This is a genomic window from Bradyrhizobium sp. 25ACV (assembly GCF_054863005.1).
Genome location: NZ_JAVAYO010000016.1, coordinates 1 through 56402 on the forward strand (window position 1 = coordinate 1; position 56402 = coordinate 56402).

Consider the following 56402-nt stretch of genomic DNA (forward strand, 5'->3'; position numbering starts at 1 on the left):
TCAACCGCGGCGCCGCCGAGACCGGCTCGGCCTCGGAGGAGGTGCTGCACTCGGCCAAGACGCTGTCATCCGAAAGCGCCCGCCTGCGCGCCGAGCTCGATCGGTTCATGGGGAATATTCGGGCGGCGTAGGAAAGCCCTGAGGCCCTCGCTCTCGCTTCATCCTCCGCTGTCGTCCCCGCGTACGCGGGGACCCATACCCACAGGGAGCGGATATGGAGCGGACGGACAACTCCGAGTCTTCGCCAAACCACTGCCTGTGGTTATGGGTCCCGGATCTTCGCTTCGCTCGTCCGGGACGACATCGGAGTGATTGGTGCGAGAATCACTCCCTTCCGAACGCCCGCTTCAGTTCCAGCTTCGCCTTCTCCAGTCGCGTGCGTTGCGTCTTCGGCAAGGTCTTGCCAGCGCGGTTGATGTAGAAGGTCAGCATCGACAGCGCCGAGCGATAGGCGCCGGCCTTGCGGCGTGAGCTGTGCTCGGCGGATCGCTTCAGCGACGTCGCGATTCTCTTTGGGCTGGTCAGCTTGAACACGCCACGCTTCAGGTCGAGCGCGTCGCTCTGCTTCGTCACGCGCTGCGACCAGCGCTTCGGCGCAGCGCGTTTCGAACTCTTCCGCACGGTGCCGCGCTTGGCGCTCGTCGTCCTGCGTGCGGCTGTTTTGCGGGATTGTGTCGTCTTTCTGACATGAGCCATGCGTCAATTCCTTGCAGCTCCATCGGAAACGGACGGTACGAAGGGCCGTTCCCGTGGGAACCCGGCCTCGCCGCAGACGTTGTCGCAGGTGGCAGGCGGAATGCCGCACCCCGATGATCGGATCGACCCCGTCCACATCATGTGAACCGGGGGCGCTTTTATTGATCAGACACAACAACCCGATGGAATTGCAGCAAAGCCCAGCGCCGAACTATGCTCCTGTGGTCGCGGCAGCCGCGGCCGATCGCATCGTCGAGACCAGTATCCCCGCGCGGCTCGACGCGCTGCCCTGGAGCGGCTTTCACACCCGCGTCGTGCTGGCGCTCGGCATCACCTGGATCCTCGACGGGCTCGAGGTGACGCTGGCCGGCGCGCTCTCCGGTGCGCTGAAGCAGAGCCCGTCGTTGCAATTCACCAATCTCGATCTCGGCATTGCCAATTCCGCCTACCTTGCCGGTGCCGTGCTCGGTGCGCTCGGCTTCGGCTGGCTGACCGATCGCATCGGCCGCAAGAAGCTGTTCTTCATCACGCTGGCGGTCTACCTCTCGGCGACGGCCGCGACCGCGCTGTCATGGGATGTCGGAAGCTACGCGCTGTTTCGTTTCCTCACCGGCGCCGGCATCGGCGGCGAATACACCGCGATCAACTCGACCATCCAGGAACTGGTGCCGGCGCGCTATCGCGGCTGGACCGATCTCGTCATCAACGGCAGCTTCTGGATCGGGGCCGCAATGGGCGCGGTGGCGTCCATCGTGCTGCTGGATCCCGCTGTGATCAATCCCGATCTCGGCTGGCGCCTGGCTTACCTCATCGGCGCGACCGTCGGTCTTGTCGTGCTCCTGATGCGGATGTGGATTCCGGAGAGTCCGCGCTGGCTGATGATCCATGGCCGCCCCGATCAGGCCCACGCGATCGTCGACGAGATCGAACGCTCGGTGATCGGACATGACCAGGATAAGAGCGATGGGCGCTTCACGAAAATCCGGCTGAAGATGCGCGATCACACGCCGATCCGCGAGGTCGTGCACACGCTGTTCTCGGCATATCGCCAGCGCGCGCTGGTCGGCCTCGTGCTGATGAGCGCGCAGGCGTTCTTCTACAATGCCATCTTCTTCACCTTCGCGCTGGTGCTGACCGATTTCTACGGCATCAGCGCCGATCATGTCGGCTGGTACCTGCTCCCCTTCGCTGCCGGCAACTTCCTTGGGCCCCTGTTGCTCGGCCGGCTGTTCGATACGCTCGGACGCCGCGTCATGATCATGTTCACCTATGGCGTATCGGGCCTGTTGCTGGCGATCTCGGGCTATCTGTTCTCCATCGGCGTGCTCACCGCGCAGGGGCAGACCATCGCCTGGATGGTGATCTTCTTCTTCGCCTCGCCGGCCGCGAGCGCGGCCTATCTCACCGTCAGCGAGACCTTTCCGCTCGAAGTCCGCGCGCTGGCGATCGCGGTGTTCTACGCGGTCGGCACCGGCATCGGCGGCGTGATCGGGCCGGCGCTGTTCGGCGTATTGATCGATACGGGATCACGCACCAGCGTGTTCGCCGGCTATCTGCTGGGGTCATTCCTGATGATCGCAGCCGCGATCGTGGCGTGGCGCTATGCCGTCCCTGCGGAGCGCAAATCGCTCGAACAAATCGCGCGGCCGCTCGCCTTTATGGAGTAGACTGATGAAATCGGAACTTGCAGAAATGGCGTTGGACCAGAAGCGCACCATGCCTGACGACGAAGCACTCGATGCGGTGCCGGTGCCGCACGCGCTGGTGCCGCATCTCAACGAGACCGCAATTCTGCTCGACATCGACGGCACGCTGCTCGACCTGATGCCGACGCCGCGCGAAGTGTGGGTGCCGCCGGGGCTGTCGGACACGCTGAACCGATTGACCGAGCGCACCTCCGGCGCGCTGGCGCTGGTCAGCGGCCGCTCGCTCAACGACATCGACCTGATCTTCGCGCCCGATGTGTTCCGCGCCGTCGCCGGCCACGGCGCGGAGATGCGGCTGTCGATCGACAATGAGGCCGATGACGTGCACGCGCCGCCGCTGGACAAGGAGCTGAAGCGGCGCCTGGCCGCGATCGCCAAGCTTTCGCCCGGCATTCTGCTCGAGGACAAGGGTTATTCACTCGCGCTGCATTATCGCCTCGCGCCGCACGCGGAGAAAGCGATCTACGAATCGGTCTCGGTGATCCGCGCCGACCTGCCCAATGCGCCGATCGAGGTGCTGCCCGGCAAGTTCGTCTGCGAGATCAAGCATTCCGGATTCACCAAGGCGACCGGCGTGCGCGAACTGATGAAGCGGGAGCCGTTCAAAGGACGGCGTCCGATCTTCATCGGTGATGACGTCACCGATGAAACCGTGTTCGCGATCATGCCCGACATGAATGGACTTGCCTTCTCGGTCGGCCGCCGTGCCCTGGGCGTGAATGGCCATTTCGACGCGCCGAGCGATGTGCGTGCGTTCCTTGCCCGCCTGCTCGATCCGAGGTGAAACAAAGGCAGCGCCATGTCGCGGACATGATGCGCTCGGGACAGCGCCGCCGCGCGCTGCGATGCGTGCTGCGCAACATGGCCGCACAGCCTGTCTTTGCAGCGAAATCTAGGGTTCCCGAAGCGAAACCAGTTCCAACGCGCGTGCCCGATTTTGGTTTCAATTGGTTGAAACGATGATCAGGAACCATATTGATGAACGGCAGTTAAACGGGGTGGAATGAAACAGGAGGGGACGACCTGTGAATTTAGTCGTCGTTTCGAATCGCGTCGCCCGCGGCAAGCCTAACGAGCCCATGACGGGCGGCCTCGCGGCGGCCTTGTTGCCGGTTGTGGAACATTCGGGCGCGATCTGGGTGGGGTCTTCAGGCCGTGTGCGTGACGGCCATCAGAAGGAACCGTTCGCGGAGATCGAAGCGCTCGGATCGGGCGCGATTGCGACGTTGGACCTGCCGGCGGCGCATTACGGCGGCTATTACGAAGGCTTTGCCAATTCGGCGCTGTGGCCCGCGCTGCATTCGCGCAGCGATTTGATCCGCGTCTCGCGCGACGATTACGTCAGCTATCGCGAGGTCAACGCCTTCATGGCGCGCGCCTTGATGCGGTTCCGAAAAGCCAAGACCGCGTTCTGGGTGCAGGATTATCATTTCCTCGCGCTCGGCGCCGAACTGCGTGATCTCGGCGTCGACGATCCGATCGGCTTCTTCCTGCATACGCCGTGGCCGGTCGCCGCGGTGATGCAGGGCGTGCCGAATCATCGCGAGCTGATCACGGCAATGCTCGCCTACGATCTGCTCGGCTTCCAGACCGAGGAAGATTGCCAGAATTTTCTCGGCTATGTCGCCAGCGAGCTTGGCCTCGCTGTCGAGGATGGCGTTGCGATCTCGCAGCATGGCCGCACCCGCTGCGAGGTCTTCCCGATCGGCATCGATGCGGAGAAGTTCGCGCAATACGCGGCGAAATCGGCCTCGCATCCCGACGTGTCGCGGCTGCGGCGCAGCCTCAACGGTGAGCGCCTCGCGATCGGCGTCGACCGGCTCGACTATTCGAAGGGGCTCGTCAACCGCATCAGCGCGTTCGACCGGCTCTGGACCGAACAGCCGCAATTCTCGCGCAGCATCTCGCTGCTGCAGATCGCCAACCCCTCGCGCGGCGGCATCGAGGCCTATGGCAATCTCCAGAACGACGTCGCGCGCCTCGTCACCGACGTCAACGGCCGCCACGGCGAGGTCGACTGGACGCCGATCCGCTATTTGAACAAGGGCTTCAGCCAAGCGGTGCTCGCAGGGCTCTACCGGACCGCGCAGATCGGCGTGGTGACGCCGCTGCATGACGGCATGAATCTCGTCGCCAAGGAATATGTCGCCGCGCAAAACCCGGCCGATCCCGGCGTGCTGGTGCTGTCGAAATTCGCAGGCGCGGCCAACGAGCTCGACGCCGCGCTGGTCGTCAATCCGCACGACATCGACGGCATGGCCCGCGCGATCGCGATCGCCGCCGCGATGCCGCTCACCGAGCGCAAGATGCGCTGGGACGCGATGATGAAGAAGCTGCGCGGCCACACCATCCAGCAATGGTCGGCCGATTTCGTCGCCGAGCTCGAGAAGTGCCGGACGGAGAAGGCCGCGGTGGCCCCGCTCGCCACGCAGCCGCCGCAGGCACTGCGCTGGCTGAGGTCGGCGATATCAGGCGTAAGGTTGATATAGGATTCCGCGTCATGGCCGGGCTTGTCCCGGCCATCCACGTCTCACTGCTCGACCATGAGAGCGTGGATGCCCGGGACATGGGCGAGCGGAAGCGACGCCGTCCTTCGGACGACTGTGCCCGGGCATGGCGTCGTACTGCGAGGGCAACCTGCGGCCTCAATAGCAATACGACACGCCATCCAGGATCGCGCATTGCCGCTTGTTCGGTGCGTTGGGATCGTCCATCGGCACCATGCCCTTGCCCTGGCCGACGAACACGCCGGGCCCGACATGCACCGAGCTCTTGTTGCCGATGATCACGCTCGGATGCGGCGAGGCGCTCGAGCGCGTGCCGTCCGGCCAGATGATGGCATCGCCCGACAGCACCCCGCGCCGGCCGTCGTTGCAGCTGACATCGACCCCTTGCCGGGTGCAGACCTGGGCGGCCGCCGGCACGGCGAAGGCGGAGCCAAGGGCCGAAATCAGGCTGAGGGCGAGGATGGTGCTGCGGATGGTCATGGCGTCCCCCGTCGTGTTTGCTGTTCTCGCGTGAATCGTCGCGCCAAACCCGTCACCGGTTCAGCCGGCAGGCGGGTCAGGGCGCCTGCCACGCCAGATATTATCTCCTAAATACAATATCTTACGGAAAATTCACCCGATTTACCCGCGGTCTCTTGCAAAATCGTCGGCGCCCCTTCAAGAGAGGGCGCTCCGGAGAGATGGCCGAGTGGCTTAAGGCGCACGCTTGGAAAGCGTGTGTGCGGGAAACCGTACCGTGGGTTCGAATCCCACTCTCTCCGCCACCCGGCAAAAGCGATCTCGTACTTGGAGCCGCGGATAGGCCCGAAACTCGGCCGTTTTCCTGCTTTTTAGCGGGCGGAGAACTCCCAGCGGTCATCCAATAAGGGGCTGGATGAAGCCGGAGAACCGAATTTTCTCCGAATCTTTGAACCCGCAAAATCGGTCTAGTACGGCATTTCTCAGAAAAAGAACGGCTTGGCGCGTGGCGGTTTGAATCCGTCTTGCTCAAACGACATAACCCCGGTCGCAAACGTGGGTTTGCTAGTTCGGCTTTTTAGCCTGGCACCATTGAGCTTCTGAGCAACGCGAACAACCAGAATAGACCCTCTACATCGCCGGGAATTTTTTAGAGGCCGACATCCAAAGGTTCGCCAACGAACGTGCTGCTCGGATCATCGGTGAATACATTGAGGTGGAGTGGCAGGGCGAATGAACGGCCACAATGCCAAGGTCACCGGAGCGACGCTGGTAATCGCAAAGCTCGATCGACTTCTCGCTCGGCATCTTCCACGCTGGCTCTAAGAGACAGCGGCGTGAAGTTCGCCTGCTGTGATATGCCGGAGGCCAATGATCTCACGATTGGCGTTCTTGCGGTAGTCGCCCAGGCTGAGGCACAAGCAATTTCCCGGCGTACCAAAGACGCGATGCAGTTAGCCCGAAGACGCATCGGGGAAACAGGCAGCGTGGCCATCCAGAGGTCAGGCGACCGGGCAATCGCAACGGCGCTAATTCCCTCAGCGAGCCGGGAAAGGCAACCTTGCGGCTATAGCGAAAGTGCAGGCCAGTGCCAGCCAGCGTGCCAATGATCTGCTGCGGTGATAAAAGACATCAGGGCCAGCGGGGCTGTAACCTTGTCAGTTATGGCAGACGAACTGAGCAGCCGTGAGATAATGACCGCGCGCGGTGGAAAGTGGCACGCTTCATCGGTGGCCAATTTGCTTCGCAGGCTCGGGCGTGGCTGACGGCCTCATATTAACCTGGTGCACGGGGATGCTTAGCGCCGCAGTCCTTCTAGTTGTGTCTCGCGTAATCGACCCAAATTTCTCTTATCAGCCTCTGAGATTTGTGCCCAAACGTCAAAAAGTAATGCAACCCATAGCTGCCGACATTATAGTCGTCGCAACCTGCGTCAGGCGGAATGTAGGGCACCGCGATGCAGCTTGATGGGCACGAAGTCGCAGTAATGCCTGCGCAAGAAATCAGGGAGCAATATGACTGATCCAAAAATCCAAGAAACGCCCCCCGTAAAACTTCGCTTCCTCCATTTCTCTGACATACACTTCGGTCAAGAAAAGAATGGCGCGTGGGTGCATGACGACATCCGCAGGGAGGTTTTAAACGACTGCCAGAAGTGCCTAAACGAGGGCACGATTAGCGGGGCGCCAACCGCTATCATAATAACTGGTGACGTTGCATACGCCGGCAAAGAGGCAGAGTTCAAGCGGGCAGTAGACTGGCTAGATCAGCTAACCTCCATTGTCGGATGCGACCGTCTTGCCGTTCACGTGATCCCCGGCAATCATGACGTTGACGTGAAGGTTCTCGGCTCGGCAGGCGTTGCATTGCAGGCAGAGCTTCGAAAGAAGAGTGTCGAGGATGTTCATGCATTCTTCCACAAGATTGTAGATGAGCCTGACAACCCGGTGCTCGCTAAATTTAAAGACTACCGAAGTTTTGCGGCGGCGTATGGAAGCGACTTCAAAAGCTTTCAACAGCCAATAATAGTCAAGTCGTATCAATTGAGCGGCGGAAAGGGATTGCGGTTTATTGGCTTATGTTCGGTGCTCCTCTCAGATCTGGACGAAGCTCCCGGTAATCTCGTCCTCTGCGAAAGTCAGTACGCGATCAACAGGGACGAAGACTTTGAAGAGATTGTGCTGGTGCATCATCCGTTGGGCTGGTTCATGGATCAGCAACAAGCTTCCCGATATTTCAATACGCGAGCAAGAGTCGTAATCACAGGTCACGAGCATCTACCTGAATTGACAGTTAGCACGCGCGGCGCTTGGCAGCAGCTTCATGTCGCAGCCGGGGGCGATGAATCCTCCAGCTCAGACACAGTTGAACCCTTACACTTATAATTGGCTGGAATTCAGCTGGCTAAGCGATAGTGGCCGCGCCATTTTAGAAGTGGTCGTTTCTCCCAGAGTTTGGAATCCAACTGAAACTAGATTTGACCCAGACTACCACCGGACCGACGGAAAAGGTTTCCGGAAACTCTCTCTTGATTGCGGTTCGTGCGAATCAAGTGCTGATCCCAAAAGTATAGCCTCGGATTCGAGAACTGCTGCAGCTGAGGTCGCGGATATGCCGGAAACGAATCAAGTGCCGCCAGCGGTTCGCGATCAAGCGTCTTTCGAACTACTTCGCTTTCTGTTCTGGCGCCATCTCAGCGTGAAAGCACGGTCGGAAATACTTGTTTCCCTTAAGCTGCTTACGGCTGCGCCGACAGCACCGTTGCCGTACGCATTTGAGCGACAAGCGTTTGATCTAGCGGCTCAGCGGGGTCAGTTAGGAGAGCTTTGGGATTTGACGATGGGTCAAGTTCCTGAAAGTGAGCGAAAGCCAAATCCGTTCAATGGGGGGAACAATGCTGGCTGAAATTGGTGATTGGTATCGGATCATCGATCCCGTACTAAACGATGAGCGCCTTGGCCAGAGGAAGGAAACTGCCTCGACGCTTGCCGACGCTTGGCAGGATGCCGATCAGGGGACGCTGTTAGCGATCGTCTCGCTCGTTAATGAGCTAACAAGTTCGACTAAGAACTTATCAAATAAGGCGCTCGCTCCAGTAGTCGACGCGATTATTGTGAATCAACCGTCGTTCGACCGTAAAGCCGACATCGCAGCAAATGATGTTCGAATCTGTGCAGCGGTCGCTCTAGGAGAGGTTCTTCACCGTGCTAAACGAACGGGGGTGAAAACGACCGGAGTCAAGGCCGCAGCTTGCGTTGTGTCGAGCCTTCGATTCCGTAGCTGGAGCGGTCCAAGAGCGGTCGCTGATCAGCTGCAACTGCTGCTCTCAGGCGCCCAAGCCCTTCTTCGCATTGCCGATATACTTCGCAGGCGTAGAGCAAATGAGCCGTTCTTGCAGCTCGACGAGGTTCCAGCTGATTTTTCGAAGGCCAAAGAGGATTATGAAGCCGCATTTGCGCTGCTTGAAGCGGAAATATTGAAGGATCGTGAGGAGCTGCAGGCGCTCTGGTGGCTATTCGGCGGCTATTCCGTATTAAGATCAGAAAAATACTCGGACATAAAAGTTGGAGCGGGGTTGTTAGCTGGACACGAGCTGTCCACGATTCTGTCCCCTCCACCTTCCTTAGGAATGGCCGCTCTAGCTGCAAGAATGGTGCGAAGTGCATTCGGCGCAAATCGGTCCATAGCGCTAACGAAGCTTTTTACCGAAATTCCACTGGATATGGTGAGAAGCCTCACTCCAAGTTCTGCTGCGGCCGAGCTGATCCGTCACGAGCACGAAGTATTTCCTTTACTTTCGTGCGTGATACGGGCCGCAGAGGGCGAGACTGATGCCGCCCAGATTGTGAGAGCCGCTGGAAACTGGCGGCCTAAACTAACGATTGGCGAAGAACAACTCGCTGAGCAGTTCTACTTCGAGAATAGTCTCCTTGAATTGCTTATGGAGGTCTAGGCGATGGCAGTTTCCTGCTCAGATCGTCAATGCCTGTTTGGGGACACCGGCATTTGCTTCAAAACCGGGGAGCCTAACGCTTGCGAGAATGCAACTTCGGATATCGAAGGTGAGATTGAACGGTTGACTGGTTCTGCCGCGCTGCATGAACAGGAAGATTCCGAGCGGTCGGTGATTTATCCTGGTATCGAGCTGGGCTTGGACGACGTATCGAAACTACTAAACTTAGGTTCTGGTTTTCTCGTTGGTATATTGGGCGACGTCGATGCGGGCAAGACGTGCTTTATCAACGCACTGTATCTGTTGTTCTCGTCAGGGGCAGCGGAAAGCCACGACTTCGCCTTCGGGGGCAGTTTCACTCTCTTAGGATTTGAAGACCGTGTACGGGGTACTCGACGGTGGGAAGCGGGCCGGATGCCGGATCGAATGTCGGTGCATACCAACGTTGCAGATGGCCGATCAGCGGGTTTCATGCACCTTGACGTGTTTCGGTCGGACGAACTTTCGCGCACCTCGCTAATCCTTTCAGATTTACCGGGAGAGTGGACCACGCAACTAATTCATAACGCGCGACATTCCGATCGATTCGAGTTTCTGAAGCGTGCGGACGCCACGATTATAATGATCGAAGCGTCCAATTTGGTCGACCCGACGCTCAGGCATTCCGAACTTGAGCGACAGAAGACGCTAATTGATAGGCTGGTGCCTCTTACGGCAAGGGGCCGGCCTTTGCTTATTGTGGTGACTAAGGCGGACAAGATCGAATTTCGTGAACCAGAGCTACTTGATGAATTGGCCAGTCACGCTGCGCATTCGGGATTTTCCGTGAGCTGTCAGTTGATATCTTCATTTTCAAGCAGCCCCGCGATCGCATCCGGCACCGGTGTTCTCGAGGTAATCGGTACATTAATATCATCTGTCCAACCCCAACCGGTTAGTGAAGCGCGCGGTGAACGCCTATTTGGTTCTCTGCCTGTCGCTCAAGGGAACATGCGATGATGTGGCGACGAAACGTCGTGATTGTTGGGGGAGTCGATGCAGGCAAGACAAACTATTTGCTTCGGTTTTGGCTGGCCATGCGTGACCGAAAACATCGGGCTCTGGTTCCCGACGGGCTGCCGATTGATGCAGAGTATCTTAATCTCGGCGTGGCTGAGCAATTAAAGGGGCAATTCGCCGGGCATACACAACGAGGTACAAGAACTATTTGCGAGATTCCGGTGAAGATTGGCGATCGCCCGGCCGCGCTCGTTGTTCCCGATGGCCCCGGGGAGGACTGGCAGCGCTTGTATGTGGAGCGGCGGTGGCCCGCTGACTGGGAAAGGCTTGTAGGGGAGGACTCCTCATTTCTCATTCTAGTGAGGGTGCACTCCGACGAGATTCGGTCGCCTCTGGATTGGATACAAGTGCAGAATTTGTTCGGAGCAAACGCAAACTTGGAGGGCCATGTTGCGGGGCATTTACCTGACGGGCCGCCTACGCAGGTCATCTTGGTCGAATGGATTCAAATGATCATAGCGCTTTGTAAGCAGCGGAGTGGTCCGACCGTTCGTCCCCGAATAGGAGTGTTGATAACGGCCTGGGACCTTCTATCGCAAGATGAGCAGACTGAGGGCCCCAACGGGTATCTTAAGAGCCAATATCGCTTGCTTTCGGATTATTTGCGATCCAACGAAGATCGGGCCGAGTTCGCTACATTCGGAGTAAGTTTGTTTGGTGGCGATCTGAAGATGCAGCCGTAGTTTCGGGATGAGTTCTTGAACGTAGGAAATCCCAGAGAGCGCGGCTTCGTTGATTATTCTGACAACGGGAAGCTAAAGCGTAGCGCCGACCTAACGTTGCCTGTGATGTGGGCATTGGGCGTTGCATGATCGCTAATCAAGATGTTTTGGTTCATCAGGCGGTTCATGGCTATAGTCGCGGGCACGGCGCCCTAGCGGCAAGTGTTGCGCTTAGTCCGGATGACGCGGACTGCATAACGCAGCTGAGTGATCTGTCCGGGTTGCCGGTCCAGAACGAAATACCTTCGTACATTTCGTGTTACCCGTTGCCGAGCGGCGAATATTACGCCATCGGTCGGACATGGCCGGATAATGACGCGCCTCGGGACGGTTGTGTTCTTACGCATACAATATTAGTGCCCACGAACGTCTGGAAGTCAGGAATTTCGGCTAGCCGATTGCTAAGATTGCACTCACGTCCCAAGCGATCATCTTTGGAGAGCTTTACGTCTGCGATTGTATTTCGGGAAAATCGGGAGGCCGACACTTCACTCATCGTTTCGTCCGCTGATGGGGGAAATCTAAACAGATTTATCTTGCAGTACTTCGGATACGGGAAGTCGCCGGTGGTTTGGTTTGGGGACGGACAACCGGATGCCTTGATCCTTTCCAAACTGCTTGATTTTCTTTGGCCGTCTTTACGTGTCGAATTCGCTGCCTGCACGTATGCGCTTCAGATTATGTCGTATAGAAAGCGGACATTTAACCTAATGTTCGCCCCCAGGTCAGCTATCAGCCGGTTCAGTCGGCTACCGGACCATCAGCTTGTCGGTTATAGCCCCTCAACTGATGATGCGCGAATCGATCAGCGCTCATCTGAGCTCATAAGCGCGGTTCGTATCGGACTGGCGAGCGGGAAAATTCCAAATCTCAATCTCCAGAGACTTACGCCGTTTTTGCCAGCGGACCCGACTGCATTATTGAAGCTCTCCGTCTTGAATGAGCTTGAAGCACGTAGTGAAAGTGCTCCTGCTGCTGCCGTCGCGATGCTTGATGTACTAGCCGCACTCGTGCCTAACTCCAGCGACGCTTTGGCGGAAAAAAGTGAAATTCTCTCAAAGGTTATTGGCCGAGTGCGGAGAGAGCCGCCTTTCGCGTCGATCGAGTTGCTGTCAGCAATTGGTCAGCGATGCACTAGGTCAGCGTTCCGCTTTCTGAAAGCATTGCGACGAGAAGTGCGGGAAAGCATAGCCTATCATGCGGCCAACGAGCCATTCACAGCTTTGGAGCTGCTTAGCAGAAGCAGTAATCTAAATGGGCCAGCAATTGCTGGTATTGCGGACGGTCTAGAGCGCTCGCACGTGAATTACCATGATGCTATGCGCAACCTTTCGATGTTCAGTCCGAAACGCATCGATGCGCTTTTGGCCTACTCTCCTGGGTTGGCTGTGACCTACTTGAAGCTGGCCCACGAAAGAAATTGGAACGCAGCTGTAGAAGATGTTGTTTCCTGGCATAATCGTGCTCGGCAAAGGGTCCGGGGCCGTTTGACTGAATTATTAATTTCTTCCCGGCTAATTGCGCAAGACCGAAGGCTTTTGGAAGCTGTGGCGTCTTCGCTCAAGTCAAAGCAAGTTGCCTCGATTTTTCGTGGAGTCCGTCGAAGTGAGGAGTTCTTGCCGGAGCTAGCAAGACTTTCCAGGATGTTTCCGTCCGAAAGCCGAGAAGCGCTTGCTGGGCTTGAGGATGACTCCCCGACGGTAGCATCGTTGATGGCCTCCACGTTTGAGCCCACGGAGCATGGACTATCGCGACTGTCTCTGTCTTATCAAAAAGGCGCGTGTTTCGAAGCGTGGTTGACCGCAGCGTTCCTTGCGCGTGCAGATGTTTGGGAGAGCCTGCGACAACCGATCCTATCGAGAGCAGGTTATTGGATCGGCAAATTACTCGGCGGTAAATGCCTGGAAACCAGCGAATTGGTCGCGGTGACCTGTCGGTTGCTAGAACAGGGGAGTACTCTTGACCTCGTTGATTATATCGAACCGGGAGTAACGATAGAGAATGGCGAGGCGCGACGTCTGCTCGCTGCTCAGGCTCTCCTCAGTGCGTCATTTAGGTTCTGGAATGGTGAACTAAGCGAGGAGCGACTTATTCAGTGGCTTGCGGTTGGAGCAAATCATCGGGTGTTTGATGATAGGATGGTTGGTCATCTTGTTCGTCTAATCAACCAAGTGGAAGTGACCGAAAAATCATCTCTTCTCTTGTGGCAGTGGGCTGAAACGCTGTCAGCGTCGGTAGAACCTCAATTGCAAGCCATTCCGGACCTAGTTCTTCCAATATTCGAAAGGACGCGGGCGTGTTGGGTTGAGGGGGGTACAGGTAGTTGGTGCGCAATACTCGATGACGCAAGGCGAGGCAGCTCCTGGCTTCTTGCTGCGGTTCAAAAGCAGGCGTTCGAACTTGCAATCGCACATCTTGAACTACCACTCAGCAATCTGATCGTCCGAACATTTCCTGCGATTTATTCTGCGGCAACGTCGAACAACAGCCAGAGTATTTACGAATTCCTCTTTATTTTTCCGGACTGGGATAAGGGAAAAGAGCTGCGACGAAGATTGGTGGATGCTTTCCTTCGATCGCGCTGGCCGCCCGGCGACTTAGCAATCACGGCGGATAGTGCGGGAATTCTCGATAAAATCCTTTCTCGGATTTTACGAGCCGGCGCGACATCTTACGTTGATGCAATCGCAATAGATCTAGAAGTAAGGGGCTACTTTGACTTGCGAACAAAAGTGAGGGAGCGGCTTCGGTTCAGAAGGCTTGAAGACTGGGATTGAGAACTGTCGCTGGCTTGCCAGCCGCTATTTAGGCGAGCCAAACTGTCAATGAACAAATCCTGGAGCGCTATAAGCTTGTGGCCAGAACCCCCCGTTTCCTAAAGGCCCCAAACAACTGCTTACGAGGCTGCTCGACGGTTCGCGGATTGTCTCCTTCACTGCAAGTAGTAGCGCGGGAAAAACGGCAGTCTGTTCAACAAATTTTGGATCCTCCCAGAGTTCCCCCTAGGGAGAGGCGCCCAATCAAGTTCCATAACATTCGATCAGCGAATCCGCGCCCGAAATCGCACCCTTTGACAGGGTCTCTACCTGTCCTCTCAGGAACAGGTAGGCCTAATGCTTTGGCTGGCGGAAAATGGCTTCTTGCTCGTCCCATTCGGCTGGGATCGATTTCAAGAGCTGCGTCAGCTCGAGCGCAGCGGGCTGCAGGCCGTTCAGGATGGCCTCGGTAATTGTCGGCGAAAGCAGAGTCAGCCGGAGCACGCGGCAAAGATAGGACTCGTTGATCTTCTCCGCCTTGGCAAGCTCTCGCACTGAACTGAACAAGTTCGACTCGAGCATAGAGCGCCAACGATGGGCCCGCACCACGGCTTTGATTAGTGTGTTGTCGACCTGCGGCTTCGCAGGCGCCCAGGCTTCCAAATTTGCAGGCGTGACCACGCGCTTGCGTCCACCCGATCGCCGAAATGAAATCGGGATGCTCACAACCATTGTCCGGCCATCGCGGCTGAGCTTGGGTTTCCCGATAGGGCCGAGGGTGAGGGTGGTCGGTCGGTTCATTCGGCGGCCTGCTGGAAAGCTTGAGGCTGCAATTCTGAGGAGAGCGAAGTCAGGCCCTGGACCTTCAATGTGATGTCCATCCGCTCGGCATGCATGTCGATGCGCTCGACGAGCAGCGCGACGATGCGCGCCTGTTCTGCAGGAAACAGCTCATCCCAGAGCTCCTCAAAGTCGAGCAGGGCCCTCCGCACCTCCGCCTCGCTAACATCAGCGGGTTGCTTGCGGAGAGAACGCCAGGTCTGAACGATGACTTCAGGCGTTTGCAGCAACCGCCGAACTTGATCGATGATGATTCGCTCTAACTCAGCGGCGGGCACCAACTTAACGGGACAGTCCGATCTGCCCTGCTTCATCGCGGTCTGACTGATGTAGTAGCGATAGAGCCGGCCAGACTTCCGGGTGTGAGTTGGCGACATCGCCGCGCCGTCGGGCCCAAACAACAGACCCTTCAGCAGGGCAGGGGTTTGTGCCCGGCTATTGTTGGCGCGCTTGCGCGGGCTCTCTTTCAGGATGGCGTGGACCTGATCCCAGAGCTTCCGATCGATGATCGCTTCATGCTCGCCTGGATAAGAGGTGCCCTTATGAACGGCCTCGCCAAGATAGACCCGGTTGTGAAGTATTTTATACAGCACGCCTTTGTCCATAAGGTGTCCGTAGCGATTGCGCTCGTTGGCCGCGACCAGCTCGCGAGCCAGCAAGGTCGCGGATTTGAGCTGAACGAAGCGCCGGAAAATGGACCGAACTCGATCTGCATCGGCCGTGTGAATGAGCAATTTGCGGTCGCGGACTTCATAGCCAAGGGGCGTCCAGCCGCCCATCCATTTGCCGCGTCTACGAGAGGCCGCGACCTTGTCGCGAATGCGCTCCCCAATCAGCTCGCGCTCGAACTGGGCAAAGGTCACCAGGATGTTCAGCGCCATGCGGCCCATGGCATCTTTGGTATTAAACGATTGGGTGACTGAGACAAACGTCACCCCATGGCGTTCAAACAGCTCCACCAGGTTGAGAAAGTCGAGCATCGACCGTGAGAGTCGATCAATCTTGTAGACGACGATGACATCTATCTTGCCAGCCTGGACAGCAGCGATGAGCTGCTTCAGGGCAGGCCGTTCGAGGGTGCCACCCGAGAAGCCGCCATCATCGTAACGGTCGGAAACTGCGGTCCACCCCTCGGCCCGCTGGCTGACGATGTAAGCCTCACATGACTCTCTCTGGGCGTCGAGCGAATTAAAGTCCATGTCGAGGCCTTCTTCGCTCGACTTGCGGGTGTAGACCGCGCAGCGGATCTTTCGGACGCCTGGCCGGCCTGTGGTTGCACTCTCGAAGGAGTTGGCGAATAAGGAGGCTCGGCCCTTTTGCCGCTTGCGGGAGTTCATTTGCCCGTCGACTTTTTCAAGCCGAAGAAGACCCAGCCATTCCAGTTTGTGCCGGTGATCTGACGGGCAACCGAGGACAGGGACTTGTAGGGTCGGCCGAGATATTCGAAGTCGTCGTGACGAACAGAGACGCAGTGCTCCACGCCCTCCCATTCGCGAATCAGCTTGGTCCCTGAAACGGGGCGGAGAGGGGGGCGGGCCTTGCGGTCTGCCGGCTTCTGATTGGCATATTGCTCGGCCATGGCCTTGAGCCGTTCGGTGGTTTCCCGGCTTAGGCCGCCATAGGCCAATTCCTGAATGCGGTACGCCAGCCGGCTCTCCAGGAAGCGCCGGTTATAGGCGGGTGGTTCGCTGTCAAAAAGCTCGCGCCAGCGGTCCTTCAGGGCGGGGGCCGAGGCGCCTCTCAGGGCCGCCAACTGCGACAAAATGGACTCTTTCACGAGGTGACTTCCTTGGCTTTGCCGGCCACATCACCCTCGGACTGTTGGTCACAGTCGAGCAGAGTTTTTGCCCCACGGCTACTTTTTTGGCTGGACTTTCGCTCGGAAAGACGCTGGTGGGCGACCGCAAGAGTGGCCGCGATTTCGCGAAGGTCGCTGTCCGAATCGGTCATGAACTGAGTCCCAAGTGGCCCAGACCGTGTACTCGACAGCTTTTTCAGGCGTCTCGGTTGAAAAATGGCAGTGAAAGGAAGAAGAATCCCGGCCTGACAATTTGGAGATTCTCTCCCGAGTCATGGCCGCCTCAAAATATATAGACTTCGTGGACCTGGTGAATGAGTGGTCCGATCAAAGCGGCGAGCTACCGTTGCTCACCCTGCGCCGGATCTGCGACTGGGCGATCTCCGGCCATTTTCCAGCAGGAACATTCGTGCTCTCAAATGGCCAACCAATCGATATTCTTGAGCTGTATTGGGCGATGAAAACGCAGGTCGGGGTGCACGCACCAATCGATCGGGATTATGCAGCCAAGCTCATCGATCGGGCCATAGTCAGCAAGCTCGGGATCCTAAACTTTTGTGAGGATCATGGGGTAGAGCCGCCTCCCGGCATCTGGTCACTAAAATCGCGAATACGCCGACTGGTAAGGAGGCCTGGACACCTCGGCCCTCCCGATTGTCCCGAAGGGTCGGTCACTGCGGTCCGGCGAGAAGCGATATACTGGGCGCTGCCTGGCCTACGAGGTTTGGAAGACCTCATTGCAGCAAGGCGGCACTCCACCGAAGATGCGCACGAACGTGAACTCGATGCTTGGTGGCGTCGCTACGACGATGTGCGGACCAAGGTGCAGGCAAGTGACGCCCCCGAACTACGAGCGAAGCTTAGTGAGCTCGAGAGCGAATGGAAGAGCCTCATTCCCGGGTCACAGCCTGCGGGCGAGGTGATTACTCAGGAGGTTCAACCGCTTGACTCTCCGAATAGGCGGGGAGCCGGCCGTCCCCCCGGTTCAGGCTCCTATGGAGCAGGAGATCTAGAACTGGTCGAGGAGATGCGGGCCGATATCCTTGCAGGCAAGCATACATCCATCGCAAGCGCTGCGCGGGCTCGAGTGTCGCGAGCGGCCGGTTACGGCAGCGAGGCCTCTAAGGAAAAGCGTCTCACGACGAGATACTCCGAACGGTATCCCGCCTGACACCAGTTATTCTGCTTTTTCTCCTCCATTTAACTTCCGAGACTCGGCGGTTGTATCCTGGCTAGCTGCAGGCGCGCTGGATCGCGGAATCGTCCGCTTATAAGCCGGCGCCGAACAGTGCGCCGACGATGCCTTTTCAACCCAATGATATCTTGCTTGCCTTCAAGCACATTGCGATGTCGGAACTGCTCAATGGTACCGAGAAGCAGTTCGCGGTTTTCCTGATCGATAGTTTCAATCGGAAGACCGGCCGGTGTGATCCTTCGGAAGAAACGGCCGCTCACATCCTAAAATGCAGCACGCGGACGATAATCAGAGCTGGCAATCGCCTCGTTGAAGCCAAGTTATTCCGTAAGCGCAAGCATGCAGGCAACCGGCACTGCAACAGCTACGAGCCGAACTGGGAAGCCTTCCGCGAGTTTGAACACCGGTACAAGCTCCGACGGAAAGAGTGGGCTGCTCGTTTTGGGCGACCAAACTTGTCACCCTCACAATGCCAACCTTGTCACTCTCACACTGACAGTCTCGGTTCCTCAACCTGCCAATCGCGTCACGGTCAGCCCGACAACGATGTCATACAAACCTCTCCCACCAACTCTATTGAAGGAATGGGGCCCACTAATCATATCACATCAACCTTGCCGACCGACACTCGCGATGAGCATCTCCCCCGTTGGAATAGAAGCAGGCTTAGCGATGAAGGAGGGGCTTCTGACGCCTCTCTCCCCTACAGCGGACAGCGTATGAGTTCTGCAGCAGCGGCGGCGGCGGAGGCGTCAGCCACTCGTAGGTGGAACAACGATCTACTGCTTGAATTCCGCTCGACGCCAACGTTAGCCGTAATCGTGGACGCGATGGATCTTGCCATGCAAGAAGCAGCTACGGCGGCCGAACTGAAACATAGGGGAGGCGGCCGGTTTTACATTATTGAAGAGCTGTTGGCTCGCGGAGTGTTGGAACGTGTCTAGGCCGAGGGGGAGCCACGGGTCCTTCCGGCTTTTAGATCGCTTCGCGGGTAATTCGCACCGCGCCACTGCGCTAGCCGAAGGTACTGGAAAGTTAGGTTGACAAGGTTGACACGGTTGACAAGTCGGGTTGACAAGGTTGGGGGTGACCAAAAAGTCTGCCGGGAATGCTCTGGAGACCGGTCTCCCTGGTTCACACGCAAAAAGTTCAGAATAAATACAAAAAGCCCACTTGGCTCATAGGGGGTGGGGGTGGTGAAATCCTCCGAGCCTTCCAGCGCACGGACCGGCCCCACTCTCATTCACGGATTTTTTTTCCCGGTTGCGCGTGTTTTTGGCGACCGCCTTCGATGGTCGTACCAAACTGCGTAGTGAGGCATCGGCAAAAGGCGATGTGCTTCCGTCATTTAGCAGGCGCAGGACTTGACATCTCGCGGGCAATCGCCAGAGGAGTGGCGTATTTTCGCTATTTATTTCCCGCGACCAGATCAGTGCTTACCTGCGGCATAGCCCGCAAAATGGCAGGCGAGGGGACTGAAATGGCTCTTCGCCGGCAGAGCGTATCTGACCACGGTTCTCTTCACGGACATTGTCGATTCCACCAATCGGGCTGCTCAGATTGGCTGGCGCGCTTGTTGGATACACACGATGACGTTTCCGGCCGCCTTATCAGCAAGCATCGGGGTACTCTGATCAAGAGCACGGGGACGGGGTTCTGGCCACGTTCGACGGCTTGGGACGAGCAGTCCGTTGTGCGCTCGCCCTCAGCGAGGAAACCAAGAGTATCGGCTTGCCCGTGCGAGCAGGTTTGCATTGCGGCGAAAGGAAGTCCGGCGCCGTGATATTGGGCATCGCGGTTCACGCCGCGGCCCGCGTCATGTCGCAGTCCGCGAGTAGCGAAGTGCTTGTCTCTCGGGTCAACCGACTTGGTCGAAGGGACGGATCCGAGCGCGGATCCTACGAACCGAAGGGGCTGCCTGGCAGTGTTTGCGGCCAGCAGATGACTTGACTGACCTCCAAAAACTCGAGTTAGCGGAGGTCGGCGGCGAACATTGCAGCGGTTCCATTTTGGACCATTGCAGACCCGCCTGAACTGCGCCTAGTCTGGGCAAGTTTTTGACGGGGGCGGCTGCCTCACCATTCGAACAATTGTTTGATCGCTGACGTAACTGAGGATTATCGGTGGTAGACGTTCAGGTCGAGCGCCGGCTAGCGGCAATTTTGGCGGCTGACGTCGCCGGCTATTCACGGCTGATGGGCGAAGATGAGGAAGGCACGCTTGCTGGATTGAAAGCGCATCGCCGAGAGCTGGTTGATCACAAACTCAAATCCCATCGAGGGCGCCTGATCAAGACAACCGGCGATGGCATGTTGGTGGAGTTTTCAAGCGCCGTCGAAGCTGTGAAATGCGCGGTCGAAGTTCAGCGTGGGATGGTCGACAGGAATGCAAGTGTGCGTCCGGACCGACGCATCGAGTTTCGGGTAGGGATCAACGTCGGTGATATTATTGAGGACGAGGGCGATATCTTCGGAGATGGTGTCAACGTAGCTGCGCGCCTTGAGAGCATTGCGGTGCGAGGCGGCATTTGCATCTCTCGCCAAGTCCTTGACCAGATCGATGGCAAGCTTAATTTCCCTTTGCGCGAGTTAGGCCGGCAGAATCTAAAGAACATCGCGCGGCCAATCGAAGTTTATGCCATTGACCTGAACGAGGAAGGATCGCCCGCAACGCGAGTTCTATCGGCAGCCAACCTGAAGCAGCAAATTCGCTATTGCAGAGCCACGGATGGTGTGCGGTTAGCCTATGCTAGAGTGGGAGCAGGACCTGGTCTGTTGAAATCGGCACATTGGCTCGGCCATCTCGAATATGACTGGGATTTTCCGCTCCAGCGCGATTTCCTGCTTGGACTTGCTTCGTCATTTACCCTCGTCAGGTACGATGCGCGTGGCAACGGTCTGTCTGACTGGGATGTCGGAGAGCTCTCCCTTGATGCTTGGGTCAAGGACATGGAGAGCGTAGCCGACGCGGCCGGTCTCGACAGGTTTCCGCTGCTTGGGTTTTCGCAGGGCTGCGCGGTTTCCATCGCATTTGCAGCGCGGCATCCCGAACGCGTCTCGCACCTAATTCTTTATGGTGGATTCGCCGTCGGCGCGAACAAGAATCCTAACTTCTCAGCGGCTGATCGAGAACGGTTTGCTGCAATGAAAACGCTGATGAAACTTGGGTGGGGCGCAGATGACCCGACTTTCCGGCAACTGTTCACCGCTTCGATGTTGCCGGATGCCACGAAGGAACAAGTAGACGCCTTCAATGAGCTTCAACGTCTAAGCGCCTCAGCCGAGTGCGCAGTGCGTTATATCGAAACGGTGTCCGACTTTGATGTTCGGCCTTTACTCAAGCACGTGAAGGCGCCAACGCTTGTTATGCATGTTCGCGATGAGCGCAGAGTGCCGGTGGCCTCCGGCCGCGACTTAGCTGCGGAAATTCCCGGAGCGAGGTTTGTAGCACTCCCTGGGAAAAACCATATGCTGCTACCACAGGATCCCGGCGCGCCAATATTTCAAGAAGAACTACGCAAATTCCTTCTTTAGTTTTCATGGGACTTGTATCGCTGCTCATCTAATTAGCTCGATCGGTCACTGGCCGACTTCTTCCATAACAACTCATATCCGAATGATGTCAGGTCCTGGCCAGAAAGCGGACGCTCCGTCGCCGCAAGCCACCCGTCCGCTTTTGACCCAACACGGACCTTTGAACCCCAGACTTTCAACGTATCGCGTACGGTAGCTTAACAGTGAGGTGAGAATCTCCGTCAAGCGACAGCGGTCAGTTGTCGCGCGGACTAGAGCGCTATCAATCGATAATAGCTAACGCAACGGAGGGAACATGGCATTCAGATCAGCGACTTTCATTCTTTGCCTGCTGCTTGCCATTCCGCCCCGCTCGATTGCGAGAGAGACGCTTGATGCTGCCGCCATGGACGAGATGCACAGGCATTTTTCAGAAGCGTACAATCGCGGTGATCTGGACACTATGGCCGCAACATTTGCAGAGAACGCTGTGCGGGTGACGCCTAGCGGCATCTTTCAGGGGCGGGACGCCATACGCCGGAGCTTCGGCGACGCCCTCAAGCTCGGACTGCATGACTATTCGGTTCAAAGAACCATCTCGCGTCCCGAAGGCCCCTTCGTCTTCAACGCTGGAACATGGCAAGCCAAGATAGGAGACCAGCCGTTTCACGGCTATTACTCATCGATACTTACCAGCGAAGGTGGACAGCCGAAGATTATCGAAGAAACGGTCGCAGTTGCTGCACCCTGATCGTCTCGCGGTGATCAGCAGAGAAGGCTGGAACTTTCCGCTTGTGGCCCAACTGCGAAGTTGCGCCGCATCTGCTAGAGGTCCGCTCACCGCTCCTCAATGGACATCGCGCGATAGCATGGAGCGGGCTCCGTTGCTTTTGGCACTCTCACGAGATTGACTGCCAAGTCAGTAAGGAACAGGCTTGTTTTTCGTATCACCCGCCACCTGCCTTCAATGTTAACGCGAGAAGAACATCTCAAACGGAGCAAGAAAGCCGCGCTCGCGCTTCTGAGCGCTGGCCGTATGCGCGAGGCGGTTTCTTCGATGATGACGGATATCGTCAAGTGCCCAAGCAGCGCATTGCCTCATGAAATCCATGCATTCGGTATCTGTGCTGCCGCGGCTGGCGACACAAAGGCGGTGCGAGAATACATCGAAGGCTTTATCTGATATCTCTCAGCTCTATGACCCGCATTTGGCCCTTAACCGAACAGGGTTGAGCGCATCCCGGTGTCGTTATCCACGGCAGGCCGGATGCGAGGCCGTGCCCGCTTCGATCGCCGCTCGCTTGCGAGCTATCTGCTGGCGAAAAATTGCTAACCCATGACGGTCTTATCCAGCGGTTTTGGTCCCAGGGCGCATGCGACGATTGGCTAGCTTGCGCTTGGTGGGCGACGCCTGTCTCCTGTCCAGAGGGAGGAAATCGCTATGAATTTGTGGAGCGGTTTTGCGTTCCTTGTGATCGCACTCATCCTTTCGTTTGTCGGCCGTCCGAACAGGGCGGGAGAGCATCCTTGGTTCTTACGCTTTGATACCGCTGTCGTACTCTTTCCTCCAATCGTTTTGGTGTTCTTCGCGGTCGGCTTTGCCGCCGTCCTGAATGCATGGCTCACCAAATAGAACGCAGCCCTTGTTTCGGGCTTGAATTGCCACCATCGACTTGTATAAGGACGCATGGGTGCTCGCTGAATTGGGCAGCGACAGGTAATGCGATGGTCGGGCCGCCACGCGGATGACCTGCGCCCATGAATCACAAGCCTACCTTTGGCGATTTGCCCACAGCCCAGCGGCTGGCGGAACAGGCGGCGAACACACTTCATCGATTTCTGCATGTCGAGGCGGTAAGCGGTTTAGCGCTTCTCGTTGCAGCGGCTGCGGCACTGTTCTGGGCAAATTCGACGGCAGCACATAGCTACCACGTCTTTTGGAATCTCCCGTTCGCAATTGGTCTTGGCGAGCACGTCTTTTCCCAGTCACTGCATTTCTGGGTGAATGACGTTTTGATGACTGTCTTTTTCCTTGTTGTAGGCATGGAGATTCGGCGGGAGGTTCATGAAGGCGCATTGAGCCGCCTCGACCAGGCCTCTCTGCCGCTAGTTGCTGCGGCCGGTGGCGTCCTCGTACCGGCGCTCATCTATTTGAGCCTCAACAATGATCCTGCTCGGGGGCACGGCTGGGCGGTGCCGACCGCGACGGACATCGCCTTTGCCGTGGGCGTCCTCGCCCTGCTTGGACGAAAAATCCCGGTCAATGTCCGAGTTTTCCTGCTCGCACTAGCGATTATAGACGATATCATTGCAGTCTTGATCATCGCCGTCTTCTACACCGAAAGTCTGCAGTGGGGCGGCTTTGTTATCGCAGCTTTTGGCATTCTTGGGGTCTTAGCATTCCAACGCGTCGGGATCGGTGCGGCACTGCCTTATTTGGTGCCGGGCTTGTTGATTTGGGGCGGTTTCTTCATCGCCGGGGTCCATCCAACACTTGCTGGAGTGGTGCTCGGGCTGATGACTCCGGCTCGCCCCTTAGCAATGCGGGAACCTCCGCTTGATGCGGCATCGCGAGCACTTGGACAGTTGAAGACTAGCGATGCGATGAAAGCAGGTGATCCGCATTCGTTGCAGCAAGCGTTGCGCGACCTTCGCGTCGCTCGCCGCGAGATTCTGCCGCCTGTGTCGCGCGTGCAAATGGCACTGCATACGTGGGTAGCTTACGGAGTAATGCCCATCTTTGCGTTGGCGAATGCAGGGGTCAGCATAACGGGTACGGATGATCTCCCTGCTGCCAGCCTGCTGGTGATGATGGGCACGGCACTTGCTCTGATAGCAGGGAAGCCGCTCGGCGTTGTCGGGGCAACTTGGATCGCCGTACGATCGGGGTTCTGCCGCCTTGCTCCCGGAGTTTCTTGGGGCGGCGTCCTTCTTGTCGGACTCCTGGCAGGCATCGGCTTCACCATGTCCATCTTCATCTCGATGCTGGCTTTCTCCAATGAAGATTTGTTGAGGGCGGCAAAATTGGGCGTCCTGTTGGGCTCGGTCATAGCCGCCACGCTTGGCCTTGGCTGGGGCGCCTTCTGCGTGCGACGTCAGTGAAGGCGATTCAATGTCCTTCAAAGCTCCGCACGTGTCCTTCGTATCATTTGCCGTTGAAGTTCTGCCCTCTGGAATCACTCAGGTAATGATTGTCGAAACTGCCTTGCATCTAAACCCCAAGCACCCCTCATACAACCAATCTGCCGACGAAACCCTTATTTCGGCTGCGCAGAAGTACGCTGGCGCCAATATTGAAGGTCCTGCCGCTATTCGGCTTGTTTCAACTCAAAGCGGTGAGATATGACTGCCAACCGCTGGCCCTGGTCCCGCTGAACTTCATCATCTCGCTCTGATCGCGAGCAGGTATCGATGAAAGACGACAAACTCCTCCTTTCGCTTTCAGTAGCAGTGGGCCTTCTTGCTTTTGGCTACTCGATATACCTTCTCTACTTCATTTTCGGTTGAACTGATCAGGGCTGCGGGCCAGCGCCTGATACGCGCACTTCCGCTTCTGGCCCGTAGCGGACCTTCACGGGGATGCCCGCTGAGGGCCGCTTGTGACCCGAAGCCGACGTTTGGCAATCCGACAAGAGACGTCGTGCGGGAACGTCGAACAGCTCGCTGCAAACAGAAGGGATGGCCCGCAGTTCAATGCAGCCTCACCCCCTCCATCCGGCCTTACCCAAACCGTCGACGAGATGCGCGTGGTCTTCTGGACGAAACCACGGAGCTCTGTTGCGGACATACATATCTAATGCCCCCGGTGCGCGCGAGACGGCCTTTTCCAGTTCTTCCTTCGCTTCCGCTATGCGCCCAAGCTGGCCCAGCGCCGCCGCGGACCAGCGGTAGATCATCGGAAAATTCGGATATGACCGGATCAGGCGTTTTGCGGCCTCGATCGAAGCTTCGTATTCGCCGCAGAAATATAAACCGCACGCAATGTGCAACAAGCGGACTGCCAGATAGGGATCTCGGGGATCGAGCCTGATACACACGTTGAGAGACGTGACCCCCTCCTTGTGCCGTCCGGCAAAGATCAGCGTCGCGCCTCGATGGCCGTGCGCGATCGCCAGATTTGGACTCATAGAGAGAGCTCGCTCGATCTCCGCCAACGCATCGTCAGCCTCGCCGCGTGCTTGCAAGGCCCAGCCAAGGCATGAACGGGCTTCGGCATCGGCACCATCGAGCGCGACCGCCCGGCGGGCCAGGGCCTCCGCCGAATGTTGCGCGTCTCGCAGGCCTATCTTCTGGTAGAGCGCGGCCGCTTGCAACTGGTACAGAGCGAGAGCGCTGTAGCTGCCGCTGAAGGTCGGGTCGAGATCGATCGCCTGTCTGAAGAATTTCTCGGCGCTCTCATCGTCCTCTGCGGTCGCTTTGCTCAGATGCCACAGGCCGCGCTGATAGGCGGCCCAGGCATCAAGGCTGCCCGGCGGCCTGCGCATGGCCCGTCGGAGCTCGGCGTCTGCAATGGCGGGGGCGAGCGCAGTCGTCAACGCCTCGGTGAGCTCATCCTGCACGGCGAAAATATCTGCGAGATCGCGGTCGTAGCGCTCGGCCCATACATGATTGCTGGTTGCCGCCTCTATGAGCTGCGCGGTCACGCGGATCCGGCTGGCGGCCTTGCGCACGCTTCCTTCAAGCACGTAGCGGACGCCGAGCTCGCGCCCGACCTGTCTCACATCAACCGCTCGCCCTTTGTAAGTGAACGACGAGTTCCGTGCGATGACGAACAATGAGGGATAACGCGATAACGCCGTGATCACATCTTCGGCGATACCGTCGGAGACGAATTCCTGCTCGGGGTCGCCGCTCATATTGGTCAGCGGCAGCACGGCGACAGATGGCTTGTCAGGCAATGCGAGCGCCGGAATCTCGCGTTTGGGCGTCGCAGTCCGTAGGCCCGGGTCGATGATGATGCGGTAAACGTGGACGGGCCGGGCGATGTTCTTCAGAGTTTGCTCACCCGCTTCCTCAACGTCGAACGGCACCTTGTCGCGCGCGTGATTGAAGACAGTCTGAGAGATACAGATGCCGCCGGGTTCGGCGATGCTCTCGAGCCGGGCCGCAATGTTGACGCCGTCTCCAAAGATGTCATGGGCTTCGACGATGATATCACCGATATTGAGCCCCACACGGAAGAGAATGCGCCTGTCTTCCGCGTCGTCGCAGGTAAGTTCGTTGATGCGGGACTGAAACTGCATGGCAGCCCGCACCGCTTCGACCGCACTTGGAAACTCAGCCAAAAACCCGTCGCCGGTGTTCTTCACGATGCGGCCGCCGTGCTGCGCAATTGCGGGCTCGACACCTCCGGCGACAAGTGCCGTCAGCTTGGCGTGTGTCGCCTCTTCGTCATTGTGCATGAGCCGAGAATAGCCGGCCACGTCGGCGGCCAAGATCGCTGATAATCTTCGCTCGACTCGGACCCGCTCTTGCACCATGGCCGCACCAGGCCCCACCAACCTACCATACTCTAAACGGATCAGAGCGCAGCGCCAAACGCGCCTTGACTTTTGAGGTATGCGCTAAGTTGAAACGTCAACTGTGCTGACCCGGGGGGCGCCTGAGCTGACCCGCGGTGCGCACCAAATAGAGATCGAGTCCGCCAATGTCGCCTTCTGGCCCCATAGCTGACGTCAGCTCTGAATTTTTGCAAGCCCGCTAAGCCGATCAAGCCAGACGTCGGCCTCTGGCCGGCTCTTCCATAACAACTGATATCCGAATCTCTCTAGATGCTGGCGAACAGCTCTCCGGTGTGTCGCCCCGCTTCGATGTCGGCTGTTAGCCCATCAGCGAAGTTGCGTATCGGCGGTCGGAAGTCAGCTCGTTGAGCCAGAGCGGACCAGATTTGTTCAACCTGAGTTCTTCGCAGTTTGACCCGTAGCAGACATGGCGGCCTACCACTGTGTCCTGTCGCCGCGAGCAGCCACAACCTGACCTGATTATGAGCGCCTTCTGATCTCATTCTCGATTTGACCGATCAATTGGAGGACTTCGGCTATATCCATACCATCGGCGGCTTCGACGATATCCCTGTAGCGCTCAACAATAGTCATTCATTTTCATTTTCGGAAAGAGGTCCGTCACGATCATTCATCGCTATCTCCCGCCTACATTGGCGGGAGCACTGCGGCTCTCAGTCACCGATAGATGCCAACGGACCGGGCGGTGATGCGAAGACGTTAGATCGTATGGTACGCAGTGGCTGCAATATAATTCACAGGAACAGCGTCGGCCGGCAGTAGCGTAAGCTCAGCCGGTTTTGACGCCCGGGCGCGCCGGATTTTGACCGGAAGCGGCACGTGCCAGTTTCTTCGGTGGCAATTTCTAGAACTAGCGTCGCTGCGCCCCCAGGACCCTCGGTTTCGTGGTGGTATTGTCCCTACATCAGCGGCCGAGGCTCTGCCCGGAGGCGTCGATGGCAGAGAGACATTGCTGTGCTCCCGCCTGCAAAACAGGGAGCGCGGCCATGCCGATTCACCGCCACATCCTTCATCCATTACAAATTGATGCTGCACACGTCGAAATGGCGCGCCACTCTATCGCGAAGCGATTGAGGTGCTGAGGCTGCCTCCGCTGGTCGCGAAACCTACAAACCCTATCCGGAAAGAAAACACGGAAAATAACATAAGCGATGGCAACGGAGTTTCGCGGCCGGCATTATTGCGGGATGAATGATCCGCTGCTCGCACGTGCCCAGCTTGCGATTGAAGATAGTAGAGCTCTTCAAAAGGATAAAACTCGCTTGCAGGCAGATCAACGGCATAGCCGCGACGTACTTCGCCTATCGGTGATGGAGAGCGCGATGTATCGGACGGAAAGCAAGGCATATCGGGAAGATCGGGACTAGATGGACCACTCGGCGAACGCAAAACGTTACCGCAACCAAGCCGAAGAATTTCGAGCTAAGAGTGATCTGATGAAAGGCCCGGAGACGCGAGCGCTCGGATGGTCCTGACCGCAGGGCCATGGTTCACGGCGACTCGTCTAGTTCGCGCAATCGTCGCATCTGCCTTTCGAGGTTCGGCGGCAACTCGGCTTCTTCTTTCAGCAATGCTCGCAGTCGCTCACCAATCTCGCGAACGATTGCAAAGCTTTGTGACCTGTCGATGTCGATGTTGCGCATGGCTTGGTTCCCGTGAGCCAGGTCAAAAAACAATCATTACTGACCCTGCCCATGCCTCATTCTCAAACGGAAGAGGCCGAGACCGTCGCCTTTGGCTATCCACGCGGGCGCTTGAAACAGCGTCCAGTGACGTTTGGCTATCCCGCGTCGTGCGCCATCTGATCGGTACGGCGAGCGACGGTCTCAAATGTTAATGCCGCGACTGAGATCTCGTTCCGCGACCCGGCTTTCGGAGCATGTATGCAGCTATATTCCGATACGACAATGTTTCTGCTGTTGTTACGTGCCGCCGCTCGCCGCGTGTTTATGCGCAGAAAGTGGAAGCCGATCCCGAGCGCCCCCGAATATACCTGACAAAACCGGCGTCGGCTACGCTTGCGCGCCGGACTACGTAGCCACTAGGCCGCTAATCTCGGCTGATGGCCCTTAGCTGACCAATCTCGGCATGTTGCGTGATGGCAAGTTCTGACCAAGAGCCGAAATAGGCCCGTTTCACTTATCTGGGTCGATTGCGGAGGCTAAGCCCCCGAGTTAGGAGTGGCCCAAAGCTTGTCGTTGGGACTGATAGAAAAGAAAAAGCCGCCAGAGGCGGCTAGTTCAGACCTTTTCTGCTACTTCTTGAGGGCGTCAGCGGCGTCCCGCGCGGCGTCCTTCACGTCGCCAGCAGCGTTATGGGCGGAGCCCTTGGCCTTGTCCATCTTGCCTTCGGCTTCCAGGTTCTTGTCTCCCGTAAGCTTGCCAGCACCCTCTTTGATCGCGCCCTTTGTCTTGTCGGCGGCGCCCTTCACATGTTCACGGTCCATGATCGTTATCCTTTCTTGTCCGGAAGATGAGCACAACGAAACCGTTGCGCCGTCGTTCCTGCGAGACGCGTACCGCTGTTGCACACTAAGACTTGGGTGTGGCAGCGGACGAAGAACACAGATTGCACTTTGTTCTACCTACGGCTGCGTAAGATGTGTCAACGCTGCAGTCACACAGTTTTTTGTCAGTGGCGGAAATCTTCGGGGATGCGCACGTTGATCCAGCGGCGGGGCTCGATGGAGAACAGCCATGCGATACCTATCTGCAGCATTGCTTGTCGCACTTCCAGTGATGTCGATACCTGCTGCCGCCCAGCAGCAAACCGGCGCGACGTCTCAATCCGGTGTTGCTCAAAACGTGCAAACTGAAGCTGATAAAGGTATTAAGACCCGTAATTCCGGCGAATCTGGCTATGTTGGCAACCAGGACCGGCCTGGCGCGGCTTCTCATGCACCGGGAGAGTCAACGAACACGACCGGGGCGACAACCGGTAGCAGTGCGCCCGGCAATCAATCAAACATCAACAGTTCGCAGGCCGACTACAACGCTTCCTTGAAGGACGGCTCCGCGCCGAAGAAATAGCTTTCGAGAACCTCCTTAGAAGATGCCCGCGATCTGCCAGCGGCACAAGGACTGAACCCGCGAGAAAGCTAGGCGGGTTTCTTTGTTCAGATGTCGGCTGTTGGCCCGAGGCTGACTAACGCGACACTCGTCCAAGCGTCGGCTCTTAAGTGCAGACCGGACGTGGCGTGCAAGGAACCGGACCGCCGATTTTGATCCAAACCGGCCATTTCGCGCGACGGACCGGTCAAAGATAGCCTTGGGAAATGGCCGGACCTCAGCGAACTTGGCGACGCGCCTCCCTCAAGGCTCATATGTGAAATAACGATACCAGTGCCTCGTCCGGGCGACCAAACACAAGGGAGGAAACGCCATGAGCGCGATATGGCCGGAAATCCCCTTCGAGACATGGCGCGAAACCTGTTCAGCGCTTCATTTATATTGCCAAGTTGTCGGAAAGTATCGGCTCGCAAGGACGCCGTGGATCAACCATTCATGGCACGCGACTTTCTACGTGAATGCTCGCGGGCTCACGACTTCACTGGTTCCAGACGCCTCAGGTATCGAGATCACCTTCGATCTCTCCCGCCATATGGTCATCGCAGAGGCCTCTAACGGGCGCAGGATTGAAATGGCGCTCGGGCCGATGTCCGTTGCCGACTTTCACACCAGGTTTTGTGAGCTGGTGGGACGTCTCGGCGGCACACCGGAATTCGACGGGCGGCCCAATGAAGTCCCTGATCCGATCCCTTTCCAGGACGACCATCAGATCCGCCCCTATGATGCAGACGCCGCGACGAGGTTCTTCAGGGCCCTGGTTGCAATCGACGGTGTTTTTCATCGGTTTCGGACGGGCTTCACCGGAAAGGTCAGTCCAGTCCATCTCTTTTGGGGTAGCTTCGATCTCGCGGCGACGCGCTTCTCCGGACGTCCTGCTCCGCTTCACCCGGGGGGCGTACCGGGTTTACCGGATGAAGTGACGCGCGAGGCCTACAGTGATGAAGTCTCATCCGCCGGCTTCTGGCCGGGCGGAGGCGGCACAGACTTTGCGGCTTTCTACTCCTATGCCTATCCCACGCCGAACGGCTTTGCCGACGCACAGATTTTGCCGACGGGCGCATATTTCGATCAGAAGCTCGAAGAATATCTCCTGGCCTACGACATTGTGAGGAAGTCGAGCGATCCGGAGGCGACGCTCATGTCGTTTCTGGAAAGCACCTATCGTGCGGCAGCGGATCTCGGAGGTTGGGATCGTGCCGCGCTCGAATGTCCGATTGGTCACCCCCTTCGGCCCCGCCCTTTGGACAGGAAGAGATGAAGTTCGACCAGCCTTCAGGCAGAGCACCTTAAGCGCGATGTCGAGCCACTATGCTGTGCCGGCGAAGCTGCTCGTCCCATCGACGGTAGGCGGCGCCCGACCCGGATCTGCCTTGGTGTTCGCTTTAAACGCGCCGCTTGCGATCCAATTAGTCGGATCCAAAACCGATCGCGAACAAAGGCGCGTGGGTAGAGCACTGACGGTTGGTCAGTGAAGCTGGATGGGGACCCGCTCAACTGAGCTTCGCCTACGACGTGGTGGGCCATCGCAAAAAAAACTCGGCAGAATGTCTGCTTCTGGCCCGTGGCTGACCTCGCCCAGAGCGCCGCGATGTCCGCTTCCGAAAGGTGAGCCGGCCGAGATAATGCTGCCCAACGAGGGCTGCCTTTGGCCCAAAGCGGACCTCATACTCTAGCTGACTTGGAAGTCGGTCGATCGCCGCTATTATCCTTCCGGTACTCCGGCAATGTGCATTCCTTTAATAAAGCGCTTGATGCCGGTGACGAACGCCGCCTCGCCGATCACTGGAGCGCTTTTGACGCGGCGGATGGTAAACCCTGGATCAAGCGCTAGTCCTGCTTTCGCTGCGACTTGCGCCTCGTCTAACCTCCCGAGAAGCGCGAGCGCTGCAGCGTATCCGAAATGCAGCAGCGGATAATTTCGATTGGCCTCGATTCCTCGAGCAAACCAGATGGCTGCCTCAGCATCGGCAGCGATCAGCAGCTTGGAAAAGCCGGCCGTATTCATCCACCGGAACGCGGAGGTATCGCGAGGAGAGAGCCGCAGGGCTTCATTGATGTGGGCCTCGGTATCTGCAGCGCAACCCATGTAATTCTTCGCAACGCCCAGCATCTCGTAAGCGTCAGCCAAGTTTGGATCCAGCGCCAAGGCTCGCTCGCACTCAGCTATACCTTGGGTTACGCGATTGGTGCAGATGAGGACAATGGCCAAAGTGAAATGAGCCCAGGCATGGTCAGGCGCAAGGCGCAGCGCCCTCAGCACTTTTGTCTCTGCTGCTGCCAGATGTTCGTCGGGACGGTCGGTTAGAAACAACACTCCAAGTGCGGCCTCGACCGTCGCCGTCTGCTCAAGGCATCGATATGATCAGGATCAATCGCCAGGGCTTGTTCGAAAAAACAACGAGCTTCGGCCAGATATTCGGGTGTCAATCCCTTGTTTAAGGAATAGCGGCCCTGGAAATAGAGATCGGCCGCATCGGGATTCAACCTTGTTGCCGCGCGACGCGACTCTGCGGCAACGAATTGGACGTCGAGAGTCCGGGCAAGTCTGGCCACGATCTCGTCTTGCATTTCCAGCAGGTCGGCGACGGGTTTGTCGAAACGCTCGGCCCACAAATAGCCGGCACTTTCCGCATCGGTCAGTTGCACATTGACCCGGAGGCGGCTTCCACCACGCTGGACCGACCCCTGGAGCACGTAGCGGATGTTGAGTTCGCGACCGACCTGTTTGAGATCGACTGACTTGCCCCTGTAAGTGAACGCGGTGTGCCGACCGATAACCAAGGAGCCGCTGATGCGCGAGAGGTCTGTGGTCAGACTCTCGGTGACGCCATCGACGAAGTAGTCTTGCGCGGGATCACCGCTGAGATTAGCGAAAGGCAGTACAACGATCGAAAGACGGGGTGGCAAAAGCGCAACCGGCTTTGCCCGCTCAGCCCGTCCGAACGCCTGTCTATCCCGGGCCGGGGCGAAGGCCCGGACAGGCCGGGCGATATTTTTGAGGGTGAGCTCGCCAAGATCGACGAACTCAATGCCGACCTTACCTCTGACTTGATCGTGGACAGCGGAGGATATGCAGATGCTGCCTGAATCGGCGATGCCCTCGAGCCGAGCCGCGATGTTAACGCCGTCGCCAAAGATATCGTGTGGCTCGACGATCACGTCGCCAATGTTGACGCCTGCGCGAAAGGCAATACGTCTGTGTTCCTCCTCGTTTTTTGTAAGTTCGTTGATGCGCGTTTGGAACTGCACAGCGGCTCGAACCGCCTCAACTGAGCTTGTAAACTCCGCCAAGAACCCATCGCCGGTGTTCTTCACGACACGTCCGCCGTGTTCGGCAATCGCTGGTAAGACAACATGCGCTAGGAGGGTCGTTACCTTGGCGTGCGTAGCCTCTTCGTCATTGTGCATGAGCCGCGAATAGCCAGCGACGTCAGCAACCAATATCGCTGCCAACCTGCGCTCCATCGGGGCGGGGCGATCTTGTACCATAGCACTGGGCCTCGGGGACGCGACTATACGACAGAGCGGCCAAAATGCCTACTCGGACGATGTCGGCTTGTGGCCCGTAGCTGAACCACGCTGTTCCTGTTGTGATGTCGGCTATCGCTAGTAGAGCTGACGCGTGCCGCGCTCGCTTCGACCGCCGCTTGTGACCCATAGCCGACCTTCCGGTGCGATCAGCACATTTGGCTTTGGCGACGGCCGCTAACCAACCGCCGCGCCCGCCTTTCGTTCACCCTCGCGCGCGCACAAAAGCACGATCGGGCCCACCGAAATCCCAACGGCCAGCACGACGAAGACCAGCAACCATCCACCCGCATTCTGAGGCCCGCCGGCAACATCGAGCGCCAAGCCCGTTCCCCAAGCGCCGGCGGCCGAGAGGCCGAAGCCAACGGTGGAGTGAAGGGCCATCGTGGCCCCTCGATGATCTCCGGTAGCCGCCGCCGACATGCCGGCGGTCAGCGCGCCGGAATCCGCAGGTACGGTCAGTCCATACGCGAGCAGCAGGAGCGCGAGGACCCAAGCCGGCGCGCTCACATTCGCTCCAAGGAGCAGAGCCACCGCCGCTGAGGCGATCATCACGGTCGTGATGGCGCGGTGCCGGCCGAACTTCAGCGCTGCCTCGTTGCCCAAGATGCTCGCGGGCATCGACAGGATGGCGAAGACGAAGCTCACCACGACGGGCGAGAGCCATGAAGGGGCGACCTGATGGCCGATCACGAAGGTCCAGAATCCGACGAGCCAGGTCCGGATGCCGTAGAGTTCGAAGCAATGAGCGCCATAGCCGAGGATGTAACCGAGCGCCTCGCGGTTCGCGAAAACGGGCTTGAAGTCTAGCAGACGTCCCTGCTTCGGCTCGGGCCGGCGCGCGTCCATCAGGAGGCATGTGATTGCCATCGCGATGGGTCCTGCGCCGGTCAGAACGAAGGCCCAGCGCCACCCCCACGCCTCCGCGATGACCTGCGCAGCCAGGAAGGAGATGCCGACGCCTAGCGAGAAGCTCGACGTGTAGAGCGTGACGGCCCGCGACGTGTCGCCGGGCGGCAGACGGTCTGTGAGCGCCTTCAGGCCAGGCATGTAGGCTCCGGCAAAGCCAAGCCCTGCCAGGGCCCAGATGGCCGTGCCCGACCAGAAACCCTGTGCGAACACTCCGAACGCAACCGTCGCAAGTCCGCTTACGATCGAGCCGCAGAGCAGGACCAGACGCGCATCGATCCTATCGGTAAGCGTCGTCAGGATCGGAACGGCGAGCATGTAGCCGAACGCGTAGCCGCTCGCCATGAGCCCGCCCTCCGCGGCGCTCAGCCCCCAAGCCGGCATCAGGTGCTGGGCGAGGTTGGCGGAGAGCGCGACATGGGGCAGCAGATTTCCGATCTGTCCGAGACACATCGCCAAGATCAGAGATCTGCCGCTCAGGCCCGCGCTTCGAGCGTTCATCGGTCTGTCCGGTCGACTAGGAACATCCACAGCCGGCGGCGCCCGCCTTCTTGGCGCTCTCGTCTGCCGCGCAGCACGCGCTTGCATCCTGCTTTGCGGGACCGCCGCAGCATCTGGATGCGCCCGCACGCCCCTCTACGCCGCCGCGTGTGCACACCCCGGTTTCCGGCAATTCAAGCTCGACCCGCGCAGCGGCTTCCTTGTCGCCGGCGATGTCGGCCGCGATCGAGCGGACCTGTTCGTAGCCCGTCATCATCAGGAAGGTCGGAGCGCGCCCGTACGCCTTCATGCCGGCCAAGTAGAAGCCCCGGTCGTCCTGCTCAAGCTCGCGCGCGCCGTGCGGGCGCACGGTACCGCAGGAGTGCTCGTTCGGGTCGATCAGCGGCGCGAGCGCGACCGGCGCATCGATCGCCGGATCGAGCCGCAGCCGGATCTCGCTGAGGAAGCTGAAGTCCGGACGGAAGCCGGTCGCGACCACCAGCTCGTCGGCGACGATGTTGCGTCCGCAGCAGGCCAAGGAGGTCGCGATCTCGAGCCGGCCATCTGCCTGCGCGATGGCTGCGACGGGAAAGCCGGCTTCGACCTGCACCTGGCCCGAGGCGACAAGCGAAGCAAAGTGGGCACCGAGCTCGCCGCGGGCGGAGAGCTTGTCGTTCGCACCGCCCCCGAAGGACTTTTCGGGATTGCCGCTGCGGAGCAGCCAGATGGGCCGCGTACCCGGCTCCTGCTGTGCGAGGGTGACCAAGTCAGTCAGCGTGCCGATGGCTGAGTGCCCGCCGCCGAGCACCGCAATGGTCTTTCCAGCGTAGCGGCTGCGATCGTTACCGAGCACATCCGGCATGCCATAGGCGATCCGCGGTGCGGCTTCGCGCTCGCCGATAGCCGGCAGTCCGCCGGCGCCGGCCGGATTCGGCGAGGCCCACGTGCCGGATGCGTCGATCACGGCGTCGGCGCGCAGCGCCTTCGGGCCCTCGCCGTTCTGATACCGGATCTCGAAGGGGGCGGCTTCGCGGCCCTTCGTCTTCGCCTTGTCGAAACCGGCTCGACTGACAGCAGTCACGCGGCTATTGGTCTGGATCACTTCGCGCAGCACCGTCTTTGTCGCCAACGGTTCGATGTAGCGCTCGAGCAGTTCTGTGCCAGTTGGGTAGATGGCCGGATCCGGAGAATTCCATCCCGTTGGCGAAAGCAGACGTGCTGCCGCCTTGTCCACGTTAAATTCCCACGGAGAAAAGAGTTGGACGTGCTGCCACCGCCGAACCGCATGCCCGGCCTCTGGGCCGGCTTCGAGCACGATCGGCGTCATGCCGCGCTCCATGACGTGGGCCGCCGCGGCGAGCCCAACCGGACCGGCCCCCAAGATCGCGACTGTCTTCTCTCCAGACATCGAATTCTCCTCGACTTGACTGCCGCGTAATATTTCCATAAATCTGGATATATGGAAACAGAAAAATACGTGATAGCGCTCGCCGCACTCGCACAGGCAACCCGCTTGCAGGCTTTCCGCATTCTGGTCCGCTACGAACCCAAGGGCTTGGCCGCCGGCGACTTGGCCGACGCGCTCGAAGTGCCGCAGAACACGCTGTCGGCGCATCTTACGGTGCTGTCGCGTGCGGATCTCGTCACGTCGGAGCGTCAGGGCCGGTCGATCGTCTACCGCGCCAACCTCGCCGCGTTCGGCAACCTCACAACCTTCCTGTTGAAGGACTGCTGTGCAGGGCGCTCGGAGGCGTGTGCCCCCGTCGCCAAGACGCTGAAGGCCACTCCTTCCAAACGAAATGAGCGGAGCCGCGCCTGAGCGCGGGTTTGTCCCATGAGTATCTTCGAGCGTTACCTGACCCTCTGGGTCGCCCTTTGCATCGTCGCTGGCGTAGCGCTCGGTCACCTGATGCCCGGCTTGTTCGGCGCGGTCGCGGCCGCCGAGGTCGCGCAGGTCAATCTGCCCGTGGCGGCGCTGATCTGGTTGATGATCGTACCTATGCTGCTGAAGATCGACTTCAGTTCACTCGGCCAGGTCCGCGAGCACTGGCGCGGCGTTGGCGTGACGCTGTTCATCAACTGGGCCGTGAAGCCGTTCTCGATGGCGCTGCTCGGCTCGTTCTTCATTGGCCACGTGTTCGCGCCGTTTCTGCCTTCGGCGCAGATTCCGAGCTACGTAGCTGGCCTGATCCTGCTCGCCGCGGCGCCGTGCACGGCGATGGTCTTCGTGTGGTCGAACCTCTGCGAGGGCGAACCGAACTACACGCTCAGCCAAGTCGCGCTGAACGACGTAATCATGGTGTTCCTTTTCGCGCCACTGGTCGGCCTGCTGCTCGGCGTCGCATCAATCTCGGTGCCTTGGACCACGCTGCTGCTGTCCGTTCTGCTTTACATCATAGTCCCCGTCGTGGTGGCCCAGGTCTGGCGACGCTTGCTGTTGCGTGCCGGCGCGTTCGGTAAGACCTTGCGGGCCTTGCAGCCTGTCTCGCTCGTCGCGTTGCTGACGACGCTGGTGCTGTTGTTCGGATTTCAGGGCGAGCAGATCGTGAAGCAGCCGATCGTTATCGCGATTCTCGCCGTGCCGATCCTGATCCAGGTCTACCTCAACGCCGGGCTCGCCTATTGGCTTAGTCGCCGCTTCGGCGTCGCTTGGTGCGTTGCGGGCCCGGCCGCGCTGATCGGCGCCAGCAACTTTTTCGAACTCGCAGTAGCTGCCGCGATCAGCCTCTTCGGCCTCAATTCAGGCGCGGCACTCGCGACAGTGGTCGGCGTTCTCGTCGAAGTGCCGGTGATGCTATCCGTCGTCCGGATCGTGAAGGTTTCGAGAGGCTGGTACGAACGCAGCGCCGGCTCGGCGGCGGCTGCCATGGAGACAAACCAATGACCGTCACGATCTATCACAATCCCGACTGCGGTACGTCTCGCAACGCCCTGGCGATGATTCTCCAAGCCGGCGAGGAGCCGGAGGTTATCGAGTATCTGAAGAAGCCACCGAGCCGCGATCGTCTCAAGGAGCTCATCTCAGCGATGGACATCTCTGTCCGGAATCTGCTGCGCCAGAAGGGCACGCCCTACGCCCACCTCGGTCTCGGCGATCCTTCGCTTTCCGATGACGCGCTGCTCGACGCGATGATGGCTCACCCGATCCTTATTAACCGGCCGATCGTGGTGACGCCGAGAGGCGTGAGGCTGTGCCGCCCGTCGGAAGCCGTTTTGGATCTGCTCGACCGTGGGGTTGGCCGCTTCGTCAAGGAAGATGGTGAAGTCGTCGAGCGCTAGAGTGAAAATTCGGGCAGACCGCGAGGTCTGTTTATAGCCCATTGCTGACTCTTCTCTGGATGCTGCCAGGTCCGCTAAGCGTATCAAAACAGACGTCGGCCTTTTGCCCGAGTTCTTCCATAACAACGCATACGCGAATGTGGTCAGATCGATTCAATTGCGACTAGGCAGATCGGGCCGCGTTGGCTTCGGAGTCGGTCAGCCGCTGGAATTCAAACAGCAATTCCTGAACATCCTCGATGAGCTGCTTGAGCACTCGCCGGTCATCAAGATTAAGACCGCTCTTGCCACTATCCTCATAGGTCTTTTCAATCCGAAAACCGTGACGAGCAGCGTATTCGCGAATCGCCTGTGATTGGTTCGCGGTTGAATATCGTTGATGGTCGGTCGGCATCCGAACGTATTCAGCCGCGGGTCGGACGGCCTGGCTCGCGTTTCCATCAAATCAGAGGCTTCAGGAAGTGCGAAACAGCCTGCAAATTGCCGCTGACTTGCTCTCCGAAGTCAGAGGAGGACGAAGCCCGGATAACTTGTAATGAGGGTACCGGCGGAGGGTAGGCGATATTTGGCCAAGCCATTCGTAAGAAGCTGCAGAGGCATCGGAACGCCTCAAGCCTACTCTTAGAGGCTAGCTTGTCCCAAGTCAGTTCATAGCCGTGGGACGGACAAGACCGCGCGCCCAAGTGAAGGTCCGCAAAAGGGCCAGGAGCCGACAATTAATTAGCGAGTACCGTCATGCAATAGGTCGTGGCAAGGCCTTTGAAGCCTCCAGAGCGCCGAGGACACGTTCATCAAGTGCGGGACCTCCGCAACCAAGGTTGCGTCTACTCCGCCCGGGCTTTGATCTCGGGCAAGGGCGGCTTCCGTTCGAATGGTTTCTTTTTCGGGGGAGCCGGGAGTAATCCCTCCCTGATCGCCTGCTTTCGGGCGAGCTTGCGAGCGCGACGAACAGCCTCTGATTTTTCGCGAGTCTTTCTTTCAGATGGCTTTTCGTACGAACGGCGCTGCTTCATCTCCCGGAAGACGCCTTCGCGTTGCATCTTCTTCTTGAGAACACGAAGTGCCTGCTCAACATTGTTGTCTCTAACGAGTACCTGCAAATTGATGCTCCCGGGCTGCTAATGCGACACGTCCTGCAGGCAGCCAATTGCGCAGGAGCTTCGTTCTGATCTGGAAGAGATCGTACGGCGATGTTCGTCGCAGCTCGGCCGAGTCATTCGTACGTGAGGGCGAGCAGTCTTGAAGCCCGAACGTGAGCACCGCTGTGCAGCGCTGTCAATCGGTGACGTTGTGCCAACATGAGTGGACAGGCGCGGCGCAACTTCATTGGAACAGAAGAAGTCGGTTGCAACAAAACAAACTGGCTTCGCTCCTTGCAAACTCGTAAAGGTAGTATATATAGAATTTGTTCGATCAGCCGCTGTGCCTTGTTGAATGCGCCCGCAGGCTCCTTTTCCAAAGACATCGACGAAGTTGAAAATAACCGCCTGATTGTCAGGCGGGATGCGCTTGCGCGCTTTGGAGAAGAGAATGACGACAGGTACGGTCAAGTGGTTCAACGGCCAGAAGGGCTTTGGATTCATTCAACCCAACGACGGCGGCAACGATGTGTTTGTTCACATCAGCGCCGTTGAACGAGCTGGCCTCGCCGGCCTCGCAGAGGGCCAAAAGGTCAACTTCGAGACCAAGACTGATAAGATGCGAGGCAAAGTCAGCGCCGAGAACCTCTCGCTGGCTTGATATCGTGCTGCCGTTTCACGGATGTACTGAAACGGTGACTCTGCCCGCTCGATCCCAGGATTGAGCGGGTTTTGGTCGTTTACGGAGCCGGGTGAACGATGATGACGAGGAAAACGGCGGACCTGTCACCCGAAAGCGTCGCACGTTTCGAACGCAAGCGACTGGCCGCAGAAGAAGGGGCGCGAGCGTTGGCCGACGTGCAGTGGCAAGGCATCGAAGTTCGCAAGAACATGGCACGCCTCCGAGAGGCCCGTGAGGCAAAGGAAGCGGAGGAAGCTCGTCTGACGCCCGAGCCGACTCTCAAGAAGCGTTCGAAGAAACAGGCGCGATAGTCGTGCTCGACGCTGCCGGCGAAACTCGACGAGCCGGTCACATGCCGGAGACCGCAGCTCGTGCCTAGGATCAAGCCGAATCACGGAACCATCACCTTCTTTCTCGCCTCCGGCGCAGATCGGCATTTGTGCCGGCTTGCCACGACATTCAGCACTCAGAAGCAGGCATTCAGCTATCTCCAGAAGCACCGAACGGAGTTTGAGCGTCAGGCGAGGGCACGTCTTGCTTCGGGCGAGCTCGAAGATGGAATTGTCGTGCTCTCGATGATTTAATTGATGAAGCGCGCTTTCTCGCGAATAAATGTCGCGCGGACAACGACGCTGTTGGTATCCCGAACTTCGATGGCCAGGTCTTCGCTGCTCGCGCGCGGATCGAGTTCTCTGGCAATATCAGCGAGAGAAAGAGCTGCCTCGATCTCGGCAGCACGCTGACTGTGCAGATCCAAGCCCTCTTCGTCAACGGCGAGCGCCTCCCCATGCCGTATGTCGAAGTAAAATCGCGCCATGACTATTGCGCCCAGTCGCGCCGGGCTTGCCTCTCGGCCTCTCTTGCCAGACGTTCAGCCTTTAGCCGCTCTCTATTCGCCTGAAGGGCCAGTTGCGCCTTCTCGTAATCGGTCGCGGTATTCTCTGACAATTCCTTGAAAAACTTATTCGCCGCGTCGATCGCGGCCGTTCGATATTGCTGCCTCATCGTGTAGCCTCATCTTGTGTGGCGGGTGGCCCGATCTTGGCGGCTACCCCCGCTCAAATACCGCTGTTATTTCTCCGGCCATCGAGCCGCACCCGGTCGAACTCCTCGGGGCCATCAATCAGATCGCGGTTGCGGCTTGCGCGGTTGTCTGCCGTCGTCGCCATGTCGCCGATACCATCTATCGTATCGCCCGCCATTTTTCGGGCGCGCCGATTCTGCCGATCCTGGTGGGTATCGGATGCAAGTCCAAGCTCAACCAGGCGGCTAATCGCTTCGGACAAGCTCGGAAGATCGCTCTGATGCGCCATCCAGGCTGTGATGGCTCCTAGCAAGGGTTGAGAAGGCCGAAAGCAAACGGTCCGAGCGTCATGGCGCTTGTTCGCGTTCTTCCTCATACAATCCATTAGTTGCCGCAACGCGCCGGGTCGGCGCGGCTAAAGTACAAGCCTTAGGCTACCGATGCGTTCCTAAGGAAAATTATCCCTAATCGAGGCACATCGGTCTCACCCAGCGTTTCGGCCCATGCCGCGGACGTCAGGGAATTTTTTGAGGCTGGGTGGCTCGGATTAGCTCGTCACATGTTTCAACGGTCTTGTGATAGTCGAGCTGGGTCGGGGGTCGTGGAATAGCTTCCAGTTCTCTGAGGTGGCACACATCGAGGAAATGCTTTGCTGCCGGCATTCCGACAACGACCATTTGGTATGTGAGCCATATGACCAGCCCGGCACCGAGCCAACTCCAAATACTGCCGGCGGCTTTGATCATGTTCCTCAAGCTGCGCTCAAGCATCAGGCTATGTCGACTAGAGTGCTAGCACTACATTGGCCACGCGCGACGGGCATTTGCATAGCCAAGAAATATGGTCAGGCCCGCCGCGGCGGTCATGGTTTTGGATTTGCTGAAGGCAAAAGGGTCTTCCGCTCCCATGGCCGCTTGCCGTCAGCGTCGCGATCCCAAGGCCGGGCCGCTGACGAGTTTTTCTCCTCCACAGCCGCTTTCGCACGGTCAGACTTAACCTGCTCACGGTCTGACAGCGACAGCTTTTCGGCGGTTTGCCCGGCTTGTGCCAACAAAGGGAGGGCCATGAGTAGGACTGGTGAGCAATTTTGTCATTCCCGGCATTTGCAGATCAACTCATCCTTTTCCGGTTTGGATTGCAGCTTAGTGATTGCAATTGTCAGCGCAGATAGCTTGTGCAAGCTGGCGACATTCATCTTCGCGGCGCCTGGAGTCCCGAAGTACCGTTGTCGGACGCCAGCTGCGGGCGACCCCGTAGACTGATGGAGCGCGAAAACGCCATCTCCTTTTTCTTCGCCAGTCCGAAATGCGGCTGCGAGGCAGCATCTTTGGGGGTCGGTGCGGTCACTATAACCTTGGCTTTCTTTTCAGCTTCTTGGCTTCGCGGTTGCCGCGTTGATGTGCCATGTCGCTTTGCTGGGGGCCGAGTTCACCGAGTTCATTCGCCTGCAGCACGCGCCCGCGCGGCGTGCAGACGCGCACGTCCATGGTGCCGTCGCGCAGCAGTTTGCGAGCCAGCCGCAATGCGGCAGTGGCGCTGCTGCGCCCGAGATTGGCGCTGCCGTATTCGTTCGTCCCGCTGACGAGCCAGGGCACGCGCGTGCGTTTAGCCATTGAGCAGGGCCGCCGCGCAGACCAGCAACAAAAGAAACAGCGGAACGATCACCGGCGGGACGATCCACTCCGAGGCGCGAAAGCGCGACATCGCATGCTCCTGCGCGGGCACGACGAGGCGACGCCCTGACGACTGATTTGACGGCGGGAGCGCACGTGACCCTCAGTCACCGGTCGAGGCCGTAGCGGAAGATGCGGTGATGGATCAGAGTCTACGCCTGCCGCGCACCAATAGCGAGGACTAAAACGCCCCGCGACGATAATGCTGGCTATTGCTGCTGAGGAGGCGCATGGTTGCGATCATCGGCGTCGGTTTGGGGCCGCTGTCGCAGCAAGGCAGGCGTGCATGACCATCCGTTCGCGGCGGGCAACCATCGCGTCTAGGCATCCATTCCGCATTCACGGCATCGAGCGCATGCTGCCCGCCGGCGTCTATCCGGTGATTACTGACGAGGAGAAGATTGACAGCGATACCGTCTCGGCCTGGCGCCGCGTCGGCACCTCCATCATCGTGCCCGTGGAAGGCGTGCTCGGCTCGGTCGAGATGCTCTCGATCCGCGGCCGACCTTGCGGCGGCGGTCGTCGGCGACGCGGGCCTTGCTAATGACTGATCATCCCGTCGATCTCGACAAGCATCGCGGCATGGCCGCGCAGAAGGCGACCGATTTGCGCCGCGCGCTCGCCGACGTCGAGAACAATGTCCGGCAGCTGCGCGAGCGTGAGGCCGATCTCGAAAATCGCCTGATGACAGTGCCCGCCGCGTCCTGGTCCGAAGCCGCGGTGAAGGCGCGTTATCTGCTCAACCTCTATGCCGCCAGCTTGCCGGTCGAGGACACGCGCCACCGCGCGTTGGTCTCCGCGCTGTTTGACGATTTCGCCCGGCTGTCGGAGGAGAGCTGAGGCGATTTCGGCCGCTCGCTTCTCGTCACGCGCGGGAAGACGCGGACGCAATGCGGGCGGTCGGCCTCACTTGCGGCTTGCCGGGCCGCAGCCTTGGCGAAGGCCGTGGGTGAAAGCGGGCTTGCCTCGCCGTAGCTTCAGCGAAGGCGGGGGACAAAGAAGGCAGCGAACCGACCGCACAGGAGCCCGTCATGACCCTCACCAGCGGCCGCTACATCGGCCTCGAATACGACCGTATGATCGTGCTGTTCTCCATGCAGGACGGCCCGCGCGAGATCGGTTGCGCGATCTCGACCTCCGCGATGGACGATCTCGAACGCGGGCCCAAGGTCGCGCCCGAGCACCGCGAAGCCCAGTTCGCCCGCTTGCGCGACCGCATCGAAGCCTGCGCCGCCAGCAAATACCGCGCCTGCGAATTCGAAGGGACGCCACCAGGGATCGTGCTGCGGAGCATTGATTTTCGGGGGTAGGCAGACGAGCCTCGGGCGACGGGTACGTTTCGGTGCCGAGCCGCACCGTGGTGACGGATCTACCACCCGTCGAGAATACCAGTAATGGTTATAATCACGACTATGGCAGAGCGCTGTTCAGATCGTTCGGGTTACCCAGAAACAGCAATCGATGTTTGCAATGGGGTCAAAGGCTGCCCTCGTGAGGCAGCACTACCTTGGCCGGCTTACTTCTCCAAAGCGGTCCTCGCAGCGCTCTGGCACAAGGTCAGCGACGGGCCACAGCCAGACCAATCAGGCGTTCACCGAAAGGGGAGCAGAAACGACAATGTTCGCTCCCTCTGTGCCGCGTTGTTCGGTTTCGTCAAGGGAGCTCCGCACTCCCTTCAAGCGCGCTTAACAACAAAGGGCCGCCAAGGCGGCCCTCCCGGCTTTCAAAATCCAAACTCAAATCTTACAGGCATCCTGGGACCGCCAAGTTTTCCCGACTGTGCCGGTTCCGGCAAAAACATATGTGATTCGATACGGGGCGCAGGCGGCTCTCTTGAACCGCATGCCCGTCCACTCTCTCTGGGGCAATCGAGCCGCTCCCCTCAGGGAAGGAATCGGCCGGATTCATCAATTCAGCTTCTGCCGTAACTTCTTGATGATCTCCCGAAGATCATCTGCATACTCTTTGATGGTGCACCGAATCTCACTCTGCCGCACCTCCTTGTTGGCACGCCGCGACGGGTCCGGCTTGCTTGGCTTAGGCTCGGCCATGGTTACATGGGTCCTGACCCGCAGCGGCAACCTTTGATCCAGCTCAACGAATTCGAACAAAAGCACTGTTGCCGTGCACCTCCGTCAGTGCTGCGGCCGCGGGGGCGGGTCGAACCGCTCGATCTTTTCTTTGCCGCACCACAGCTCGACTGCATGACCGTCGACCAGCTGCTTGGCACGGTGTCGCGCAGCGTCCTCGTCCTCACAAATGAGGTCGATCCGGCCGGTAATATGGCCGGCCTGATCGATGAGATAGGCTCTGTATTCTTGCACTGTGCGCTCTGGTCTGTACCGCCGTCCCGCGAACATTTTAGAACGCCTCAAAATTCGGAATCAAGTCTCTCCGTCCACTCCCTCAGGGATACCGCGCATCGCCTCAGGCCCATATTATCTTCGCGAAACCGCTGTCGTAACGTCAGACCAATCCTCGACGTGAAGACTCAGGAAGGAGATAGAAGCGTCCGCAAGTTTTCCCTCAATTGGTCGAGCGAGAACGGCTTGCCGATCGCAGGCGCATCTTTGAACTCCTCTTCCAAGGGCGGTTCGCCATAGCCGGTGCTGAAAAGGAAGGGAATGCCTCGACCGCGTAAGACGCGGGCTACCGGGAAAACAAATTCTCCAGCAAGGTTTACGTCCAGCAGCGCTAGATCGAAGGAGCCGGTAGTCGCTAATTCGCATGCTCTTTTTAGATGAGCAGCAGAAGCGACAACCTTGAAGCCCAACTCCTCAAGCATGTCCTCGATCATAAGGGCGACCAGCCCTTCATCCTCAACGAGGAAGACCCTAGCGCCGTGTAACTCAGACATTGGCGGACGTCAGCCTAATGGGAAACAGCATGCGGCAGCGGGTCCCCTCTGGATCAAAGACCAAATCGAAGTTACCGGCGAGATCATGTTCGACGCAACGCTCCATCAGTCGCGTGCCGAAGCCTCGGCGCTTGGGTGGCGTAACCGGTGGACCTCCGCGTTCGCTCCATTCGCATTGTAGCGCGATTTGAGACCGTTCGCTGTCGACGATCCTCCAGGTGAGCGACACGGCTCCGCCCGGCACGGACAATGAGCCGTATTTTGCCGCATTGGTCAAAAGCTCGTTTAGAACCATGGTAATACTCAGTGCGGTACGCGCGTCCAGATCGACGTTCGGCCCGCCTGTGACAACCCGTCCGCCAGAGACCGGCGCGACGATGTCGTGAACCAGTTGCTCCAAGGGAGCATCTTGCCAATTGCGTGTCGTGAGAAGGTCGTGGGCACGAGCAAGGGCCAACAGCCGTCCTGTAAACGTCGGCAGAAACTCCTGCAGATCGGCAGCATGGCGAGCGGTCTGGCTCGCGAGGGACTGCACCGTGGCAAGCGTATTCTTGACACGGTGGTTCAGTTCGTCGATGAGCACCTTTTGGGCATTCTCTGCCTGCTTGCGCTCACTGATGTCGACGAGCATGTTGATGGCGCCGATCAGGTTTCCTTCCCCATCGCGCAGCGGCGTCGGGTAGGGAATGAACGGCACGCGTCTGCCATCCGGGCGCTCGGCGATTGCCTCGGCCCCGCGAACCGGGCGGTTTTCACGCAGCGCCACTGCCATTGGACATTCATTGTGCGGCAGAGGCGAACCGTCGGGCGAATAAAGTTTCCAAGTTACGCACCATTCATCACCAGGCTGGGGTGTTCTGCCCGCCATTTCGACCGCGGCTCGGTTGAAAAAAATAATACGGCCCTCGGCATCAGTGGTGTAGATCGCTGCGGGCAGCGCCTCAAGGAGATCGCGCATGCGCTGTTCGCCTTCGCGGAGACGATCCTCCAACTGCTTGGTGGCAGTGACGTCCTGGGCAACACGCACGCCGTAAAGAAAGCGACCACTCGCATCGCGCACCGACGAACTGGAGATGTCGAGATGGCGCACAGAACCGTCAGACCGCAGTGCACGCTTGCGGATCGTGTAGTTCTCGACCTCGCCGCGCACCTGAGCAGCATAGAGCTCGGCATCCCTCGCTCGGTCATCCGGATCGGTATAGTCAAGGAACGTCATCCCCAGCAGTTCGTCGCGCGAGCGTCCCGTGATCCGACAAAGAGAATCATTTACCCGCACTAAGCGGCCACTTTCGTCTGCTTCAGATATACCGACGATGGCGGCCTCGTACGTTGCTGCAAGTCTGGCGTCACTGGCCTGCCGTGCCTCATTGGCGGTTTGCAAGTCCGTGACATCAACGGTGAAGCAGCGCGTGTTGACGAACTTGCCGTCCACAAATCGGCTGTTTGACGTAATCAGCACATGCTTCACAGATCCATCACGCGCCCGCAATCGCGCGGGATAACGATCGAGTGGCTGGCCGCAGGAAAGGCGTTGGAGGATGTCGCCAATCACCGGGGCGTCGGCATGGAACTCCGCGATGTGGCGGCCAATGTATTCTTCCGGGCTGTACCCAAGCAGACCCAGCTCGGCTTTGTTGGCGCGAAGGATAATGCCTTCGCCGCTGACAATATGAAGGCCTACCGCGCTGTTCTCGAAGAAGTCCTCCAGGTCCTGCGTCTTCTGCAGGACTTCCTCTTCAATCTCCTTGCGTCCTGTGATGTCCTGAAAGCAATTGATGGCGCCCTGGATGATCCCGGAGTGGTCGCGCAACGCTCGGATATTGACTAGGGCAGTGAAGCGAGAGCCGTCCGGGCGCGCCATGACGACTTCGGCGTTGCGCGTCGGCGTTCCAATCCTAACCGCCGTGGCCATGGGGCAGTCGCCAGGGGCGAGCGGATTTCCGTCGAGTAGGTAGAGTTGGTGCGAACCGCAGAAGCGTTCCTTTTTGCCAGGGCCTGGGGCCCGGCCCCATAATTTGACCGCCTCGGTGTTATAAGCCACCAGCCATCCCTCAGCATCACAAAGGTATACCGCCCCAGGAAGGGCATCCAATGCGGTTTGACCGGCCGCGACTAGCGCCTCGAACTCCGTCGGCTGGCGACGGGCGGAGACCGGAAATTCCTCGACATTGGACATAAAGGCGTCTCTGGGGGCGAGAGGGAGCCTCACGCGGAGGCCAAGGCTGTATGGAAGGCAAAGGGCGGACTCCCCCGTTGGGCCGCCGAACCAGCCATAACGCCGAAGGAGACTGATGGTTCCCAGCGGGCGGAATCCAGGACGGCTACATTCTGCTTAGCAACCCCTCAGCTTGAGTCGCTAAGGGCTTTCATCGGACCTCAAGCATCGGCGGACCCGGACGTGGGCTAAGGGGCCTGTTGATTCTTTTTCAACTCACGCGTTTTTAACGCTTCAAAATATGCTTCCGAGCGATCCAGGGATAACCGCTTGGCCCAGTCGGTGCTATTGCGAGAGAGCAGACGGACGCGCTCATTCTCAAATGACCAGCATTCGGTAACCGTCGTGCTTCATTTCGTGGATCCGGTCAGGCCCTCGTGGCTTTGATCTGAGCCAATGAAAAAGAGCGTGGGACGTTCTGCGGGGCAGCTGCATATCAGGTCTCTTTGTAAGCGTGTTCAGCCTCGACGCCGCGGAGCAGGGCGGCAAGGCTGGGATATTCCACGCCATTGCGGACGTAGCGGTTGACGTGCTCGACATAGCGGGCCGATCCGTCGGGCTTGCCCTGCCAGCTGAACAGCAGCACGGCACTGTTGTAATGGCGCAGTACGTGGCCAGCGCCATTACTGAAATACTTGCTCATGGCGTGGCGCTTCATGGCCGCGCCTCCAGCTCCGGCTCGTCGACTTCCAGAAAGCATCCGGAACGGAGACGTTCCTATTGTGAAGCGAGAAGATCTTCGCCGGGCGCGAGCGGCTTCACGTAAGTTCCGCTTTTGTGAAGCACAAGATATTCTTCGCGCATTAACACTGAAGTATGGGGCCTCCTGGCAAGTGGCAGTTCAGTGTGCTGCCGAAGAGAGACGATAAGCTGATGGCTTCGGTGATCATAGGAACCGAGGGCGGTTCCTGTCAGCGCCACATCGACGGCCTCCTCGTCGCAAATTCCGTCTGCCGAGACAGCAGAGCCTCTGCACGTTGGGTGCTTACGAGGGCGCACTCATCGCACCTAAATAGCTGGGACCCGCCGTGCTCTCCCAAAAACTTCATTGGCTCCAGGCAGAGTTCGCACGGGCAAAACGGCGTAGCCACGGCAGCTTTGAAATTAACTTTCATTCTAGTCTCCGACCAATTGCTCTCCGTACGGCCAAACCAGCGCAGCAGGGCTCGGTCCGCGAGCGGATCTGCGATGTTCGCAATGTCGCTTGCGCAATCTCGATAGAGCTTGAGATCGTCTTCGCTCAGTATTGAATCGATCTGGCCTGGACAGCAGCCTAGAACTTGCGGGGGCAAGTGCCTGTACCCGCCTAGACACGCCGCGGGCTATTCGTCTGTTTTCCCCAGAGAGGCCGGATTGTCCACACGGACCGCTCGGCCAATCCGGTACTGCGCGCACCCGGCAGGCCTTATCGGCCCTGCACCAAGGTCTCCCATTCGGAGCTTCTTGCGCGGCCTTTCCCGCGCATCGTGGCAAATCCGCGCAAAACGTTAGGGCGGACACAGATGCGGTTGGGCCGAAGGCCGCTATGCGCGCGCCCTCCACGGGCCGGCTATCTGGCCAAGCTCAACATTCTTCCTGTGCTGGAACGCGCGCGATCATCGAAAGGCGGCTTCGGGTCAAAAGCTGACGGTCGGCGGGCAGCGCGCCAAGGTCGGCTATGCCAAGGTCGGCTAAGGGTCAAAACGCGAAGAATTCAGGTGGAGAAAATCTGGGCCGCTCTGCCGCCATGAGCGGACTTCCGTCCGATGCGGCGCAACTTTGCAGATGGCCAATCGCGGCAACGTCTTGTAGGAGTCAGGTGGATCACGATAGCTGAACTCCGGTCGATATGAGGATCGGCCGATAGTGGGAGATGGCCTACAAAGTGGTGCTCGCCGAGAGGGCGACTGGCCTGCTCGGACTTGCTCGCTGTCGCTATATGGCTCGCGGAACCGACGCCGCCGTCAGACGGCAAGGGCTCTTGGGCGCAGATGTGATTTTCTTTGGGCTTTGCGCGGCGAATTCTCGTTAACGGAGAGCCGTTTAGCTCCGGCCTCTCATCCTAGCGAGAGCACCTGACGCGCAGCGGTCGAGCAAGTTTTTTTCTAAATTCTCTCCCTCCGCCAGCCTTCGCAAACAAAGTTTGCGCAAGGCTGTCGCGCCGAAGCCCGCCGGGCGGAGGCGGACTCGTTGCCATTTGCTTTGGTTCAGCAAGCCGGGACGAACTTTTTTTCAAGGTCTCCGCTCCGACGCCGCCAGCATTCCCTGGACGGAATGCCGATGCCGTCCTCTTCTGATGAATCCACCGCGGACGCCACACGAGCGTTCAGCACCGACCTGACGGGACGCCGACACGCGTCGGATTACACTCCGGCGGCTTGTCCAACGAGCTGCCAAACCATCTACTCGTCAACGAGCCGTCATTGTCGATCCAGGGGATCGGTGGCAATTGCGGCAGGTAGGATGCATACGGCATGACTTTCGCAAGCGTCACTCTGCCCGGAAATTGTGTGAGGAATGCCTTGTTCATTCCGCCGTCCAGTCCGCTGTATATCGGGGCAGCCGGCAAATTGTCTTCAAGCAATCGCGCGTATTCGAGCTCGTCGGAGCGCCTCTTCTCCAGCGCCCGCCGCGCGATGTCCGGGTTGACGACGAAGGGGGGACATTTTTCGGTAGGGTTGAACACTGGAGGCGACGGCGAATTCGGGGGAGGTTGCGCATCGAACACATAGCGGCGGTCGCACACATCCACCCTTGGTTCGAGTCGCGTCGTCTCGAAATGATCGTTGCCGATCTTGAGCATTTTCCAGAAGGCCAGGTTGGGACTATTTCGATGCCGCGCCAGGTTTGCCGGCGTCAGGCGGAATGGATAGGCCTGGACTTGGAACGACGGCCGGCCGCCGAGGAATGAGTCGCGTGCCAGCGAATAGATTTCGCTTATTTGTTCGTCGGTCATGGCATAGCAACCGCTCGACCAGCAGTCGCCGTGGATCATGAGGAAGCTCCCGTTGCGCTTGTTCGCCTTATCGAACGTGTTGGGGAAGCCGAGGTTGATCGAAAGATGGAAGTTCGAGTTGGGATTCATCAGCTCAGGTGTAATCGCATAGAACCCTTCCGGAGCCTGTCGGTCGCCCTCGTGCAATTTCGGCCCGAGATCGCCTGACCACCGACAGATCGGATAGGTCTTGAGGATCTGGAAACGGCCGGTCGCGTCCTGCTTCCAGACTTCGAGCTCGGCCTCCTCCTTGAACAGGCGCACGACGATAGGTGAATATTTCGGCATCTTCTTCTGTTCGAGCAGCGAGAGCAGCTCAGCGGGTAGTTCCCTCGTTGCCTTGGCTGGCAACGGCTTGCTGCTTTCGCCAAGACAAATGACCGGCGTCAAGGCAGTGGCAAAAGCCGCCGCCAGCACGAGTACACGTCGGACCATGGCGCGGATCACTGCTGTGCCTCCAGCCCTTCCGACCGCGCGCCGCTACGTCTCGAACCCGACGAACACCGTCGCTTCCTCGACGGACTTCCGCTCCGACACCACCGCATTCGCCGGAAAAGTTTCATCCGGCCAGCCCAGCGCGATGCTTTTCATAATGACCTGATCGTCGGCTATGCCCGCGTGCTCGCGCACCACGGGGGATTGCATGATGCCCTGGCTGTTGATCACGGCGCCGAGCCCGCGGGACCACGCGGCATTGACCAGGGCGGTCGCCACGGCGCCGCAGTCGAAGGGCGTATCGTCGCTACCGTCAAGCACGCGATCATAGGTGATGATCACGCAGACGGGCGCGTCGAACTGGCGGAAGCCGCGCAGCACCCAGTCCTGGCGTTTTTCCGTGTTGTCGCGCTCGATTCCCATTGCGGAGAATAATTGCTTGGCGACGCCGACCTGCCTGTCACGGTGCTTGCCTGCAAAGGCCTGGCCCGTGCGGAACTCGCGCGACTGCGGGATGCCCGCCACCATCCGTTCGGTGTTGCCGGCGCGGATCCGATCCAGCGGTTCGCCGGTGATGACATAGAAATTCCAGGGCTGGGTGTTCATCGACGACGGAGCGCGCATCGCCAAACCAATGATTTCCGCAATCAGCTCCTTGGGTACCGGATCGGGTTTGTAGCCGCGGATGCTCCGGCGACCGAGGATGACGTCATCGAACTGCATTTGTGTGGAATTCCCCTGACAGGTTCTGAAACAGTAAGGACATTCGCGGTTTCGGCACGCTCGCGCAAGCGCCAGCGGCTTGTCGTCAATGGTCCAGCCACGCGGAACACGATCGCATCAGTCTGGATTGACTGACGCTCTCCCTGCCATCACGCCTCACCCTACCACCTTCCACCTCCCGTCCGCCGCCCGCTTCAGCGCGGGATCGCTCACCCGCACGTGCTCGGCGAGAAAATCGATGAACGCACGGACGCGTGCGGGTAGGGGGGCGGTGTGGCCGACATAGACGGCGTGGATGTCTTCGCGGTCGCCGGGATTGTAGCCTTGCAGCACCGGCACGAGGCGGCCGGATTCGATATCGGGGCCGATATGGAAGAGGGCGAGACGGGCGAGGCCGACGCCGCCGAGGCAAAGGCGGCGGGCGGCTTCGCCGTCGCTGGCGCGCGCGACCGGCGGCGGTACGGCTTCCTCGGTGCGGTCGCCGCGCTTGAACGGCCAGCCGCCGCGGATGCGCGGAAAGGTCCAGCCGATGCCGCGGTGCGCGGCAAGATCCGCCGGCGTCTTCGGCGTGCCGCAACGTGCCAGATAGTCCGGCGTGCCGACGACCACCATGCGGCTGGTGCCGAGCTTTCGTGCGACGAGTCGCGATGCGCGCAACGGGCCGACCCGGATCGCAACGTCGGCGCGCTCCTGCATCAGGTCGATCGTCGTGTCCGTCAGCACGAGATCGAGCGTCACGTCGGGATGCTCTTTCAGAAAGCGCGGGATCAGCGGCATCAGATGAAGCATGCCGAACGGGATGTTGCAGTTCACCGTGAGGCGGCCGCGCGGCGCCGCGCCTGAGGCCGCCTCGCGCTCGGCTTCCTCCATCTCCGCGAGGATCCGCACGGCGCGCTGGTAGAAGGCCTGGCCTTCCTCGGTCAGGGTCAGCTTGCGCGTGGTGCGGTTGACGAGGCGCGAGCCGAGCCGCGCTTCCAGCCGCGACATCAGCTTGCTCACGCCAGAGGGCGTCAGGCGCAGTTTTCGCGCGGCCTGGGTGAACCCGCCGAGATCGACGACGCGGACGAAGACCTCCATCTCGGCGGAGCGGTTGGTGTCGAAGCGGGCCATGTTGAATTCACGTCACAAATGATTGGATTGCGGACATTCTAATGATTTTGCACGGGCACGGCTATCTGCGTGGCTCGTAATCATCCATCGGAGCTACGCATGCCTCCTGCCGTCCTCGCGCTCACCGCCGGTGCCTTCGGCATCGGCACCACTGAATTCATCATCATGGGCCTCTTGCTCCAGGTCGCCGCCGACATGCATGTCTCGGTGCCGGTCGCGGGCCTGCTCATCTCCGGTTATGCCCTCGGCGTTTTCGTCGGTGCGCCCGTCCTGACGCTGGCGACGCGGCGGATGCCGCGCAAAACCGTGCTGCTCGCGCTGATGGCGATCTTCACGCTCGGCAATGCGGCCTGTGCGCTGGCGCCGAACTACGAATTGCTGATGGCCGCGCGCGTGCTGACCTCGCTTGCCCACGGCACCTTCTTCGGCGTCGGGTCGGTGGTGGCGACGAGCCTCGTCGCCGAGGACAAGCGGGCCTCCGCGATCTCCACCATGTTCATCGGCCTCACGGTCGCGACGCTGCTGGGCGTGCCCTTCGGCGCCTGGTTCGGCCTGATGCTCGGCTGGCGCGCGGCGTTCTGGGCCGTGACGGTCATCGGCATGGTCGCCTTTGCCGTGGTCGCAGCCCTCGTGCCCGGCCATGTCGGCAACGGCGACAAGCCGGTCTCGCTTGCCGAGGAAGTATCGGTGCTCGGCCGCCCGCAAGTGTTGCTCGGCCTTGCCATGACCGTGTTCGGCTTTGCCGGCCTGTTCGTGGTCTTCACTTACATCCAGCCGATCCTGACGCGCTTCACCGGCTTTTCGGAAGCAGCGGTGTCGCCGATCCTGCTGGTGTTCGGCGTCGGGCTCGCGATCGGCAACGTCGCCGGCGGCAAGCTCGCCGACCGTGGTCTCGCCGGCGCGTTGATCGGAACACTTGCCGCGCTCGCCATCGTGCTGCTTGGCCTTGCCGCCGTGCTGTCGGTCAAGATCCCGGCGATCGTGCTGATCCTGCTGCTGGGCGTCTCGGCCTTTGCGACCGTCGCCCCGCTCCAGCTTCGGGTGCTGGAAGCGGCCGGCCCCAGCGGCCGCACGCTCGCTTCCAGCCTCAACATCGCCGCGTTCAATCTCGGTAACGCTCTCGGCGCCTGGGCCGGCGGCGTCGCCATCGACCGCGGGCTCGGCCTCTCGGCGCTGCCTCTGGTCGCAGCCGGCATCACCGCTGTCGGTCTGGTGCTGGCGCTGTGGAGCCTGCGGCTCGACCGCGCGCCGGCGGCCGTCGCCGCCTGCCCCGCGGAATAGCGCAAGCGGCGCGATCGCGGACAATTCGCCGCGTCGCGCCGTTGGCCCATGCAGAAAACGCACCTGTACACATCCTTTCGCCATCCGTAACTTCCTCGGCGCAATTTCGGGAGATGCGACGTGGCGAAGAAGACTGCCAAGAAGAAGACTGCTTCGAAGAAACCGGCGAAAACCTCCAGCAGGACCAGCGCAAGCCGTAAGGCCGTCGTTGCAAAGAAGGCGAAGAAGGTCGCGCAGCTCAAGCCGGCTTCATCGCGCCGTCCCAAGGGACCGGCCTGGCAATGGTCGGCGGTGGAGACCGCGGCTGCGATCCGCTCTGGCGCAATCTCCGCCGTCGAAACCGTCGAAGCGCATCTCGAACGGATGCGCGCCGTCAATCCGAAGCTGAACGCCGTCGTCGTCGATCTCTCGGACGAGGCGTTGAAGGCGGCGCATGCCGCGGACAAGCAGCGCGCCAAGGGCGGCGAGCTCGGCCTCCTGCACGGCGTGCCCATCACCATCAAGGAAAACGTCGATTACGAGGGGAGGCCGAACTTCAACGGCGTGCCCGCCAACAAGGACCTGGTCGCGCCGTCGGATGCGCCCGTGGTGCGCAACCTGAAGAAGGCCGGTGCGATCGTCATCGGGCTCACTAACACGCCGGAATTCTCCTTTCGCGGTTTTACCGACAACCCCCTGCACGGGCTGACGCTCAATCCCTGGGATCCAGACATCACCTGCGGCGGCTCGTCGGGCGGTGCGGGTTCGGCGGTCGCCGCCGGGATCGGCACCATCGCTCATGGCAATGACATCGGCGGCTCGCTGCGCTGGCCCGCGCATTGCAATGGCGTTGCTACCATCAAGCCGACGCAGGGACGCATCCCCGCATTCAACGCGAGCGCAACGGCCGAGCGGCCGATGCTGGCGCATCTGATGTCGGCGCAGGGGCCGCTCGCCCGCCATGTCGGCGACGTTCGCCTTGCACTCGAGGTGATGAGCCGGCGCGATCCGCGCGATCCCTGGTGGGTGCCAGCGCCGCTGGTCGGCGAGAGGCCGAAGGGGCCGATCAAGGTGGCGCTGGCCAAGATCCCCGACGACATGGAGGTCGACCCCTCCGTACGCGCGGCGCTGCGCCAGGCCGCCGATCACCTCGAACGTTCCGGCTACCGCGTCAGCGAGGTCGAGGTCCCCGACATCAACGGCGTCTGGCAGACCTGGTGCGACATCATCACCAACGAGACCGTGGTGATGCAGGAGGCCGGCATGTTGAAGGTCACCTCGGAGGATTTCCACAAGGCCTGGGGCGGCATGAAGGCCAAGGCCAACGTGCTCGATCTCAAGGCCTGGATGCAGGCGACCGCCGCGCGCAACGGCCACATCCGCGCCTGGCAATTGTTCTTCGAGGAGTATCCGGTCGTGCTGGCGCCGACCACGGTGAAGCCGACGCCAGGCCCGCGCGAGGATACCGTCAGCCCCGAGCGCGTGCGCGAGATTTTCTGGGGCGAGATTCGCTTCATCTCCGCGATCAACGTGCTGGGCCTTCCCGGCGCCGTGGTGCCGGTGGCCGTGCACGATGGCAAGCCGATCGGCGTGCAGCTCATTGCCGGGCGCTATCGCGAGGACCTCGCGCTCGACGCGGCGGCCGCCATCGAGAAGCGCGCCGGCGTGCTCGCGCATCGGCTGTGGGAGAGCATGGTTTAGCCCACGATTTTCGCCGCATTGGCGGCGCCAGCTTCTCCGCAAGGAGAAGGCATGGCGCCGCCACTGCCGTGCAGGTCGCACTTCGTTAATCCGCTTTAACCCGGATTCCGGCCAATTCGCCGACAAGCATTAGGGTTACTTCCTCGATCTCTAGGCGAATTATTGTCCGCTTTACCACCCGCCTCTAACACGGGGGCGGCGGACAACGCACATGCCTCATACAGGCCAATAAGTGCGGCCCGCCCCACGCGGAGGTGGCACGATGCGCAACGAGACGATCGCTATTCACGCCGGCTACGAGCCCGAAGCGACCACGCACGCGGTCGCCGTGCCGATCTACCAGACCGCGGCCTATGCCTTCGACAGCGCCGATCACGGCGCGGCGCTTTTCAATCTCGAGGCCGAGGGTTTTCGCTACAGCCGCATCGCCAATCCGACCAGCGCTGTGCTGGAGAAGCGTCTCGCCCAGCTCGAAGGCGGTGTCGGCGCGCTCGCGGTCGCGACCGGCCAGGCGGCGCTGCATTTCGCCTTCGTCAACGTCGCCGATCACGGCGGCAACATCGTTTCCATGCCGCAGCTTTACGGCACCACGCACACGCTGCTCTCGCACATCCTGCCGCGGCAGGGCATCACCGGCCGCTTCGCCGAGAGCGACAAGCCGGAGGCGGTCGAGAGGTTGAT

At 59.5% G+C, this 56402-nt stretch carries 57 protein-coding genes, 1 tRNA gene and 2 pseudogenes (1 of these 60 running past the window's edge); 34 read left to right on the forward strand and 26 right to left on the reverse strand.

Features of this window, described 5'->3' with window-relative positions; translation table 11 throughout:
* Positions 1 to 324: 324 nt before the first annotated feature.
* Positions 325 to 696, reverse strand: coding sequence for a DUF3175 domain-containing protein (locus tag RAD04_RS29895; protein WP_461626669.1), 372 nt, complete (start codon positions 694 to 696; stop codon positions 325 to 327).
* 182 nt (positions 697 to 878) lie between these two features.
* On the opposite strand from RAD04_RS29895, the gene RAD04_RS29900 reads away from it, so the two are divergent.
* From RAD04_RS29900 to RAD04_RS29910, 3 genes are all read left to right on the forward strand, one after another.
* A complete protein-coding gene (locus RAD04_RS29900; protein ID WP_461626797.1) occupies positions 879 to 2363 on the forward strand; it encodes an MFS transporter in 1485 nt (494 codons plus the stop codon).
* A 4-nt stretch (positions 2364 to 2367) separates the two neighbouring features.
* On the forward strand, positions 2368 to 3186 hold the full coding sequence (gene otsB / locus RAD04_RS29905) for a trehalose-phosphatase (RefSeq protein ID WP_461626670.1): 819 nt from the start codon (positions 2368 to 2370) through the stop codon (positions 3184 to 3186).
* Between the two features lie 241 nt (positions 3187 to 3427).
* Complete coding sequence (locus RAD04_RS29910; protein WP_461626671.1) at positions 3428 to 4891, forward strand: trehalose-6-phosphate synthase; 1464 nt, start codon at positions 3428 to 3430, stop codon at positions 4889 to 4891.
* Between the two features lie 156 nt (positions 4892 to 5047).
* Here the strand turns inward: RAD04_RS29910 and RAD04_RS29915 are convergent, their stop codons facing one another.
* Positions 5048 to 5389: a hypothetical protein gene (locus RAD04_RS29915; protein WP_461626672.1), complete on the reverse strand. Its 342-nt coding sequence runs from the start codon at positions 5387 to 5389 to the stop codon at positions 5048 to 5050.
* A gap of 194 nt (positions 5390 to 5583) precedes the next feature.
* Here RAD04_RS29915 and RAD04_RS29920 point away from each other — a divergent pair.
* The 9 genes and pseudogenes from RAD04_RS29920 to RAD04_RS29960 all read left to right on the forward strand — a co-directional run bounded on the left by RAD04_RS29920 (position 5584) and on the right by RAD04_RS29960 (position 13878).
* Positions 5584 to 5673: transfer RNA gene (locus RAD04_RS29920), tRNA-Ser, on the forward strand.
* Positions 5674 to 6069: 396 nt separating this feature from the next.
* Positions 6070 to 6477 (forward strand): recombinase family protein, encoded by a 408-nt coding sequence (locus tag RAD04_RS29925; RefSeq protein WP_461626673.1) that lies wholly within the window; start codon positions 6070 to 6072, stop codon positions 6475 to 6477.
* 405 nt (positions 6478 to 6882) lie between these two features.
* Positions 6883 to 7752, forward strand: a complete 870-nt coding sequence (locus RAD04_RS29930; RefSeq protein ID WP_461626674.1) for a metallophosphoesterase family protein — start codon at positions 6883 to 6885, stop codon at positions 7750 to 7752.
* A gap of 226 nt (positions 7753 to 7978) precedes the next feature.
* Positions 7979 to 8272 (forward strand): hypothetical protein, encoded by a 294-nt coding sequence (locus tag RAD04_RS29935; protein WP_461626798.1) that lies wholly within the window; start codon positions 7979 to 7981, stop codon positions 8270 to 8272.
* Complete coding sequence (locus RAD04_RS29940; protein ID WP_461626675.1) at positions 8262 to 9320, forward strand: GTPase-associated system all-helical protein GASH; 1059 nt, start codon at positions 8262 to 8264, stop codon at positions 9318 to 9320. The genes RAD04_RS29935 and RAD04_RS29940 overlap by 11 nt, the downstream gene beginning before the upstream one ends.
* A gap of 3 nt (positions 9321 to 9323) precedes the next feature.
* Positions 9324 to 10319, forward strand: coding sequence for a TRAFAC clade GTPase domain-containing protein (locus RAD04_RS29945; RefSeq protein ID WP_461626676.1), 996 nt, complete (start codon positions 9324 to 9326; stop codon positions 10317 to 10319).
* Positions 10316 to 11062 carry a TRAFAC clade GTPase domain-containing protein gene (locus tag RAD04_RS29950; RefSeq protein WP_461626677.1) on the forward strand — a complete coding sequence of 249 codons (747 nt, stop codon included), beginning with the start codon at positions 10316 to 10318 and terminating at the stop codon, positions 11060 to 11062. The genes RAD04_RS29945 and RAD04_RS29950 overlap by 4 nt, the downstream gene beginning before the upstream one ends.
* Positions 11063 to 11187: 125 nt before the next feature.
* Positions 11188 to 11499 (forward strand): annotated as a pseudogene (locus tag RAD04_RS29955) (GAP1-N1 domain-containing protein); the annotation flags it as partial.
* A 138-nt stretch (positions 11500 to 11637) separates the two neighbouring features.
* Complete coding sequence (locus RAD04_RS29960; protein ID WP_461626804.1) at positions 11638 to 13878, forward strand: hypothetical protein; 2241 nt, start codon at positions 11638 to 11640, stop codon at positions 13876 to 13878.
* A 333-nt stretch (positions 13879 to 14211) separates the two neighbouring features.
* Here the strand turns inward: RAD04_RS29960 and RAD04_RS29965 are convergent, their stop codons facing one another.
* Genes RAD04_RS29965 through RAD04_RS29980 form a run of 4 tightly spaced genes read right to left on the reverse strand, consistent with a single transcriptional unit; the run spans position 14212 to position 16647 of the window.
* Positions 14212 to 14658, reverse strand: coding sequence for a hypothetical protein (locus tag RAD04_RS29965; protein ID WP_461626678.1), 447 nt, complete (start codon positions 14656 to 14658; stop codon positions 14212 to 14214).
* A complete protein-coding gene (locus RAD04_RS29970; RefSeq protein WP_461626679.1) occupies positions 14655 to 16034 on the reverse strand; it encodes a recombinase family protein in 1380 nt (459 codons plus the stop codon). Before RAD04_RS29970 ends, RAD04_RS29965 begins: the two co-directional genes overlap by 4 nt.
* Positions 16031 to 16474, reverse strand: a complete 444-nt coding sequence (locus RAD04_RS29975; RefSeq protein WP_461626680.1) for a DUF2924 domain-containing protein — start codon at positions 16472 to 16474, stop codon at positions 16031 to 16033. Before RAD04_RS29975 ends, RAD04_RS29970 begins: the two co-directional genes overlap by 4 nt.
* Positions 16471 to 16647 (reverse strand): hypothetical protein, encoded by a 177-nt coding sequence (locus tag RAD04_RS29980; protein WP_461626681.1) that lies wholly within the window; start codon positions 16645 to 16647, stop codon positions 16471 to 16473. The genes RAD04_RS29975 and RAD04_RS29980 overlap by 4 nt, the downstream gene beginning before the upstream one ends.
* A gap of 122 nt (positions 16648 to 16769) precedes the next feature.
* On the opposite strand from RAD04_RS29980, the gene RAD04_RS29985 reads away from it, so the two are divergent.
* The 8 genes from RAD04_RS29985 (at position 16770) to RAD04_RS30020 (ending at position 24548) form a co-directional block, all read left to right on the forward strand.
* Positions 16770 to 17666 carry a hypothetical protein gene (locus RAD04_RS29985; protein WP_461626682.1) on the forward strand — a complete coding sequence of 299 codons (897 nt, stop codon included), beginning with the start codon at positions 16770 to 16772 and terminating at the stop codon, positions 17664 to 17666.
* A gap of 128 nt (positions 17667 to 17794) precedes the next feature.
* Entirely contained in the window at positions 17795 to 18634 is an 840-nt protein-coding gene (locus RAD04_RS29990; protein ID WP_461626683.1) for a hypothetical protein, read from the forward strand.
* 1179 nt (positions 18635 to 19813) lie between these two features.
* Positions 19814 to 21223, forward strand: a complete 1410-nt coding sequence (locus tag RAD04_RS29995) for an alpha/beta fold hydrolase (protein WP_461626684.1) — start codon at positions 19814 to 19816, stop codon at positions 21221 to 21223.
* A 295-nt stretch (positions 21224 to 21518) separates the two neighbouring features.
* Positions 21519 to 21953, forward strand: a complete 435-nt coding sequence (locus tag RAD04_RS30000) for a YybH family protein (RefSeq protein ID WP_461626685.1) — start codon at positions 21519 to 21521, stop codon at positions 21951 to 21953.
* A 156-nt stretch (positions 21954 to 22109) separates the two neighbouring features.
* Positions 22110 to 22385, forward strand: coding sequence for a hypothetical protein (locus RAD04_RS30005; protein WP_461626686.1), 276 nt, complete (start codon positions 22110 to 22112; stop codon positions 22383 to 22385).
* A 258-nt stretch (positions 22386 to 22643) separates the two neighbouring features.
* Positions 22644 to 22835, forward strand: a complete 192-nt coding sequence (locus tag RAD04_RS30010) for a hypothetical protein (RefSeq protein WP_461626687.1) — start codon at positions 22644 to 22646, stop codon at positions 22833 to 22835.
* A 125-nt stretch (positions 22836 to 22960) separates the two neighbouring features.
* Positions 22961 to 24304 carry a Na+/H+ antiporter NhaA gene (nhaA, locus tag RAD04_RS30015; protein WP_461626688.1) on the forward strand — a complete coding sequence of 448 codons (1344 nt, stop codon included), beginning with the start codon at positions 22961 to 22963 and terminating at the stop codon, positions 24302 to 24304.
* A 10-nt stretch (positions 24305 to 24314) separates the two neighbouring features.
* A complete protein-coding gene (locus RAD04_RS30020) occupies positions 24315 to 24548 on the forward strand; it encodes a hypothetical protein (protein ID WP_461626689.1) in 234 nt (77 codons plus the stop codon).
* A gap of 355 nt (positions 24549 to 24903) precedes the next feature.
* Here RAD04_RS30020 and RAD04_RS30025 read toward each other — a convergent pair whose 3' ends face one another.
* From RAD04_RS30025 to RAD04_RS30035, 3 genes are all read right to left on the reverse strand, one after another.
* Positions 24904 to 26637, reverse strand: a complete 1734-nt coding sequence (locus tag RAD04_RS30025; RefSeq protein WP_461626690.1) for an adenylate/guanylate cyclase domain-containing protein — start codon at positions 26635 to 26637, stop codon at positions 24904 to 24906.
* A 1577-nt stretch (positions 26638 to 28214) separates the two neighbouring features.
* Complete coding sequence (locus tag RAD04_RS30030; RefSeq protein ID WP_461626691.1) at positions 28215 to 28367, reverse strand: hypothetical protein; 153 nt, start codon at positions 28365 to 28367, stop codon at positions 28215 to 28217.
* 611 nt (positions 28368 to 28978) lie between these two features.
* A complete protein-coding gene (locus RAD04_RS30035; RefSeq protein ID WP_461626692.1) occupies positions 28979 to 29170 on the reverse strand; it encodes a CsbD family protein in 192 nt (63 codons plus the stop codon).
* Between the two features lie 250 nt (positions 29171 to 29420).
* Here RAD04_RS30035 and RAD04_RS30040 point away from each other — a divergent pair, with 250 nt between their 5' ends.
* Positions 29421 to 29753, forward strand: a complete 333-nt coding sequence (locus tag RAD04_RS30040; protein ID WP_461626693.1) for a hypothetical protein — start codon at positions 29421 to 29423, stop codon at positions 29751 to 29753.
* 352 nt (positions 29754 to 30105) lie between these two features.
* Complete coding sequence (locus tag RAD04_RS30045) at positions 30106 to 31050, forward strand: DUF5996 family protein (RefSeq protein WP_461626694.1); 945 nt, start codon at positions 30106 to 30108, stop codon at positions 31048 to 31050.
* A gap of 444 nt (positions 31051 to 31494) precedes the next feature.
* Here the strand turns inward: RAD04_RS30045 and RAD04_RS30050 are convergent, their stop codons facing one another.
* The 4 genes from RAD04_RS30050 to RAD04_RS30065 form a co-directional block, all read right to left on the reverse strand.
* Positions 31495 to 32106: a tetratricopeptide repeat protein gene (locus RAD04_RS30050; protein WP_461626695.1), complete on the reverse strand. Its 612-nt coding sequence runs from the start codon at positions 32104 to 32106 to the stop codon at positions 31495 to 31497.
* The gene (locus RAD04_RS30055) at positions 32094 to 33245 is read right to left on the reverse strand and encodes an adenylate/guanylate cyclase domain-containing protein (protein WP_461626696.1); all 1152 of its coding nucleotides are present in this window, start codon (positions 33243 to 33245) and stop codon (positions 32094 to 32096) included. Before RAD04_RS30055 ends, RAD04_RS30050 begins: the two co-directional genes overlap by 13 nt.
* A 252-nt stretch (positions 33246 to 33497) precedes the next feature.
* A complete protein-coding gene (locus tag RAD04_RS30060; protein ID WP_461626799.1) occupies positions 33498 to 34682 on the reverse strand; it encodes an MFS transporter in 1185 nt (394 codons plus the stop codon).
* A gap of 64 nt (positions 34683 to 34746) precedes the next feature.
* The gene (locus tag RAD04_RS30065; protein ID WP_461626697.1) at positions 34747 to 36117 is read right to left on the reverse strand and encodes an NAD(P)-binding domain-containing protein; all 1371 of its coding nucleotides are present in this window, start codon (positions 36115 to 36117) and stop codon (positions 34747 to 34749) included.
* 51 nt (positions 36118 to 36168) lie between these two features.
* Between RAD04_RS30065 and RAD04_RS30070 the strand changes: the two genes are divergently transcribed.
* From RAD04_RS30070 to arsC, 3 genes are read left to right on the forward strand one after another with little or no spacing between them, the layout of a single operon-like run.
* On the forward strand, positions 36169 to 36528 hold the full coding sequence (locus RAD04_RS30070; RefSeq protein WP_461626698.1) for an ArsR/SmtB family transcription factor: 360 nt from the start codon (positions 36169 to 36171) through the stop codon (positions 36526 to 36528).
* 15 nt (positions 36529 to 36543) lie between these two features.
* Positions 36544 to 37593, forward strand: coding sequence for an ACR3 family arsenite efflux transporter (arsB, locus tag RAD04_RS30075; RefSeq protein WP_461626699.1), 1050 nt, complete (start codon positions 36544 to 36546; stop codon positions 37591 to 37593).
* Positions 37590 to 37988 carry an arsenate reductase (glutaredoxin) gene (gene arsC / locus RAD04_RS30080; RefSeq protein ID WP_461626700.1) on the forward strand — a complete coding sequence of 133 codons (399 nt, stop codon included), beginning with the start codon at positions 37590 to 37592 and terminating at the stop codon, positions 37986 to 37988. The genes arsB and arsC overlap by 4 nt, the downstream gene beginning before the upstream one ends.
* A 163-nt stretch (positions 37989 to 38151) precedes the next feature.
* Here the strand turns inward: arsC and RAD04_RS30085 are convergent.
* Both RAD04_RS30085 and rpsU read right to left on the reverse strand, forming a co-directional pair.
* Positions 38152 to 38388, reverse strand: a pseudogene (locus RAD04_RS30085) (recombinase family protein); the annotation flags it as partial.
* Between the two features lie 424 nt (positions 38389 to 38812).
* Positions 38813 to 39088 carry a 30S ribosomal protein S21 gene (gene rpsU / locus RAD04_RS30090; protein ID WP_092257117.1) on the reverse strand — a complete coding sequence of 92 codons (276 nt, stop codon included), beginning with the start codon at positions 39086 to 39088 and terminating at the stop codon, positions 38813 to 38815.
* Between the two features lie 430 nt (positions 39089 to 39518).
* Between rpsU and RAD04_RS30095 the strand changes: the two genes are divergently transcribed.
* From RAD04_RS30095 to RAD04_RS30105, 3 genes are all read left to right on the forward strand, one after another.
* Positions 39519 to 39728 (forward strand): cold-shock protein, encoded by a 210-nt coding sequence (locus RAD04_RS30095; protein WP_025035182.1) that lies wholly within the window; start codon positions 39519 to 39521, stop codon positions 39726 to 39728.
* Positions 39729 to 39826: 98 nt separating this feature from the next.
* The gene (locus RAD04_RS30100; protein ID WP_461626701.1) at positions 39827 to 40060 is read left to right on the forward strand and encodes a transcriptional regulator; all 234 of its coding nucleotides are present in this window, start codon (positions 39827 to 39829) and stop codon (positions 40058 to 40060) included.
* Between the two features lie 60 nt (positions 40061 to 40120).
* On the forward strand, positions 40121 to 40333 hold the full coding sequence (locus RAD04_RS30105) for a hypothetical protein (RefSeq protein ID WP_461626702.1): 213 nt from the start codon (positions 40121 to 40123) through the stop codon (positions 40331 to 40333).
* On the opposite strand, the gene RAD04_RS30110 is transcribed toward RAD04_RS30105, so the two are convergent.
* The 4 genes from RAD04_RS30110 to RAD04_RS30125 form a co-directional block, all read right to left on the reverse strand.
* Positions 40330 to 40566 carry a DUF6894 family protein gene (locus tag RAD04_RS30110; RefSeq protein ID WP_461626703.1) on the reverse strand — a complete coding sequence of 79 codons (237 nt, stop codon included), beginning with the start codon at positions 40564 to 40566 and terminating at the stop codon, positions 40330 to 40332. The two genes, RAD04_RS30105 and RAD04_RS30110, sit on opposite strands and share 4 nt — an antisense overlap.
* Before the next feature lie 2 nt (positions 40567 to 40568).
* The gene (locus tag RAD04_RS30115) at positions 40569 to 40754 is read right to left on the reverse strand and encodes a hypothetical protein (RefSeq protein ID WP_461626704.1); all 186 of its coding nucleotides are present in this window, start codon (positions 40752 to 40754) and stop codon (positions 40569 to 40571) included.
* A gap of 53 nt (positions 40755 to 40807) precedes the next feature.
* Complete coding sequence (locus tag RAD04_RS30120; protein WP_461626705.1) at positions 40808 to 41062, reverse strand: hypothetical protein; 255 nt, start codon at positions 41060 to 41062, stop codon at positions 40808 to 40810.
* Between the two features lie 1057 nt (positions 41063 to 42119).
* Positions 42120 to 42386 (reverse strand): hypothetical protein, encoded by a 267-nt coding sequence (locus tag RAD04_RS30125; RefSeq protein WP_461626706.1) that lies wholly within the window; start codon positions 42384 to 42386, stop codon positions 42120 to 42122.
* 346 nt (positions 42387 to 42732) lie between these two features.
* Here RAD04_RS30125 and RAD04_RS30130 point away from each other — a divergent pair, with 346 nt between their 5' ends.
* From RAD04_RS30130 to RAD04_RS30140, 3 genes are all read left to right on the forward strand, one after another.
* Complete coding sequence (locus RAD04_RS30130) at positions 42733 to 42990, forward strand: hypothetical protein (RefSeq protein ID WP_461626707.1); 258 nt, start codon at positions 42733 to 42735, stop codon at positions 42988 to 42990.
* On the forward strand, positions 42990 to 43286 hold the full coding sequence (locus RAD04_RS30135) for a hypothetical protein (protein ID WP_407116284.1): 297 nt from the start codon (positions 42990 to 42992) through the stop codon (positions 43284 to 43286). Before RAD04_RS30130 ends, RAD04_RS30135 begins: the two co-directional genes overlap by 1 nt.
* A 191-nt stretch (positions 43287 to 43477) precedes the next feature.
* Positions 43478 to 43756, forward strand: coding sequence for a DUF1488 family protein (locus RAD04_RS30140; protein ID WP_026202373.1), 279 nt, complete (start codon positions 43478 to 43480; stop codon positions 43754 to 43756).
* An 825-nt stretch (positions 43757 to 44581) separates the two neighbouring features.
* On the opposite strand, the gene RAD04_RS30145 is transcribed toward RAD04_RS30140, so the two are convergent.
* The 7 genes from RAD04_RS30145 to RAD04_RS30175 form a co-directional block, all read right to left on the reverse strand.
* Positions 44582 to 44770, reverse strand: a complete 189-nt coding sequence (locus RAD04_RS30145; RefSeq protein ID WP_461626708.1) for a hypothetical protein — start codon at positions 44768 to 44770, stop codon at positions 44582 to 44584.
* Between the two features lie 167 nt (positions 44771 to 44937).
* Positions 44938 to 45303 (reverse strand): response regulator, encoded by a 366-nt coding sequence (locus tag RAD04_RS30150; protein WP_461626709.1) that lies wholly within the window; start codon positions 45301 to 45303, stop codon positions 44938 to 44940.
* On the reverse strand, positions 45296 to 47479 hold the full coding sequence (locus RAD04_RS30155) for a PAS domain-containing sensor histidine kinase (RefSeq protein WP_461626710.1): 2184 nt from the start codon (positions 47477 to 47479) through the stop codon (positions 45296 to 45298). Before RAD04_RS30155 ends, RAD04_RS30150 begins: the two co-directional genes overlap by 8 nt.
* 475 nt (positions 47480 to 47954) lie before the next feature.
* A complete protein-coding gene (locus tag RAD04_RS30160) occupies positions 47955 to 48176 on the reverse strand; it encodes a hypothetical protein (protein ID WP_461626711.1) in 222 nt (73 codons plus the stop codon).
* A 1647-nt stretch (positions 48177 to 49823) separates the two neighbouring features.
* Positions 49824 to 50939: a L,D-transpeptidase family protein gene (locus RAD04_RS30165; RefSeq protein ID WP_461626712.1), complete on the reverse strand. Its 1116-nt coding sequence runs from the start codon at positions 50937 to 50939 to the stop codon at positions 49824 to 49826.
* 33 nt (positions 50940 to 50972) lie between these two features.
* Complete coding sequence (locus RAD04_RS30170) at positions 50973 to 51650, reverse strand: nitroreductase (protein WP_038950243.1); 678 nt, start codon at positions 51648 to 51650, stop codon at positions 50973 to 50975.
* A 156-nt stretch (positions 51651 to 51806) separates the two neighbouring features.
* A complete protein-coding gene (locus tag RAD04_RS30175; protein ID WP_461626713.1) occupies positions 51807 to 52760 on the reverse strand; it encodes a LysR family transcriptional regulator in 954 nt (317 codons plus the stop codon).
* 99 nt (positions 52761 to 52859) lie between these two features.
* Between RAD04_RS30175 and RAD04_RS30180 the strand changes: the two genes are divergently transcribed.
* From RAD04_RS30180 to RAD04_RS30190, 3 genes are all read left to right on the forward strand, one after another.
* Entirely contained in the window at positions 52860 to 54041 is a 1182-nt protein-coding gene (locus tag RAD04_RS30180) for an MFS transporter (protein ID WP_461626714.1), read from the forward strand.
* Between the two features lie 120 nt (positions 54042 to 54161).
* Positions 54162 to 55721, forward strand: a complete 1560-nt coding sequence (locus tag RAD04_RS30185; protein ID WP_461626715.1) for an amidase family protein — start codon at positions 54162 to 54164, stop codon at positions 55719 to 55721.
* Positions 55722 to 55983: 262 nt separating this feature from the next.
* Positions 55984 to 56402, forward strand: the start of a protein-coding gene (locus RAD04_RS30190; protein ID WP_461626716.1) for an O-acetylhomoserine aminocarboxypropyltransferase/cysteine synthase family protein. Its footprint extends 883 nt past the window's final position; 419 of the gene's 1302 nt are visible here — the first part of the coding sequence; it begins with the start codon at positions 55984 to 55986; its stop codon lies off the right edge, out of view.

Bases quoted from the DNA above. Each gene is read 5' to 3' on its own strand.
- RAD04_RS30070 (WP_461626698.1), top strand. From the start codon at position 36,169: ATGGAAACAGAAAAATACGTGATAGCGCTCGCCGCACTCGCACAGGCA.
- RAD04_RS30100 (WP_461626701.1), top strand. From the start codon at position 39,827: ATGATGACGAGGAAAACGGCGGACCTGTCACCCGAAAGCGTCGCACGT.
- RAD04_RS30040 (WP_461626693.1), top strand. From the start codon at position 29,421: ATGCGATACCTATCTGCAGCATTGCTTGTCGCACTTCCAGTGATGTCG.
- RAD04_RS29935 (WP_461626798.1), top strand. From the start codon at position 7,979: ATGCCGGAAACGAATCAAGTGCCGCCAGCGGTTCGCGATCAAGCGTCT.
- RAD04_RS29895 (WP_461626669.1), bottom strand. From the start codon at position 696: ATGGCTCATGTCAGAAAGACGACACAATCCCGCAAAACAGCCGCACGC.
- RAD04_RS30150 (WP_461626709.1), bottom strand. From the start codon at position 45,303: ATGTCTGAGTTACACGGCGCTAGGGTCTTCCTCGTTGAGGATGAAGGG.
- RAD04_RS29950 (WP_461626677.1), top strand. From the start codon at position 10,316: ATGATGTGGCGACGAAACGTCGTGATTGTTGGGGGAGTCGATGCAGGC.
- RAD04_RS30030 (WP_461626691.1), bottom strand. From the start codon at position 28,367: ATGCGCAACATCGACATCGACAGGTCACAAAGCTTTGCAATCGTTCGC.
- RAD04_RS29915 (WP_461626672.1), bottom strand. From the start codon at position 5,389: ATGACCATCCGCAGCACCATCCTCGCCCTCAGCCTGATTTCGGCCCTT.
- RAD04_RS30140 (WP_026202373.1), top strand. From the start codon at position 43,478: ATGACCCTCACCAGCGGCCGCTACATCGGCCTCGAATACGACCGTATG.
- RAD04_RS30130 (WP_461626707.1), top strand. From the start codon at position 42,733: ATGACCATCCGTTCGCGGCGGGCAACCATCGCGTCTAGGCATCCATTC.
- RAD04_RS30020 (WP_461626689.1), top strand. From the start codon at position 24,315: ATGTCCTTCAAAGCTCCGCACGTGTCCTTCGTATCATTTGCCGTTGAA.
- RAD04_RS30135 (WP_407116284.1), top strand. From the start codon at position 42,990: ATGACTGATCATCCCGTCGATCTCGACAAGCATCGCGGCATGGCCGCG.
- RAD04_RS29970 (WP_461626679.1), bottom strand. From the start codon at position 16,034: ATGAACTCCCGCAAGCGGCAAAAGGGCCGAGCCTCCTTATTCGCCAAC.
- RAD04_RS29990 (WP_461626683.1), top strand. From the start codon at position 17,795: ATGCCTTTTCAACCCAATGATATCTTGCTTGCCTTCAAGCACATTGCG.
- RAD04_RS29930 (WP_461626674.1), top strand. From the start codon at position 6,883: ATGACTGATCCAAAAATCCAAGAAACGCCCCCCGTAAAACTTCGCTTC.
- RAD04_RS30120 (WP_461626705.1), bottom strand. From the start codon at position 41,062: ATGGCGCATCAGAGCGATCTTCCGAGCTTGTCCGAAGCGATTAGCCGC.
- RAD04_RS30170 (WP_038950243.1), bottom strand. From the start codon at position 51,650: ATGCAGTTCGATGACGTCATCCTCGGTCGCCGGAGCATCCGCGGCTAC.
- RAD04_RS30010 (WP_461626687.1), top strand. From the start codon at position 22,644: ATGAATTTGTGGAGCGGTTTTGCGTTCCTTGTGATCGCACTCATCCTT.
- otsB (WP_461626670.1), top strand. From the start codon at position 2,368: ATGAAATCGGAACTTGCAGAAATGGCGTTGGACCAGAAGCGCACCATG.
- RAD04_RS30160 (WP_461626711.1), bottom strand. From the start codon at position 48,176: ATGAAGCGCCACGCCATGAGCAAGTATTTCAGTAATGGCGCTGGCCAC.
- RAD04_RS29945 (WP_461626676.1), top strand. From the start codon at position 9,324: ATGGCAGTTTCCTGCTCAGATCGTCAATGCCTGTTTGGGGACACCGGC.
- RAD04_RS30045 (WP_461626694.1), top strand. From the start codon at position 30,106: ATGAGCGCGATATGGCCGGAAATCCCCTTCGAGACATGGCGCGAAACC.
- RAD04_RS29900 (WP_461626797.1), top strand. From the start codon at position 879: ATGGAATTGCAGCAAAGCCCAGCGCCGAACTATGCTCCTGTGGTCGCG.
- RAD04_RS30000 (WP_461626685.1), top strand. From the start codon at position 21,519: ATGGCATTCAGATCAGCGACTTTCATTCTTTGCCTGCTGCTTGCCATT.
- RAD04_RS29980 (WP_461626681.1), bottom strand. From the start codon at position 16,647: ATGACCGATTCGGACAGCGACCTTCGCGAAATCGCGGCCACTCTTGCG.
- arsC (WP_461626700.1), top strand. From the start codon at position 37,590: ATGACCGTCACGATCTATCACAATCCCGACTGCGGTACGTCTCGCAAC.
- RAD04_RS30110 (WP_461626703.1), bottom strand. From the start codon at position 40,566: ATGGCGCGATTTTACTTCGACATACGGCATGGGGAGGCGCTCGCCGTT.
- RAD04_RS30175 (WP_461626713.1), bottom strand. From the start codon at position 52,760: ATGGCCCGCTTCGACACCAACCGCTCCGCCGAGATGGAGGTCTTCGTC.
- RAD04_RS29940 (WP_461626675.1), top strand. From the start codon at position 8,262: ATGCTGGCTGAAATTGGTGATTGGTATCGGATCATCGATCCCGTACTA.
- RAD04_RS30095 (WP_025035182.1), top strand. From the start codon at position 39,519: ATGACGACAGGTACGGTCAAGTGGTTCAACGGCCAGAAGGGCTTTGGA.
- RAD04_RS29965 (WP_461626678.1), bottom strand. From the start codon at position 14,658: ATGAACCGACCGACCACCCTCACCCTCGGCCCTATCGGGAAACCCAAG.
- arsB (WP_461626699.1), top strand. From the start codon at position 36,544: ATGAGTATCTTCGAGCGTTACCTGACCCTCTGGGTCGCCCTTTGCATC.
- RAD04_RS29985 (WP_461626682.1), top strand. From the start codon at position 16,770: ATGGCCGCCTCAAAATATATAGACTTCGTGGACCTGGTGAATGAGTGG.
- RAD04_RS30035 (WP_461626692.1), bottom strand. From the start codon at position 29,170: ATGGACCGTGAACATGTGAAGGGCGCCGCCGACAAGACAAAGGGCGCG.
- RAD04_RS30065 (WP_461626697.1), bottom strand. From the start codon at position 36,117: ATGTCTGGAGAGAAGACAGTCGCGATCTTGGGGGCCGGTCCGGTTGGG.
- RAD04_RS30180 (WP_461626714.1), top strand. From the start codon at position 52,860: ATGCCTCCTGCCGTCCTCGCGCTCACCGCCGGTGCCTTCGGCATCGGC.
- RAD04_RS30155 (WP_461626710.1), bottom strand. From the start codon at position 47,479: ATGTCCAATGTCGAGGAATTTCCGGTCTCCGCCCGTCGCCAGCCGACG.
- nhaA (WP_461626688.1), top strand. From the start codon at position 22,961: ATGAATCACAAGCCTACCTTTGGCGATTTGCCCACAGCCCAGCGGCTG.
- RAD04_RS30125 (WP_461626706.1), bottom strand. From the start codon at position 42,386: ATGGCTAAACGCACGCGCGTGCCCTGGCTCGTCAGCGGGACGAACGAA.
- RAD04_RS30060 (WP_461626799.1), bottom strand. From the start codon at position 34,682: ATGTGTCTCGGACAGATCGGAAATCTGCTGCCCCATGTCGCGCTCTCC.
- RAD04_RS30115 (WP_461626704.1), bottom strand. From the start codon at position 40,754: ATGAGGCAGCAATATCGAACGGCCGCGATCGACGCGGCGAATAAGTTT.